The sequence below is a fragment of the Nocardia sp. NPDC003726 genome (assembly GCF_053586955.1).
Genome location: NZ_JBSFNF010000030.1, coordinates 1 through 56,277, shown reverse-complemented (window position 1 = coordinate 56,277; position 56,277 = coordinate 1). Strand labels below are relative to the sequence as shown.

Annotated in this window: 53 protein-coding genes (1 of these 53 only partly in view); 22 read left to right on the top strand and 31 right to left on the bottom strand. The window is 68.4% G+C overall.

Features of this window, described 5'->3' with window-relative positions; translation table 11 throughout:
- Both ACWDMM_RS29330 and ACWDMM_RS29325 read right to left on the bottom strand, forming a co-directional pair.
- Positions 1-2,373: the 5' portion of an SDR family NAD(P)-dependent oxidoreductase gene (locus ACWDMM_RS29330; protein WP_449940515.1), read on the bottom strand. The gene continues 2,685 nt to the left of window position 1, outside the view; only the first 2,373 of its 5,058 coding nucleotides appear in the window; the start codon lies at positions 2,371-2,373; the stop codon falls past the left edge of the window.
- Positions 2,370-2,702: an acyl carrier protein gene (locus ACWDMM_RS29325; RefSeq protein WP_323124338.1), complete on the bottom strand. Its 333-nt coding sequence runs from the start codon at positions 2,700-2,702 to the stop codon at positions 2,370-2,372. The genes ACWDMM_RS29330 and ACWDMM_RS29325 overlap by 4 nt, the downstream gene beginning before the upstream one ends.
- Positions 2,703-2,817: 115 nt before the next feature.
- On the opposite strand from ACWDMM_RS29325, the gene ACWDMM_RS29320 reads away from it, so the two are divergent.
- Positions 2,818-3,789: an MBL fold metallo-hydrolase gene (locus tag ACWDMM_RS29320; protein WP_323124337.1), complete on the top strand. Its 972-nt coding sequence runs from the start codon at positions 2,818-2,820 to the stop codon at positions 3,787-3,789.
- Positions 3,790-3,795: 6 nt separating this feature from the next.
- Here ACWDMM_RS29320 and ACWDMM_RS29315 read toward each other — a convergent pair whose 3' ends face one another.
- Complete coding sequence (locus ACWDMM_RS29315) at positions 3,796-4,773, bottom strand: NAD(P)H-dependent flavin oxidoreductase (protein ID WP_195079507.1); 978 nt, start codon at positions 4,771-4,773, stop codon at positions 3,796-3,798.
- A gap of 342 nt (positions 4,774-5,115) precedes the next feature.
- Between ACWDMM_RS29315 and fadD5 the strand changes: the two genes are divergently transcribed.
- The gene (fadD5, locus tag ACWDMM_RS29310) at positions 5,116-6,687 is read left to right on the top strand and encodes a fatty-acid--CoA ligase FadD5 (protein ID WP_195079506.1); all 1,572 of its coding nucleotides are present in this window, start codon (positions 5,116-5,118) and stop codon (positions 6,685-6,687) included.
- 67 nt (positions 6,688-6,754) lie between these two features.
- Complete coding sequence (locus ACWDMM_RS29305) at positions 6,755-7,357, top strand: cysteine hydrolase (protein WP_195079505.1); 603 nt, start codon at positions 6,755-6,757, stop codon at positions 7,355-7,357.
- A gap of 91 nt (positions 7,358-7,448) precedes the next feature.
- Here ACWDMM_RS29305 and ACWDMM_RS29300 read toward each other — a convergent pair whose 3' ends face one another.
- Positions 7,449-8,060 carry a TetR/AcrR family transcriptional regulator gene (locus ACWDMM_RS29300; RefSeq protein WP_323124336.1) on the bottom strand — a complete coding sequence of 204 codons (612 nt, stop codon included), beginning with the start codon at positions 8,058-8,060 and terminating at the stop codon, positions 7,449-7,451.
- 98 nt (positions 8,061-8,158) lie between these two features.
- Here ACWDMM_RS29300 and ACWDMM_RS29295 point away from each other — a divergent pair, with 98 nt between their 5' ends.
- The gene (locus tag ACWDMM_RS29295; protein ID WP_195079504.1) at positions 8,159-8,857 is read left to right on the top strand and encodes a class I SAM-dependent methyltransferase; all 699 of its coding nucleotides are present in this window, start codon (positions 8,159-8,161) and stop codon (positions 8,855-8,857) included.
- Here the strand turns inward: ACWDMM_RS29295 and ACWDMM_RS29290 are convergent.
- Positions 8,854-11,226, bottom strand: a complete 2,373-nt coding sequence (locus ACWDMM_RS29290) for a lysylphosphatidylglycerol synthase transmembrane domain-containing protein (protein ID WP_195079503.1) — start codon at positions 11,224-11,226, stop codon at positions 8,854-8,856. The genes ACWDMM_RS29295 and ACWDMM_RS29290 overlap by 4 nt on opposite strands.
- A gap of 327 nt (positions 11,227-11,553) precedes the next feature.
- On the opposite strand from ACWDMM_RS29290, the gene ACWDMM_RS29285 reads away from it, so the two are divergent.
- Together ACWDMM_RS29285 and ACWDMM_RS29280 are read left to right on the top strand one after the other, a co-directional pair.
- Positions 11,554-12,453, top strand: a complete 900-nt coding sequence (locus tag ACWDMM_RS29285) for a polysaccharide deacetylase family protein (protein ID WP_357111048.1) — start codon at positions 11,554-11,556, stop codon at positions 12,451-12,453.
- 21 nt (positions 12,454-12,474) lie between these two features.
- Positions 12,475-13,344 carry an SDR family NAD(P)-dependent oxidoreductase gene (locus ACWDMM_RS29280; RefSeq protein ID WP_195079501.1) on the top strand — a complete coding sequence of 290 codons (870 nt, stop codon included), beginning with the start codon at positions 12,475-12,477 and terminating at the stop codon, positions 13,342-13,344.
- On the opposite strand, the gene ACWDMM_RS29275 is transcribed toward ACWDMM_RS29280, so the two are convergent.
- A complete protein-coding gene (locus tag ACWDMM_RS29275; RefSeq protein WP_357111051.1) occupies positions 13,345-14,109 on the bottom strand; it encodes an SDR family NAD(P)-dependent oxidoreductase in 765 nt (254 codons plus the stop codon). It lies immediately after the preceding gene.
- Positions 14,096-14,890 (bottom strand): 2OG-Fe(II) oxygenase family protein, encoded by a 795-nt coding sequence (locus tag ACWDMM_RS29270; RefSeq protein ID WP_449940508.1) that lies wholly within the window; start codon positions 14,888-14,890, stop codon positions 14,096-14,098. Before ACWDMM_RS29270 ends, ACWDMM_RS29275 begins: the two co-directional genes overlap by 14 nt.
- Before the next feature lie 84 nt (positions 14,891-14,974).
- Here ACWDMM_RS29270 and ACWDMM_RS29265 point away from each other — a divergent pair, with 84 nt between their 5' ends.
- Complete coding sequence (locus ACWDMM_RS29265) at positions 14,975-15,574, top strand: DUF459 domain-containing protein (protein ID WP_195079499.1); 600 nt, start codon at positions 14,975-14,977, stop codon at positions 15,572-15,574.
- A gap of 127 nt (positions 15,575-15,701) precedes the next feature.
- Here ACWDMM_RS29265 and ACWDMM_RS29260 read toward each other — a convergent pair whose 3' ends face one another.
- The gene (locus ACWDMM_RS29260) at positions 15,702-17,192 is read right to left on the bottom strand and encodes an ABC1 kinase family protein (RefSeq protein ID WP_323124334.1); all 1,491 of its coding nucleotides are present in this window, start codon (positions 17,190-17,192) and stop codon (positions 15,702-15,704) included.
- Between the two features lie 106 nt (positions 17,193-17,298).
- Between ACWDMM_RS29260 and ACWDMM_RS29255 the strand changes: the two genes are divergently transcribed.
- On the top strand, positions 17,299-18,075 hold the full coding sequence (locus tag ACWDMM_RS29255) for a GntR family transcriptional regulator (RefSeq protein WP_195079498.1): 777 nt from the start codon (positions 17,299-17,301) through the stop codon (positions 18,073-18,075).
- Between the two features lie 387 nt (positions 18,076-18,462).
- Here the strand turns inward: ACWDMM_RS29255 and ACWDMM_RS29250 are convergent, their stop codons facing one another.
- The 5 genes from ACWDMM_RS29250 to ACWDMM_RS29230 all read right to left on the bottom strand — a co-directional run bounded on the left by ACWDMM_RS29250 (position 18,463) and on the right by ACWDMM_RS29230 (position 23,411).
- The gene (locus tag ACWDMM_RS29250; protein WP_195079497.1) at positions 18,463-19,587 is read right to left on the bottom strand and encodes an NAD(P)H-dependent flavin oxidoreductase; all 1,125 of its coding nucleotides are present in this window, start codon (positions 19,585-19,587) and stop codon (positions 18,463-18,465) included.
- 218 nt (positions 19,588-19,805) lie between these two features.
- A complete protein-coding gene (locus tag ACWDMM_RS29245; protein WP_357209164.1) occupies positions 19,806-21,149 on the bottom strand; it encodes a WS/DGAT/MGAT family O-acyltransferase in 1,344 nt (447 codons plus the stop codon).
- Positions 21,150-21,298: 149 nt separating this feature from the next.
- Positions 21,299-21,964 (bottom strand): class I SAM-dependent DNA methyltransferase, encoded by a 666-nt coding sequence (locus tag ACWDMM_RS29240; protein ID WP_357209166.1) that lies wholly within the window; start codon positions 21,962-21,964, stop codon positions 21,299-21,301.
- Between the two features lie 17 nt (positions 21,965-21,981).
- Positions 21,982-22,419, bottom strand: a complete 438-nt coding sequence (locus ACWDMM_RS29235) for a nuclear transport factor 2 family protein (RefSeq protein WP_195079494.1) — start codon at positions 22,417-22,419, stop codon at positions 21,982-21,984.
- A 77-nt stretch (positions 22,420-22,496) separates the two neighbouring features.
- A complete protein-coding gene (locus ACWDMM_RS29230; protein ID WP_195079493.1) occupies positions 22,497-23,411 on the bottom strand; it encodes a DMT family transporter in 915 nt (304 codons plus the stop codon).
- 249 nt (positions 23,412-23,660) lie between these two features.
- Between ACWDMM_RS29230 and ACWDMM_RS29225 the strand changes: the two genes are divergently transcribed.
- Together ACWDMM_RS29225 and ACWDMM_RS29220 are read left to right on the top strand one after the other, a co-directional pair.
- Positions 23,661-24,881, top strand: coding sequence for a phthiocerol/phthiodiolone dimycocerosyl transferase family protein (locus tag ACWDMM_RS29225; RefSeq protein WP_449940504.1), 1,221 nt, complete (start codon positions 23,661-23,663; stop codon positions 24,879-24,881).
- A gap of 179 nt (positions 24,882-25,060) precedes the next feature.
- Positions 25,061-25,810 carry an SDR family oxidoreductase gene (locus tag ACWDMM_RS29220; protein WP_195079491.1) on the top strand — a complete coding sequence of 250 codons (750 nt, stop codon included), beginning with the start codon at positions 25,061-25,063 and terminating at the stop codon, positions 25,808-25,810.
- Between the two features lie 59 nt (positions 25,811-25,869).
- Here the strand turns inward: ACWDMM_RS29220 and ACWDMM_RS29215 are convergent, their stop codons facing one another.
- From ACWDMM_RS29215 to rpsF, 6 genes are all read right to left on the bottom strand, one after another.
- Complete coding sequence (locus tag ACWDMM_RS29215; protein WP_195079490.1) at positions 25,870-27,543, bottom strand: cutinase family protein; 1,674 nt, start codon at positions 27,541-27,543, stop codon at positions 25,870-25,872.
- A gap of 252 nt (positions 27,544-27,795) precedes the next feature.
- Complete coding sequence (locus tag ACWDMM_RS29210) at positions 27,796-30,453, bottom strand: replicative DNA helicase (RefSeq protein WP_195079489.1); 2,658 nt, start codon at positions 30,451-30,453, stop codon at positions 27,796-27,798.
- A gap of 628 nt (positions 30,454-31,081) precedes the next feature.
- The gene (gene rplI / locus ACWDMM_RS29205) at positions 31,082-31,534 is read right to left on the bottom strand and encodes a 50S ribosomal protein L9 (RefSeq protein ID WP_067808439.1); all 453 of its coding nucleotides are present in this window, start codon (positions 31,532-31,534) and stop codon (positions 31,082-31,084) included.
- A 17-nt stretch (positions 31,535-31,551) separates the two neighbouring features.
- Entirely contained in the window at positions 31,552-31,803 is a 252-nt protein-coding gene (gene rpsR / locus ACWDMM_RS29200; RefSeq protein ID WP_067808438.1) for a 30S ribosomal protein S18, read from the bottom strand.
- 57 nt (positions 31,804-31,860) lie between these two features.
- The gene (locus ACWDMM_RS29195; protein WP_067808436.1) at positions 31,861-32,394 is read right to left on the bottom strand and encodes a single-stranded DNA-binding protein; all 534 of its coding nucleotides are present in this window, start codon (positions 32,392-32,394) and stop codon (positions 31,861-31,863) included.
- Between the two features lie 88 nt (positions 32,395-32,482).
- Positions 32,483-32,770 carry a 30S ribosomal protein S6 gene (rpsF, locus tag ACWDMM_RS29190; RefSeq protein WP_039803204.1) on the bottom strand — a complete coding sequence of 96 codons (288 nt, stop codon included), beginning with the start codon at positions 32,768-32,770 and terminating at the stop codon, positions 32,483-32,485.
- A gap of 214 nt (positions 32,771-32,984) precedes the next feature.
- On the opposite strand from rpsF, the gene ACWDMM_RS29185 reads away from it, so the two are divergent.
- Positions 32,985-34,376, top strand: coding sequence for a hypothetical protein (locus ACWDMM_RS29185; RefSeq protein WP_449940499.1), 1,392 nt, complete (start codon positions 32,985-32,987; stop codon positions 34,374-34,376).
- Here ACWDMM_RS29185 and ACWDMM_RS29180 read toward each other — a convergent pair.
- Positions 34,373-34,906, bottom strand: coding sequence for a CGNR zinc finger domain-containing protein (locus ACWDMM_RS29180; protein ID WP_449940497.1), 534 nt, complete (start codon positions 34,904-34,906; stop codon positions 34,373-34,375). The genes ACWDMM_RS29185 and ACWDMM_RS29180 overlap by 4 nt on opposite strands.
- Before the next feature lie 84 nt (positions 34,907-34,990).
- On the opposite strand from ACWDMM_RS29180, the gene ACWDMM_RS29175 reads away from it, so the two are divergent.
- Positions 34,991-35,890 (top strand): DMT family transporter, encoded by a 900-nt coding sequence (locus ACWDMM_RS29175; RefSeq protein WP_449940495.1) that lies wholly within the window; start codon positions 34,991-34,993, stop codon positions 35,888-35,890.
- Between the two features lies 1 nt (position 35,891).
- Here the strand turns inward: ACWDMM_RS29175 and ACWDMM_RS29170 are convergent, their stop codons facing one another.
- The 3 genes from ACWDMM_RS29170 to ACWDMM_RS29160 form a co-directional block, all read right to left on the bottom strand.
- Positions 35,892-36,515 (bottom strand): TerD family protein, encoded by a 624-nt coding sequence (locus ACWDMM_RS29170; protein ID WP_449940493.1) that lies wholly within the window; start codon positions 36,513-36,515, stop codon positions 35,892-35,894.
- A gap of 94 nt (positions 36,516-36,609) precedes the next feature.
- Positions 36,610-37,710: a DUF475 domain-containing protein gene (locus ACWDMM_RS29165; protein ID WP_195079485.1), complete on the bottom strand. Its 1,101-nt coding sequence runs from the start codon at positions 37,708-37,710 to the stop codon at positions 36,610-36,612.
- 160 nt (positions 37,711-37,870) lie between these two features.
- Positions 37,871-38,446, bottom strand: a complete 576-nt coding sequence (locus ACWDMM_RS29160; protein WP_067808425.1) for a TerD family protein — start codon at positions 38,444-38,446, stop codon at positions 37,871-37,873.
- Positions 38,447-38,683: 237 nt separating this feature from the next.
- Between ACWDMM_RS29160 and ACWDMM_RS29155 the strand changes: the two genes are divergently transcribed.
- Genes ACWDMM_RS29155 through ACWDMM_RS29135 form a run of 5 tightly spaced genes read left to right on the top strand, consistent with a single transcriptional unit; the run spans position 38,684 to position 44,474 of the window.
- Positions 38,684-39,808 carry a hypothetical protein gene (locus ACWDMM_RS29155; protein WP_449940531.1) on the top strand — a complete coding sequence of 375 codons (1,125 nt, stop codon included), beginning with the start codon at positions 38,684-38,686 and terminating at the stop codon, positions 39,806-39,808.
- A gap of 13 nt (positions 39,809-39,821) precedes the next feature.
- Positions 39,822-41,036 (top strand): HpcH/HpaI aldolase/citrate lyase family protein, encoded by a 1,215-nt coding sequence (locus ACWDMM_RS29150; protein WP_195079484.1) that lies wholly within the window; start codon positions 39,822-39,824, stop codon positions 41,034-41,036.
- Positions 41,033-42,490, top strand: a complete 1,458-nt coding sequence (locus ACWDMM_RS29145; protein ID WP_357111078.1) for a phosphoribosyltransferase domain-containing protein — start codon at positions 41,033-41,035, stop codon at positions 42,488-42,490. The genes ACWDMM_RS29150 and ACWDMM_RS29145 overlap by 4 nt, the downstream gene beginning before the upstream one ends.
- Positions 42,487-43,626 (top strand): cysteine protease StiP family protein, encoded by a 1,140-nt coding sequence (locus ACWDMM_RS29140; protein WP_195079482.1) that lies wholly within the window; start codon positions 42,487-42,489, stop codon positions 43,624-43,626. The genes ACWDMM_RS29145 and ACWDMM_RS29140 overlap by 4 nt, the downstream gene beginning before the upstream one ends.
- Positions 43,627-43,685: 59 nt before the next feature.
- On the top strand, positions 43,686-44,474 hold the full coding sequence (locus ACWDMM_RS29135) for an HAD family hydrolase (protein WP_067808418.1): 789 nt from the start codon (positions 43,686-43,688) through the stop codon (positions 44,472-44,474).
- Here the strand turns inward: ACWDMM_RS29135 and ACWDMM_RS29130 are convergent.
- Together ACWDMM_RS29130 and ACWDMM_RS29125 are read right to left on the bottom strand one after the other, a co-directional pair.
- The gene (locus tag ACWDMM_RS29130) at positions 44,446-45,015 is read right to left on the bottom strand and encodes a class IV adenylate cyclase (RefSeq protein WP_357111085.1); all 570 of its coding nucleotides are present in this window, start codon (positions 45,013-45,015) and stop codon (positions 44,446-44,448) included. The genes ACWDMM_RS29135 and ACWDMM_RS29130 overlap by 29 nt on opposite strands.
- Positions 45,012-45,857: a hypothetical protein gene (locus tag ACWDMM_RS29125; protein ID WP_357111088.1), complete on the bottom strand. Its 846-nt coding sequence runs from the start codon at positions 45,855-45,857 to the stop codon at positions 45,012-45,014. Before ACWDMM_RS29125 ends, ACWDMM_RS29130 begins: the two co-directional genes overlap by 4 nt.
- A gap of 149 nt (positions 45,858-46,006) precedes the next feature.
- On the opposite strand from ACWDMM_RS29125, the gene ACWDMM_RS29120 reads away from it, so the two are divergent.
- Complete coding sequence (locus ACWDMM_RS29120) at positions 46,007-46,174, top strand: hypothetical protein (protein ID WP_357111091.1); 168 nt, start codon at positions 46,007-46,009, stop codon at positions 46,172-46,174.
- Positions 46,175-46,355: 181 nt separating this feature from the next.
- Entirely contained in the window at positions 46,356-46,511 is a 156-nt protein-coding gene (locus ACWDMM_RS29115; protein WP_449940489.1) for a hypothetical protein, read from the top strand.
- A gap of 38 nt (positions 46,512-46,549) precedes the next feature.
- Here the strand turns inward: ACWDMM_RS29115 and ACWDMM_RS29110 are convergent, their stop codons facing one another.
- The gene (locus ACWDMM_RS29110) at positions 46,550-46,951 is read right to left on the bottom strand and encodes a MerR family transcriptional regulator (RefSeq protein WP_195079481.1); all 402 of its coding nucleotides are present in this window, start codon (positions 46,949-46,951) and stop codon (positions 46,550-46,552) included.
- Positions 46,952-46,998: 47 nt separating this feature from the next.
- Between ACWDMM_RS29110 and ACWDMM_RS29105 the strand changes: the two genes are divergently transcribed.
- Positions 46,999-47,796 (top strand): MBL fold metallo-hydrolase, encoded by a 798-nt coding sequence (locus tag ACWDMM_RS29105; protein ID WP_195079480.1) that lies wholly within the window; start codon positions 46,999-47,001, stop codon positions 47,794-47,796.
- Between the two features lie 4 nt (positions 47,797-47,800).
- Here the strand turns inward: ACWDMM_RS29105 and ACWDMM_RS29100 are convergent, their stop codons facing one another.
- From ACWDMM_RS29100 to ACWDMM_RS29085, 4 genes are all read right to left on the bottom strand, one after another.
- A complete protein-coding gene (locus ACWDMM_RS29100) occupies positions 47,801-48,646 on the bottom strand; it encodes a hypothetical protein (RefSeq protein ID WP_195079479.1) in 846 nt (281 codons plus the stop codon).
- A gap of 397 nt (positions 48,647-49,043) precedes the next feature.
- The gene (locus tag ACWDMM_RS29095; protein WP_195079478.1) at positions 49,044-49,808 is read right to left on the bottom strand and encodes an AIM24 family protein; all 765 of its coding nucleotides are present in this window, start codon (positions 49,806-49,808) and stop codon (positions 49,044-49,046) included.
- Between the two features lie 2 nt (positions 49,809-49,810).
- Positions 49,811-50,506: an AIM24 family protein gene (locus tag ACWDMM_RS29090; RefSeq protein ID WP_449940486.1), complete on the bottom strand. Its 696-nt coding sequence runs from the start codon at positions 50,504-50,506 to the stop codon at positions 49,811-49,813.
- Between the two features lie 6 nt (positions 50,507-50,512).
- The gene (locus tag ACWDMM_RS29085; RefSeq protein WP_195079854.1) at positions 50,513-51,136 is read right to left on the bottom strand and encodes an AIM24 family protein; all 624 of its coding nucleotides are present in this window, start codon (positions 51,134-51,136) and stop codon (positions 50,513-50,515) included.
- A 181-nt stretch (positions 51,137-51,317) separates the two neighbouring features.
- Here ACWDMM_RS29085 and ACWDMM_RS29080 point away from each other — a divergent pair, with 181 nt between their 5' ends.
- Together ACWDMM_RS29080 and ACWDMM_RS29075 are read left to right on the top strand one after the other, a co-directional pair.
- Positions 51,318-52,715, top strand: coding sequence for a TerD family protein (locus ACWDMM_RS29080; RefSeq protein ID WP_449940484.1), 1,398 nt, complete (start codon positions 51,318-51,320; stop codon positions 52,713-52,715).
- Positions 52,716-52,742: 27 nt separating this feature from the next.
- Positions 52,743-54,311, top strand: coding sequence for a TerD family protein (locus ACWDMM_RS29075; RefSeq protein ID WP_195079475.1), 1,569 nt, complete (start codon positions 52,743-52,745; stop codon positions 54,309-54,311).
- A gap of 23 nt (positions 54,312-54,334) precedes the next feature.
- Here the strand turns inward: ACWDMM_RS29075 and ACWDMM_RS29070 are convergent, their stop codons facing one another.
- Entirely contained in the window at positions 54,335-56,005 is a 1,671-nt protein-coding gene (locus ACWDMM_RS29070) for a glycosyltransferase family 87 protein (protein WP_195079853.1), read from the bottom strand.
- Positions 56,006-56,277 lie beyond the last annotated feature (272 nt).

Below are 56,277 nucleotides of genomic sequence, written 5' to 3'. Positions count from 1 at the left end.
CGGCAACACCGGATGCGGGCCGATTTCCACCACGGTGGAGATGCCGTCTTCGGCCGCACGCTCCAGCGCGGCCGCCAATTGCACCGTGCCCGCGGCGTTCTCCGCCCAGTAGTCGCGGTCCATCGCGGCGGTGGTGAGTTTCGCGCCGCGCCGCGCCGTCGAATACACCGGCAGCCGTGGCGCAAGCGGGGTTATCTCGCTCAACGCCGCGACGAAAGGCGCGAGCACGGTGGTGACCTGCGGACTGTGCGCGGCGAAGTCGACCGCGAGCCTGCGCGCGAAAATTCCGCGCCGCGTGGCCCGCCGCACCAGCGTGTCGATATAGCGCGGTGTGCCGGACACGACCACCGACCTCGGGCCGTTGATCGCGGCTACGGCCACTTCCGACCGCATCGGCTCCACGAGTTTGGCCGCGTCCTGCGGCGCCGCCTCCAGCACCGCCATCGCGCCCCGCCCGTCCAGATGCGCCAAGGTCGCGCTGCGCAGCACCACCACGCGCGCCGCGTCCGCGAGGCTCAGCGCGCCGCTCACCGCAGCCGCCGCGATCTCGCCGAGACTGTGACCCGCCACCGCATCAGGCCGGATGCCCCACGCCGCCAGCAGTTTCACCAATGCCACCTGGAAGACGAACAACGCGGGCTGCACCAGGTCGGTGGCCTGCGTCTCGCCCGCGGCGGTGAAACCGTGCCGCGGCGTCCAGACCCGCGGTCCGCCCGCCGTCACGATCGCGTCGGTCGCCTCGGCGAGCGCGGCGGCGAAGACCGGGTACCGCGCCGCCAGCGCCCGGCCCATCTCGGGATGCTGGCCGCCCTGTCCCGAGAAGAGGAACAGCAGCCCGCCACGGCGACGGTTGGCCACGATGCCGAGCGCCGCGTCGCCGCCTCCGAGCGTGCGCAACCGGTGCACCGCGTCGGCGTGATCGTGCGCGAGGATCGCGGCCCTGGCCTGCTCGGGCAGCGCTCGCGCCGACGCGGCGGCCCACTCGGGCAGGGACGGCCGCGCCCGGTCCAGTTCGTCGGCCAGTCGCAGCGCGCGTTCGCGCAGTTCCTCGTCGTCGCGTGCGGTGAGCGGGAGCAGGATCGGGAAGCGCGCGTCGTTTTCCGACCGGGTCCGAGCGACGCCGCGGAGCACGAGGTGCGCGATCGTGCCGCCGAATCCGAACGAGCTGACGCCGGCGACGCGCTCCGGCGCGGGCACCCGGCTCCAGTCCACCGGCTCGGTGGGTACGCGCAGGCCGCGCTCGGCCAGACGCAGCAGCGGGTGCTCGGTGTGCACGTTGATCGTCGGGGCGATCACCCCGTGGTGGATGGACAGCGCGGTCTTCACCATCCCGGTGATTCCGGCGGCGGCCTCCAGATGACCGATGTTCGACTTCACCGAACCGATCCAGACCGGACCGTCCGCGCCGTCGCCGAGCGCGGCTGCGAGCGCGCCGACCTCCACCGCGTCGCCCAAAGGCGTTCCGGTGCCGTGGCATTCGATGTAGTCCGCGCTGCTCGGCGGGCGTCCGGCCCGCGCCCACGCCGCGCGCAGCGTCTCCTGCTGCGCGCGTCCGTTCGGCGCGTAGATGCCGTTGGAGCGTCCGTCCGATCCCACGGCGCTTCCGGCGATCTCCGCGTACACCCGGTTGCCCTCGCGTATCGCGTCCGCGCTGCGCTGCAGAATCACCACGGCGCAGCCGTCGCCGCGGGTGTAGCCGTCGGCGGAGACGTCGAACGGTGTCGACCGCCCGCCGGGTGAGAGGAAGCCACCCTCGGCCAGATAGTTCGAAGTGTGTTCCAGCAGAACGAGATTGACGCCGCCCACGATGGCGAACGGCACGGCGTCGTCGGCGAGCAGCCGGACCGCGAGGTCGACCGCGGCGAGCGAGGACGAGCAGGCGCTGTCGAGCACCAGGCTCGGCCCGTGCAGGTCGAGCACGTACGACAATCGATTGGCGATGATGCTGAGCGCCGACCCGGTCACCGCGAAGGGGGCGTCGTGGCCCGCCCGGCCGAGCACCGCGATGCCGTGGTCGTACCCCGACGCGCCGAAGACGACGGCCGCGCCGGAGCCCCGCGTGCGATAGCCGATCCCCGCGTCGTCGAGCGCTTCGATCGCGACTTCCAGCGCGAGCCGCTGTTGCGGGTCCATCACCGCGGCCTCGCGGTCGGAGATGCCGAACCAGTCGTTGTCGAAGGACTCGACATCGCGGAGGTACCCGCCACGCCGCGCGCCCAGCCGCCCGGCGGGCGGGGTGGACGTGGCGTCTGTGCCCTCGGTCAACAGCTGCCAGAACTCGGCGACGCTCGCCGCTCCCGGCAGCCGGCAGCCGATGCCGATGATGGAGACGGGGGGATGCGAGCCGACGGAAGCAGTAGCCGCGCTGCTCATCGCATCGCGAGATACTCGACAAGCTGCTCGATGTCCGGATGGTCGTAGATCGCGGTCAGCGGAACCTCGACTCCCATGGCGTCCTCGAGATGGGCGGTCAGCCTCGCGAGTTGGGTGGAACCGAGGCCGAGATCGGAAAAGGGCGAGTTGGTCGACACCGAGGCGGCGTCGACGCCTAGTAGATCCGCTACCGCCAGGACGGCGGCGCGAGTCAGCGCGGTGCGTCGGCTACCGCCGAGCGAACCGTCGTGCTGCTGTGCACCACCGTGCCCGTCCGGAAGACCGGGCCGCATCGCGTCCTCCCTCCCCGTCTCCCCGGCTGTCGTCACCCGCTCGAGAACGGTACCCCCGCGATTATGCCGGAGAATCGGCCCTGAGCAAGGACGCATATCCGCTGCCTGCCCGGCTCTTTCGCGAACCGGCGTGATCACATACCGTGGCATCGTGACCGAACCGGACAGCGGTGCCGCCACCCGTGCCGAGCGCACGCCGACTCTGCCCACCCTGCTGCGCTGCTGCGCCGCGCTGGCGGCCACGCCGGGCCGGTTGTTGCGGCCGCGCCGCCCCGACACGGCCCTGCTGGCGAACCTCGAAGTGGTGCCGCCGCCCGCCCCGGGCGCCACGGTCGGGCTGACCGTGCTGACGCAGGCCACCATGTCCGCGCCGACCACGATCGTGGCCGAGGGCGTGCGCAGCCTGCGGGCGATGCGGCTGTCGATGGCGGCGTTCCTGGTCGAGCATCCGAAGGCGCGTTTCCTGGTCGATCCCGCCCTGTGCGCGGGCGTGCACGAGCGGGTGCTGCCCGAACTGCCGTTCCCGGTACCGCTGCTCGTCGCGCCGGACAAGCCGGTGCTCGGGCTGTCCGACGCGCTCGCGGCACACGACCTGGCGGGCGAGGACATCGATTTCGTGGTGCCGACCCACCTGCACTGGGATCATGTCTCCGGCCTGCTCGAGCTGCCCGCTTCGGTGGAGATCCGCTTGCCCGGAGTCGAGTACGACTGGGCGATGGGCGGCCCGCACGCGCCGGCCGGTGTGGCGCGCGGCCCGCTGCGGGGGCGCCGTTTCGACCGTTTCGAGTTGGACGGCCCCCCGGTGCTGACCTTCCCGCGCAGCAAGGACCTGTTCGGCGACGGTTCGGTGCTGCTGGTGGATCTCGCGGGCCACACCCCGGGCAGCATCGGCGTGCTGCTCGCGGTGGACGACGGCACCCGCGTGCTGTTCGCGGGCGACGCCGTCTGGAGCAAGTTGCAGGTCGATCTGCTGCGGGAGAAGGCGCCGATGCCGGGCAAGCTGTTCGACGCCGACCGGGACGCCGCCTTCACCACGATCCACCGCCTGCACGCGCTGCCCGACGGCATCGAACTCGTCGCGAGCCACGACTACGCGGCCGTCACCGCCCGCGCGGCCCGGTAGCGCGGGTCAGCCCACCACCACGGTCTCGGCCAGGCGAGCGGTGATCAGCTCCTCGGCCTCGGTGACCATGCGGCCGATCAGCTCGGCGCAGGTCGGAATGTCGTGGATCAGGCCCTGGCACAGGCCGACCGACCAGATGCCCGCGTCCAGGTCGCCCTCTTCGAACACGCGGCGGCCGCGCGCTCCCGCCACCAGATCCCGCACGTCGTCGAAGGTGCCGCCGGACTTCTCGATCTCGACGACCTTGCGGCTGATCTCGTTGTCCGCCACCCGCGCCGTGTTGCGCATGGTGCGGAAGATGAGCTGGGTGTCGCGCTCGGAGTTCGCGACGATCTTCTCCTTGACCTTCTGATCGATCGAGGACTCCTGCGTGCACAGGAACCGGGTGCCCATGTTGACGCCGTCTGCGCCGAGGGCGAGCGCGGCGACCAAGCCCCGGGCATCGGCGATGCCGCCGGAGGCGATCATCGGGATGCTCAGCTCCCGCGCGGCGGCCGGGATGAGCACCAGGCCGGGAACGTCGTCCTCACCGGGATGGCCCGCGCATTCGAAGCCGTCGATGCTCACCCCGTCCACACCGATCCGCTCGGCCTTCAGCGCGTGCCGCACGCTGGTGCACTTGTGCAGCACCTTGATGCCCGCGTCCTTGTAGTAGGGCAGGAACGGCTCGGGGTTGCTTCCCGCCGTCTCGACGATCTTGACCCCGCTGTCGATGATGGCCTGCACGTATTCCGCGTACGGCGGCGGGTTGATCGACGGCAGGATGGTGACGTTCACGCCGAACGGCTTGTCGGTCAGCTCCCTGGTGCGCGCGATCTCGCGGCGCAGGTCGTCGGGGGTCGGCTGGGTCAGGGCCGTGATGAAGCCGAGCCCGCCCGCGTTGGCGACGGCCGCGACGAGCTCGGCCCGCCCGACCCACATCATGCCGCCCTGGACGATCGGGTGCTCCACCCCGAACTTCTCGGTGAACCTGGTCCGCAGCATTGCGCTTCTCCTATACCTCGCGCGGGCGTGCCGGTTCGCCCGTTGGCGTCGATGGTGACACGAGAATCGCTCCGCCTTCAACTCACAAGTGAGCCGACGTTCGCATATTCGATGATCTTCCTCGACGCTGCTTCGCCTTCGTCATCGGCGTACAGTTACGCAAATGGCCTGCTAGAAGATCCGGACCCGTGCGTGTGACCCCGGTCGGGCTGATTAACCCCGATTCATTCCGCAATCTCTTGCCGGGCGTTTAAGTTAGTTGTTATTCTGCACGCGATTCAGCCCGTCGCCGCCGTCGGACATCCCGGCGGGCCGATGGCGGTCCGAGAGGAGTTCGTGGCAATGACCACCGGGGCAGCAGCGCTCGACGAGCCGATCAGGTCGCGGCGCAACCACTGGAACAACCAGCTCGCCGTGCACGCGCAGATGCGCCCGGACGCGGTCGCGCTCCGGTTCCGCGGCGCGGACACCACCTGGCGGCAGTTGCACGAGCGGTCGCTGAAGTTCGCCGACGGACTGGCGCGTCGTGGCGTCGGGTTCGGCGACCGGGTCCTGATCCTGGCGCTGAACTACCCGGAATACCTCGAGGCCGTGTTCGGCATCAACGCGCTCGGCGCGATCGCGGTCCCGGTCAACTTCCGGCTCACGCCGCCCGAGGTCGCCTACATCGTCGGCGACAGCGGAGCCAAGGCGGTGGTCACCGACACCGTGCTGCAGCCGCTGGCCGCCGCCGTGCGGGCGCAGGCGCCCGCCCTGGAGACCCTCGTGGTGATCGGCGGCGCGTCCGGCGACGGTGCGATCGGTTACGACGACCTGATCGCCGAGGAGGGTGAGCCGCACACTCCGCTGGACATCCCGGAGGACACCCCGAGCCTCATCATGTACACCTCGGGCACCACAGGCAGCCCGAAAGGCGCGGTGCTGACCCACGCGAACATGAACGCCCAGGCGCTGACCTGCATCCGGGCGCTGGCGCTGGAGCCGGACTCGGTCGGCCTGTGCACGTCGCCGCTGTTCCACATCGCCGGGCTCGGCAGCCTCGCCCCGGCCTTCATGCTCGGCTCGAAGACGGTGCTGCATCCGCTCGGCGCCTTCGACGCCGGTGAGTTCCTCGACGCCCTGGAGCGGGAGCAGGCCACCTCCGCGTTCTGCGTGCCCGCGCAGTGGCAGCTGGTCTGCGACCACCCGACGGTGAAGGACCGCAAGCTCGCGCTGGAGGTGCTCAGCTGGGGCGCCGCGCCCGCTTCCGACACCGTGCTGCGCGCGATGGCCGAGAGCTTCCCGAACGCGTTCAACGTCGCGGTGTTCGGCCAGACGGAGATGTCGCCGATCACCTGCGTGCTGGAGGGCAAGGACGCGATCCGCAAGCTCGGCTCGGTCGGCAAGGTGATCCCGACCATCCAGGCGCGGATCGTCGACGACGAGATGAACGACGTCGCGCCCGGTGAGGTCGGCGAGATCGTCTACCGCGGCCCCACGCTCATGCAGGGCTACTGGAACAAGCCGGAGGCCACCGCCGAGGCGTTCGCTGGCGGATGGTTCCACTCCGGCGACCTGGTCCGCCAGGACGAAGAGGGCTTCATCTACGTGGTGGATCGCAAGAAGGACATGATCATCTCCGGCGGGGAGAACATCTACTGCGCCGAGGTGGAGAACGTCCTGTTCGCGCACCCCAAGATCCGGGAGGCCGCGGTGGTCGGCCGAGCGCACGAGAAGTGGGGTGAGGTGCCGGTCGCGGTGGTCGCCCTGCACGACCCGGACGACGAGCTGACCCTGGAAGAGCTGGAGCCGTTCCTCAACGAGAACCTGGCGCGCTACAAGCACCCCAAGGATCTGGTGCTGCTGCCCGAGCTGCCGCGCAACGCCAGCGGCAAGGTGGTCAAAGTCCAGTTGCGCGAGGAGTATTCGTCCTGAGCGTGCGGTGAGTTCGGTTTCACGTGAATCGGACAATGCGCGCGGCGTGGGTGCGTAAGGTCGTCGCATGGCGATCCGACGCATCCGCGCCGCCGTTCTGGCGCTGCACTGGCAGGTGAATGTCATTCGGCCCGAAGGCTTCTTCGGTCCCATGCTGGCCGCGCCCGTGGCGGTTTCGGGTGTGGTGGCGCGGGCGACGGACTTCCACGCCGCGGCGCTCGCGGCTCGGTTGCCGGTGGTCTTCACCCGGTTCACCATTCCGATCGGTGAGGGCGAACTGGTGCGCAACACCGGATTCATGCGCTCGGTCGGCGCGGCGCAGACCGAGTTCCGTCCGGAATCGCCGGGGGCGGCGATCATTCCGGAGATGGCGGCGCAGCCGACGGAAGTCTTCGACAACCAGAAACTCTCCGGCCTGGCGGGCAGCAAACTGCCGCGGTGGCTGACCGATCAAGGGATCGAGACGCTTTTGGTCACGGGCGTCGCCACCAATCTGACCGTCGAGCAGACCGCGCGGCACGGCACCGATCTCGGCTTCACGGTGCATCCGGTGGCCGACTGTCTGGCCGCCGCCACCCCGGAAGCCCACGAGGCCGCGCTGGCCAATCTGGAGCTCGTCACCGCGGGCAGCGTGCGCGCCGCGGATGCGCTGCAACTGATCGGCGGCTGAGCAGCTTCTCTTCCCGAGCAGTCGGCCCGCAGAGGCGCGGTCGCTGGAATCGGCCGATGCTCTCTGATGCGCGGTCCAACGGAGAGGTCCGCTAAGAGCTCGGCGAACCAGCCGAAGCGCCGCCGACCCGGCTGGTCAGCCCGGGGCCGACCAGGAGCAGTAAACGGCGATAGGCCTCGTCCGCCGAGAGCGGCGGATCGGCCTCGGCGATCGCGTTGAGCAGGCCGGTCACGCCCCAAGACAGGAAGGTGACCGTCGTGGCGACCTCCGCGGGTGGAAGTCGCAGTCGCTCGCGCAGCCGCTCGCCCAATACTTCCGTCACGACATCGATGGTCGTCCGCAGGAGCACGGCCCCGCTTTTGCGGCGCAGCAGCGCCCGGTAGACCTCGGGGCTTCCGTCGGCGAGCCGGAACAACGTGTGCACCGGTGCGAGCGGATCATCGTCCTGCACGCCCGGGTTCGCCGCGGTGATCGCCGTTCGCAAGTACTCCGCGCAGCTGCGCAGCAGCAGATCGTCCTTGTCGCGATAGTGCGCGTAGAAGGTCGAGCGGCCGACGTCGGCGCGGGTCAAGATCTCGCTGATGGTGATCCGGTCGTAGCCGCGTTCGATCATGAGCTCGACCAGAGCCCGATGCAGCGAGTCCCTGGTGCGCCGGACTCGGCGATCGGTGCGGTCAGCTGTGCTGTGTCCGCTCGACGGCACTTTCTCTCCTGAACGAATGTCCCGCTTCCGTCCGATTCCGGACGGTTTTCACCACATTGTGCCTGGTGATCCCGGTCTGGGAGCGGGATCCTGAACACATGGCCGAAAACGAACAGAAGTCCCGCATCCCCTCCCGAGACGACGGCGCCGACGACGTCGGTATCTTGCTCACGCAGCCGCGGCGCTATCGGCTCCTCAAGGAGGTGACCTTGCTCGGCGGCGCCAACCGCCTCAATGCCCGCCTCGCCCGCCTGGCGCGGCCCGCCCCGGGCGCCGACATCGTCGACGTCGGCTGCGGGCCAGGCGATTTCGCTCGATTGCTGGCTCACGGGGCAGGCCGGGTGGTCGGCATCGATCCCGCACGGCAGATGGTGGACTACGCGACCGCGCGTGCACGCGACCTGCCGAACTGCCGATTCGAGGTCGGCGCGGCACAGTCGCTGCCATTGCCCGACGCGTCGGCGGACCTGGTCGTCTCGACCTTCGCGATGCACCACATCGACGCGGCACAACGTCCCGCCGCGCTCGCGCAGATGTTCCGGGTACTGCGGCCGGGGGGTCGGCTCCTGCTCGCCGACGCGCATCCGACCGGACCCGTGCTCTCCGCCGCTGTGCGCGTCATGGCGCGTTTCGCCGCCCACCGCGCCCACGACACTTCGCACGACCACGGTGACCCGCTGGCGGCCGTCGACATCCGCCGGTACCGGGACGTGCTGCGCGCGAACGGCTTCGACGAGATCGAGTTCGTCACGGTGCGCCCAGCGACCGGCGTCCTGCTGGCCGTCAAACCCGCCTAGATCAGGTCCTTCTTCGCCAGCCATCGCATGGCGAACCAGCCGCAGAACACCGGAAGCCAGCAGGTGAGCACGCGGTAGAGCAGCACCGATGGCACCGCGATCTCGGCGGGCAGGCCGAAGGCGGCAAGACCACCGATCAGCGCCGCTTCGACCGCGCCGACACCGCCCGGCGTCGGCGCGGAGGCGGCGAGCGTGCCGCCGATCATGGTGACGATCGTGACGGTGATGAAAGTGGTGCCGCCGCCGAACGCCTGCACGCTGGCCCACAGCGCGCCCGCCATGCCGACGGTGAGCGCCGCGCATCCGCCGATGATCACCGCGGACCGTTTGGGATCGCGGGCCAGCTCCGCGAGTTCACCGATGACCTCCTGCAACTGCGGCCGGACCGCGTTGTTCAGCCAGCGGCGCAGTTTCGGCACGAACATGAACGCGCCGACGATCCCGACCCCGACGCCGGCGAGCAGATACAGCACGGTGGCATCCGGGACGAAATGCGAGAGGTCCGCCGAGGTGCCCGCGAGGATGCTGAACGCGAGCAGCAGGCCGATATGCGTGATCACCTGCACCGCCTGTTGCAGCGCCACCGCGGCCGTCGCGCGCACCGTGCCGATCCCGGCCTTCTGCAGGAACCGCACGCTCAACGCGAGTCCGCCGACGCCCGCGGGCGTGGTGGTGGCCGCGAAGGTATTGGCGACCTGCATGACGAGCAGGTTGCGGATGTTCACCGCGCCGAACGCGCACGCCCACAGCGCCGCCGCCGCGCCGACATAGGTCAGTGCGGAGACCAGCAGACCGAGCAGCGCCCACCACCAGTTCGCCGTGCGCAGCTGGGTGAAGAAGGCCGGCACGGCGCTGATGAACGGGTAGGCGACGTACACCAGCCCGATCAGCAGCACCAGCTGGATGATCTGCTTGCGGGAGAACCGGGTGATCTGCTCGGCTTCGATCCGGTCCTGACCGGTCTGTTTGCGCACCTCCTCGCGGGCGTCGGACAGCGCGGTCTTCCACTCCGGAACCGCTTTGCGGATGCCGGTCGGTATGGCCGACTTGGTCAACCGGCTCGCCGCGGCGAGTACCCGGGCTTCGCCGATGGTTTCGATCGCCGCGCGCACGGCCGGCTCCTTGCCGAACGTCGCGGTGGTCGTCACCAGCAACTGGGCGATGTCGGATTGCAGCTGCGCGTCCGACGCTCCGTATTCGGCGTTGCCGAAGCCGCCGAACAGCGTGACGCCGTCGGCGACGCGGATATCGATCGGCCGCAGGTCGCCGTGCGAGATCTGCTTGCGCTGCAAGGCGTCCAGCGCTTGCCACACCCCTGGCAGCACTTCGGCGGACTGTTCGGTGAGCGCCGTGCCGCAGGGTTGGGTGAGCGCGTACAGCATCCAGCCACGCGACAGCGCAGCGACCGCGACAGGGCTGGAACTGCCGAGCCCGAGGTCGGCGACGGCGATCGCCATGAGCGCGCGGTGCTCGACCGCGCGGTGCATCGAACCGTGGATGGCCGCGGTCTCACTGGAGCGGAAGGTCAGCCAGCGCCACACCTGGCGCAGCGCGCCGAAGCTGCGCTGATTCTTGCCGAACAGCTCGACGATCAGCTCGCGTTCCGGCCCTTCGATGGCGGCGGCGAGCACCAAGGGCCCGCGGCCCGCCGGGTGCACGACGGTGAATCCGGTGACCGTGTGACCGCGTTGGGCGAGCACCCGGACGGCCGCGTCCAGCGGGACCTCCAGCGCCGGCGTGCCGACCACGAGCACGATCACCGCGCCGACCAGCCAGCCCACCGCGAGCCCGAACATCGCCCGCGCGGGCACCACGGTGCTGACCACCAGGTGGATCGGCGCGAACGCCAGCAGCAGGAACCACAACCAGCGTCGCGGCCGGATGGGCAGCCACGGGCTGGCCACGGTGAGCATCGCGGCGATCATCGCGATCCAACGCGGATCGTCGAGGAACTGGGACAGGAAGGTGTCCAGCCGGTCCGGCACTTGGAGATGCCATTTCGGCGCGGACAGGCCGGTGCCGGTGATGGACAGCAGTAAGCCCGCCACGACGCCGGCCGCGGCGTAGCCGGCGAGCAGCTTCCACTGCCTGCCGATGATCAGCTCGATCAGGATCGCGAACGGCAGCGCCAGAATCGCCATGCCGTAGACCAGATAGACCAGGTTCGACTGGTCCGGATTGAGGAAACCGACGATGTTGGAGACCGAGCGTTCCAGGGCCAGCCATTCCGGTCGGGTGATCAAGGAGGCCGCGATCACGACCGCCACCCACAGCGTTGCGAGGACCACCCGGACGATGTCGCTGGTGCGCCGGATCAGCGGTTGTAGCAGGCTTCCCGTGACCGGGATCTCCCGCCCGTCCACTCGCATGCTGGTCCGCCTCTCCGGGTATTCAGGCCGTACTGGTTGGGTGGCGCTGGAGCCGCTCCCCGCCTCCGCGGCTCTCCGGGCCGTACCGGTCGAGAGCCGCGAGATTCGTGTCCAGGTCTGCGTCGGGCGCCACTCCCCTTCTGGGCGTCCCGATGAGTTGCCCAGGTGCGTACGAGATCAGTTGTTGCGTTCGCTGCACGATACCGGCCGGTGCACGCGCTGAGGCTCGCGGAACCGCTGCCGTCTTCCGCCCGGCGACGCGGTGTGCCGCACGTCACTCCCGCCACGGTTGATCCTCACACCAGTGTCAAGTTTCAGCATGAGGGCATGGACAACGAACTCTTCGATTACAGCCCGATCGTCGATCGTCCGCCGCTGCGGTGGCCCGGTGACGCCAGGGTGGCGTTCTATGTCGGGCTCAATGTCGAGCACTATCAGGTGGATCGGCCGTCCACGAGCATCTTTCCCGGCACGTCGGGTCTCGCGCCGGATCCGCTGAACTACGGGTGGCGCGACTACGGGCCTCGGGTCGGCATCTGGCGGGTCATCGATGTGCTCGACCGGCACGGCATCCGGGCCAGCGCGTTGCTCAATTCGGATGTGGTCGAACACAATCCACAGATCGTGGCGGCGGGGGTGCGGCGGGACTGGGCGTGGGTCGCCCACGGGAAGAACAACTCGATCTTCCAGCCCGACGTTCCGGCGGACGAGGAGCGCGCCTACCTCGCCGACGTGGTCGCGACCATCGAACGCTCGACCGCGCGCAGGCCGCGCGGCTGGATGGGGCCCGCGCTCACCGAGTCCTTCCAGACCCCGTCGCTACTGGCCGAACTCGGCCTCGGGTACGTCCTCGACTGGACCAACGACGACCAGCCCTATCCGCTGTCGGTACCCGGCCTGCTCAGCGTCCCGTACTCGGTGGAACTCAACGACAACACGCTGTTCCTCGGCAAGGCCACCAGCGGTCCGGAGTTCGTGCGGATCGTGCGCGATCAGCTCGACCAGCTCTACGCCGAGTCGGCCGGCAGCGGGCGGGTCATGGCGCTGGCCCTGCACCCGTTCGTGATCGGGCAGGCGTTCCGGATCAAGTACCTGGACGAGGCACTCGATTACGTGGCGGGCCACCCGGGAGTGTGGCTCACCACCAGCGACGAGATCGCCGAGCACTACTCCCGCGCGTCGGTGCTTGCCGAACCGGCGCGAGCCGAAGACGATCGGGTCACGTAAACCGATGTGCGAGAGGCAGCGATGGCAGCGCGGGAACAGACACAAGACCAGGACCTCACGGGAAAGACGGTGGTGGTGACCGGCGCGAGCTCGGGCATCGGCGCCGCCGCGGCGCAGCGGCTCGCCGCGCGCGGCGCCACCGTCGCCGTCGTCGGCCGATCGCCGGAGCGAACCGCCGAGGTGGCGGCGAAGGCGGGCGCGCAGCCGTTCGTCGCCGACTTCGCCCGGCTCGACGACGTGCGCAAACTGGCCGATCAACTGCTCGACCGGTACCAGAGGATCGACGTGCTGGCCAACAACGCGGGCGGTGCGTGGCCGAAGCGGACGGTCACCGACGACGGCAACGAACTCACCTTCCAGGTCAATCACCTGTCCCCGTTCCTGCTGACCAACCTGCTGCTGGAGCGCTTGATCCAGGCGCGGGCGCGGGTGGTGAACACCGCGAGCACGACCTACCGGATGGCGAAACTGAACCTGGACACCGCCAACGCGCCGACCGGCTCGTTCAACCAACTCGGCGCGTACGGCGCGTCCAAGCTGGCGAACATCCTGTTCACCAGGGAGCTGGCCCGCCGCACCGAAGGCACCGGCCTCACCACCGCCGCCTTCCACCCCGGCGCGGTCGCCACCCGCGTCTACGACAACGCGCCGCTGGGCCTCGGCTGGTTCATCCGCTCGCCGCTGGGGCGTCCGTTCTTCCTCCAGCCCGACAAGGGCGCCGAGCCGCTGGTGCACCTGGCCACCACCGCCGACGGCGCGGCGATCAACGGCCAGTACTTCCACCGGCTGGATGTGGAGCCGCCGAAGAACAAGCAGGCGCTCGACGCCGATCTCGCGCGACGGCTCTGGACGCTGTCGGAGCAGGCCACCGGCCTCGCATCGAGCGAGTAATCACGGTCCGGCGAGCCGGAGCGAGGATCCGTCCGCGCGCTCCGGCTCGACGCCGACCCCGTACACCCCACCGGACACCGCGCTCGCGTCCAGCTCGACGATGGCCCGCGCGACTTGCTCGGTGGGGACCAATGCCGGGAAAGTGGTGGGGGCGATGGCGTTCGCGCGCACCCCGAACTCGGCGAACTCGGCGGCGATATGGCGGGTCAGCTGGTTGAGCGCGGCCTTCGACGCGGAGTACAGCGTCTGCCCGGGATAGACCTCCGAGCCGGAAATGCTCGAGACATTGACGATGTTGCGATTGCGCGCGCGATTCTCCTGGCCCGCGTGCAACCAGCATCGTTGCGCCAAGCGCGCCGCGAAACGCAGTGGCACGGCGACATTCAGCGCGAAATGCGGATCGAAGTCCTCCAATCCGGCGTCGCCGTCGACGATGCCGCCCGGGTGCAGCCGGACGTGCGCCGCGTTGTTCACCAGCAGGTCCACCCGGCCGAACCGGGCCAGCGCCAGGTCGACCACCCGTTCCACTTCGCCCGCCTGGGTCAGATCGGATCGCACCACGAACACGCGGGCATCGTTCTCCGGCACCGCCGCGTCCGGCGCCAGCGGATCGACGTACCACTCCAGCTGCGACGGCACCGCGGGTGTGCGGGTGCGGCACACGGCGACGATGTCGTAGTCGCGGTAGTAGGCCTGGCAGAAGGCGTCGCCCAGGGTGCCGCTCGCGCCGGTGAGCAGGCAGACGCGGCGTTCACCAGTGGACAATCTTGTCTCCTCCCCAGCGCCGCTCGGCGTCCGCCCTGGTGCGATGCACCCACATCACCACGCTGTTGCGGTCGTCGACGTTGTTGCCCGCGAACGTATGCCAGGTGCGCGGCGTGACCTCGAACAGCAGCAGCGAATTGTCCAGCGGCGGGACGAGGGTCACCGACGGTAGCGCCGACCCTTCGGCGACGTGGTCGTACAGCGCGGTCTCGCCGCCGTCGCCCGGTGCCCACCCCGGATTGCCCAAATAGAACAGCACCGCGACGGCGCGCACGGTTTCGCGCGCGACGACGCCGGGCGCGCGTGCGCCGGTCTTGGTATGCACGGTGGCGTCGGGCAGGCGCACTTCGCCTGGTCCGGGCGGCGGACCGGGGAACCAGGCCGGATTGAAGTCGTTGTGCGGCCAGCCGAACGGGCTGCCCGGACCGTGGTGGTGCAACGACCCTTCGACGTCACCGGTCGCTTCGACGCCGCCGAGCCGGGCGACCAGGTCGTGCCACTCCCGTGAGGAGAACACCGCGAGCGGGCCGTCGCGCAGATCGGCCAGCCGGATTCCGTCGGCGCTGTAGCCGGCGGCGACCGGCGCGAACAACTCGGGACGCCGCGCGCGGACCCGATCCACTTCCTCGGCCAGCCGTCGATAGAACTCGGGAACGAACACGTCGCGGGCGTACACGTGCGGAAAGGGCCTGCTGTGCCGGATCCAGCGTCGATGGGCGAACAACTCTGCGAACCACTGCGGAACCGGCGGTGTCGCGAGTTCCGGCTCGGTTGTCACCATAACTCCCTCCCGGTCGAACCTCCGTGATCATATTGCCCGTACCCGGAACTCGCGGGCCGGTCCCGGCCTGTCAGGATCACGCGGGTGAGCCGTGATCTGCGTGTGTGTTTCGTGGGGGATTCGTTCGTCGCCGGTGTCGGCGACCCGGGTTCTCTGGGGTGGGCGGGCAGGCTGGTGTCCCTCGCGCACGCGGAAGGGGTCCCGCTGACGGCCTACAACCTCGGGGTGCGCAGACAGACCTCGGCCGAGATCCTGCGGCGCTTCCGCGCGGAGTGCGCGCCCCGCCTGCCGGAAGGCGTCGACGCGCGGGTCGTGCTGTCGTTCGGCGTGAACGACACCATGCACGAGAACGGCGGTTCGCGGGTGGCGCCCGAGGAATCGGTCGCCAACCTCGGCGAGCTGATCGCGCAGGCGGCCGAGCGGGGATGGCCGGTGCTGATGGTCGCTCCGCCGCCGATCGCCGACGACGAGCACAACGCCCGCACCGCCGCGCTGGACGAACGGTTCGCCCAGGTCTGCGCCGGGTCGCACGTGCCGTACGTGCGGGTGCACCAACCCCTGCGCGCCGGCGCGGTGTGGTCCGCCGACGTCCGCGCGGGCGATGGGGCGCATCCGGGGGCCGCTGGTTACCAGGAGATGGCCGCGCTCATCGCTCCGCAGTGGCGCGCGTGGCTGCGGCGGTGACTCGTTGAATTTTCGACCACCGGGCCATGCGATCGTACTTGTCTCAGACAGAATGGCCTATTTTTCGCGTTCGCGACGCATCAACGTGCTCTGGGTCGAACTCCCTTGTGTCACAGTGTGATCCGAATTACCCGGTTGGCACATCCCGCTTGCCCACCTCGGCGCGTCTCCTCCGCGCGGCGGCGAGATCCACCGTCTGCGCGGCCGTCCGCGCTGTCTCGTCCGAGACGAACGCCTCGCTCAATTCCGGTATCCAGCGGACGATTTCGTCGCGATAGGGACCTTCGGTCTCCAGTTGACCGAGCACGCCGACCAGCGTGAGGAACGAGCGGGCGAACGGCGTGAAGTAGGCGGGCATGGTCATCTGCCGGACCACGTTGGTCAATCGAGGATTGGTGGCGCGCAGGACTTGCCGGCGCAACCAGCGGGTGGTCAGGCGGTAGGTCTGGTGCCGGAAGGGCTCGCCGCACGGAGTGATCGCGGCGTAGAGCGCATCGCTGTCGAGTGCGCGTCCGTTCTCCACGAACCCGTGTCTGCGCGTTGCGTCCGCCAGATCGCCAGGGCTGCCGCGGAATATCGCTTTGCAGCAGTCGAGCGTCAATTCGCCGAAGCCCTCCGGCGGCCAAGCGCAGCACGCGCCGAAATCCATCACGCCGAGCCTGCCGTCCGCAAGCACGCGGAAATTGCCAGGATGCGGATCGGCGTACAGCAGGCCGTGCCTGGCCCAGCCCGAAGTCACGAAGCGGACCATGAGCATGCCGACCCGGTCGCGCTCGGCCTTGGTGCCCGAGGCGACGACGCGCGGCACCGGCGTGCCGTCGAGCCACTCGCTGATCAGCACGTCGCCCTGTTGCGCAATCACATTCGGCACGTAGAAGTCCGGATCGTCGGCGTACGCCGCGGCGAAGGCGCGTTGATGATCGGCCTCCGCCGCGTAGTCGAGTTCCCCGGCGACGGACGCGCAGATCGCTTCGGTCACCGCCGCGATGTCCGCGCCAGGCAGGAAAACCGCGGCGAGATAGGAGATCCGACGCAGGTGGTCCAGATCGCGCGCCACCGCCTGCCTGCCGCCGGGATACATCACTTTGACCGCGACCGGTCTGCCGTCGTGCCAGATCGCGCGGTGCACCTGGCCGAGCGATGCCGCGGCGGCGCGCCGATCGTCGAACGCGCGGAAATACGAACGCCATCGCGCTCCGAGGCTTTCGGCCATGGCGGCGTGGACGGTGTGCGGCAGCATCGCGGGCGCGGCGTCCTGCAACCTGCTGAGCGCGATCCGGTACGGCTCGGCCAGCTCCCGGGGCAGCGCCAGCTCGTAGATGGCCAGCAGTTGCCCCAGCTTCGCGGCGCAGCCCTTCAGCTCCCCGAGCACCTCGAAGATGTGCTGCGCGGTGCGGAGCTGAATGTCGCGATTGACTTCTTCGGCCGATCTGCCGAGTGCCCGCTTGCCGAGGCCCGCGGCCTGCCTTCCGGCGAACGCCATCGGCAGCGCGGCGAGCTTGGCCCCGCGAACAGCACCGTGAACAGGTGGTTTACCGTGGGAACGCGACGCGAAAAGCCGGGATCGCTTGCCCGCCGCCCCCTCCTCGGGGCGCTCTCCGATGGGCCGGATGGTCATGACTCACCTCACAGTCGCGGGCACAAGTGTGACACAGGTGCAGTACCGGACAGTAGGGCTTAGACTGTCTGGGACGTATTTCGAAAGTAGTCGAAAGGTGACTTCGATGGGATCCCAGACGGTGGTCGCCGACGTTGCCGACGAGCTGGCGCGCCGGGTTGCCGCAGGGGAATATCAACCGGGGGATCTCATGCCGTCGGTACGTCAGGTCGCCGAGGAGTTCGACATGAACCGCGCGACCGCGCAGCTGACCCTGGGCAGGCTGGAGTCGTACGGTTTCGTCGAAGCCAGGCGCGGCAAGGGATTCACGATCCGTGACGTCAGGGAGGCGGGCGGGGTGGACGTGTACCGCCAGCTGTTCCGTTTCTCGATTCCCATGCCCGACATCGCGATGGAGATGTTCCGCGACCTCGTGGATGTCGAGCGCAATCTCGTGCTGGAGGCGCTGCTCGCCTACACCGGCGGGGAAAAGCGGATCGATTCGGCCGAAACGAAATCCACCATCGACGAACTCGAAGCCATAGCGCGTCAGCAGGATCCGGATTTGCGGCAGATGCTCGCGCTCGAGGTCGCGCTCGTGCGCAGGCTGCTGACCGCGCTCGGACTCCCCATGCAGCGCGCGATCTTGAACTCGATCGGCGAGACGGTGCTCGAGGTGCCGGAGGCGGTCGAGGCGTACTTCGCGGGCGCGCCGGATCTGCACGTCTTGGTCTGGCGGGCGCTGGCCGCGGTGTGGGACTCCGGATCGGGGCCGAGCGAGGCTCAGCTGGCGCTGTTCGAGGATTTGTTCGGCATGTACCACGAGAAGGTCGTCGCGCGCTTCGAGGAGTTGGTGGTCGGCGTCGAGGAAAGCGCCGACGAGCATCGGGCCGCGACCGCCTAGCCGTTTCGTACGCTGCACAATCTGTCTGAGACGTGCTTGGGCGGCTCTCTCGACCCAGTCCGCTCAGGGCCTCCAAAATGTCCCTGCCGCCGGGTTCTGCGCCGAGATCCGACCCAGACACCGCATGGTGCGAATGGGATGAATCGATCCCGAATCGACAAAGGTGCTCGGCCTGCGGTGGAAGGACCGACCGCGCCGAAACGTCTGAGCGGCAGCACAAGCGGCGAGCCCTGCTGTGCCGTGCGATCGACCCGAAGCCGTGCACCGGCGATCGCATCGGCGCGAGGGTGGCCGCCTCGACGCCGGTGCGATCATCCCGGACTCCACCGGCTGGACGCCGCGCGGCCGCACCGCGCGGCATCGCCGCCTCGGAACCTATGCCGGGACTCAGGCTCCGCCGTTGAGCTTGTTGAGACGCTCGCACGCCTCGACGTACTCCTGGATCAGGCGGTTGACCACGTCCGCCGACCGCTCCACCCGGTTCATCATGCCGACGATCTGGCCGACCGGGTTGAAGTTGACGTCCTTGGCGGCCTCCGGATAGCGGTGCCCGCGCTTCACGCCGTCCAGCGCGACCATCATCTGCAGCGGCATCGGCAGCGGATCCGGGGTGTCGGCCCGCTCCCACGCCTCGGTCCAGTCATTGCGCAGCATGCGGGCGGGCTTGCCGGTCCATGCGCGCGAACGCACGGTGTCGTGGCTGGTGGCGTCGATGTAGGTCTGCATCTGGGCGGGCGGAACGTTGGCTTCCTCGACGGTCAGCCACACCGAGCCGGTCCACGCGCCCGCGGCGCCCATCGCCATCGCGGCGGCCACCTGGCGGCCGTTGCCGATGCCGCCCGCGGCCAGCACCGGCAGGTCGCCGACGGCGTCGATGACCTGCGGCCACAGCACCATCGATGACACCTCGCCGCAGTGACCGCCGCCCTCGGTCCCTTGGCACACCACGAAGTCAAGGCCCGCGCGCTTGTGGTTGAGCGCGTGCTTGACCGAACCGCACAGCGCGCCGATCAACCGGCCGGAATCCTGCACCTGCTTGATCACGTCCTCCGGCGGGGTGCCGAGGGCGTTGGCGACCAGCTTCGCCTTCGGATGCCGCAGGATCACTTCGACCTGCGGCCCCGCGGTGGTGGCGGTCCAGCCGAGCAATTGGTTGTGGTGCTCGTCCTCGGGCAGCTTGGGCACGCCGTGGTCGGCGAGGATCTTCTCCGCGAAGTCGCGGTGCCCCTGCGGGACCAACTCGGCCAGCTTGGCCTCGAGTTCCTCCGGGCTCAGCCCATCGATGCCCTTGCCCTCGTACTTCGAGGGAATCACCAGGTCGACGCCGTAGACGCCCTGCACGTGCTCGTCCAGCCAGGCCAGCTCGACCTCGAGCTGCTCGGCGGTGAAGCCGACGGCGCCGAGCACGCCGAGTCCGCCCGCGTTGCTGACCGCGGCCGCCACGTCGCGGCAGTGGGTGAAGGCGAAGATGGGGAATTCGATCCCGAGCCGTTCGCAGATTTCGGTACGCATGGCGTGCTGGTCTCCCTAACTGCTCCGCCGCGAACGGCGCGGCGCAGATGTACTAGAACGAGTTGCATAAGTGGCGCTCGGCTCGGCTCGGTCGCCGCGCGTCGAGTCCGCCGCGAGCCGCTGATATCGCCATGAAGCGGCTGCGGCTTCGTCGACTGGCCGTTGCACCATGCCTCGACAGTAACACGTTCTAGTTTTCTGCGGAATGCGCTGCCGGGTCAGGCGGTGTCGCGCTCCAGTTCGGCGAGCGAGGCCTCCAGGTGATCGAGCAGACGGGGCAGTTGCGGCACACTGCGGCGGCAGCCGACCACGCCGAAGTCGAGATTGCCCGCGTTGGAGGTCAGCGTGATGTTCACCGCCTGGCCGTCGAACGGGATCGACAGCGGGTAGCTCGCGTCCAGCCGCGCACCGTTCCAATACATCGGCTCGCGCGGCCCCGGCACGTTGGAGATCACGATGTTGAAGGTCGGATTGGTCCACGGGATCAGCGCGGGCACGAGATTGAGGGCCAGCGGGCTGAGCATCAATGCCGACAACGCCATCGTCTGGTTGCACGACAGCGTGCGGTACACGTCCTTGCCGTCGCGCATCGACGCGGCGACCACCTGGAGGCGGCCGAGCGGATCGGCGATGTCGGTGCCGAGGTTGCACAGCACCGCACCGACCTTCACCCCGTCGGTCTCCTCGTCGTCCTCGGCGCGCAGCGACATCGGCACCATCGCGACCAGCGGCTTGTCCGGCAGGGCGTTGCGTTCCAGCAGATACCGTCGCAGCGCGCCCGCCGACATGGTGAGCACCACGTCGTTGAGCGTCGCGCCGGTCGCCTTCTTCACCTGCTGCAACCGCTCCAACGGCCAGGACCGCACCACCGCGCGGCGCGCGCCGCCGATGGGGACGTTGAACATGGTGCGCGGCGCCGCGAACGGCAGGGTCAGCTGCTGGCGCGCCAGCGCGGTGCGCGCGGCACGCAGCACCGACGCGCCGGACGTGGCGGCGGCGACCAGATTGCGCGCCGCGCTCCCCGTACTGGACCGCGTCCCGCGCCTGCCCCGAGGCAGGTGCCACGGCACCCGTGTGACACTCGAGCCCGGATCGCTGGTCAGCGTGCGGCGCAGGAGACGCTGCGCGGAAACGCCGTCGATCAACGCGTGATGCATCTTCGAATACAGCGCGAACCTGCCGTCGGCGAGCCCTTCGATCAGATGGAACTCCCACAGCGGGCGGTGCCGGTCGAGCAGACTGCTGTGCAGCCCGGCGGCCAGCTCGACGAGCTGGTCCATGCGCCCCGGCCCAGGGACGGCCAGCCGCCGCACGTGATAGTCGAGTTCCACGTCGTCGGCATAGGTCCACGCCATCTGCGGGGATCCGAAGATCGTGGCGGGATGCTTGCGGAAGGCCGGATCGACGTCGGTGTTGCCCACCAGTCTGTCGTGCACTTGTGCGGCGAAATCCGACCCGGCGTCCTCCGGCGGCTCGAACAGTTGCAGCGCACCCACGTGCATCGGCTGTTCCCGGGATTCGGCGAGCAAGAAGACGGCATCGACCGGCGCGATGAATTCCATGATGAGTCGCCCCCTGACGACATGGTGAAGATGTTCGGAGTTCGATCGACCACGTTGTCGGCGGGCCCGCGCAGCCGTGAAGCCGCCGCGACACGACAAACCTACCCGGAGACGGACTCACCCGGACCGGATGGAACGTGTTCGGTACGTCACCGAACCTTCGCGGCCAGTAGGTAGGCCTGCCCGAACCGCTCCTCGGGATCCGGCTCGCGCACCATCCGAGCGATCATGGTGAACCCGGCGGCACCGAGCAGGCGCGCGAGACGCTTCGGCGCCCACCGATAGGCGCGAGTCACCTTGTGGTCGAAGGCTTCCACCGCATCCGGCTGGTCTGCCGTTTGGAAGGCCAGCAACACGTGCCCTTTGGTTGCGAGTACCCGATGGAACTCGCTCAACACGTGCGGCACGCGATCCGGCGGAAGGTGGATCAACGAGTACCACGCCACGATGCCGCCGAGCGCCTCGTCGCCTATGGGTAGCTGTTCCACCGACCCTTGCGCGAAAAGCAGCTGTGGATGTTCCGCGCGGGCCAGCTCCAGCATGCGTGGCGAAAGATCGATGCCGAACACCTGGGCCCCCAACGACGCGAGATGGCCCGTGAGCCGTCCGGGGCCGCAACCGAGATCGGCGATCGGCCCGGAACCCTTGCGCGCCACCGACTCCACGAACGCGCCGAGCATCGCGCGGTCGAGTACCGCGCCGGCGAGGTGGTCCCGGAAAAGCTCGGTATAGAGATCGGCGACGTCGTCGTAGGCGGCGCGGGTGACGGCCACGTCGGGATGTTCGTCTGCGAAGTCTTCCGTCGGATGCAGCATCCCGAGCAGCGTATTACCTACTCCCCCGGATCGAATGCCTGGGCGACCGCGAGACTGTCCTCGTAGACGTGGTGCCGGACGATCAGACCGTCTCGCACCGTCAGATGCAACGCGAACCGCGCGCGATAGGCGCGGCCGGTGCGGCGGGCGGTCTGCCGGATCTCCCCGAGCACCACGGCGTCCGCACCGTCGACCAGCACCCGCTCGACCCGGGTGTCCACGTCCTCCGGCACATGGTGTTCGGCGAGCGAGCGGTAATGCTCGGCGGCGTCGGCGCGGGTACGACGGTGCCGGATCCAGGGCGTCGCCGCGCGGCCGTGCTCCGCCTCCGGCCAATCGAGCTGCCAGTCGGTGTCTTCGGCGTACAACTCGGCCACCGCGTCCGGGTCTCCGGAAGCGATTCGCCGCAACAACTCTTCGACCACCGCTCGAGTGGCGGGCACGGTGACTGACACGAGAAGTCCTTTCGCACACCCGCCGCGCGATCACGCGGCGCGCAACCGATTCTCGGCAGTGCCGCCCCTCCTGGCGATTACTTCTCGGGTAATGGGACGGCGGCCTCTGGTGCCGGGGGCGCGGCGAGGTCCGTGCTCGCCTCGCCGCGCCCGCGCGCGGTTCCGAGCACCGAACCGAGGATGACCAGCGGGAAGCCGATCGCCATTCCCGCGGTCAGCGGCTCGCCGAGCGCCGTGACGCCGAGCAGGATCGCCACCGCGGGATTGATATAGGTGATCACCGTGGCACGGGCAGGGCCGACCTCGGCGATCAACGCGAAGAAGAACAGGAACGCCACGGCGGTGCAGACCACCGCGAGCCCGAGCACCGACCAACCCGCGTCTGCGGTGAGGTGCGACGGGCGCAGCCACCCCGCGAACGGCGCGTAGATCACCGCCGCCAGCAGCAACGATGCGGTCACCACACCGAGCGGGGGCAGATCGGCCAGCGCGCGATTGATGACGATCGGGCCGACCGCGTAGCCGACCGTGGTCAGCCCGATCGCGGCGATCGCGGCCGGATTCCCCAGGTCGACGTCCAAGCCGACGAGCGCGGCGACACCGGCGAACCCCACGAACAGACCGGCCACCCGGCGCGCGTCGAACCGGTCGTGGCCGAGCGCGGTCACGATCACCACGGCGATCAGCGGCACCGCCGCGATCAGCAGGCCGACCGTCGAGCTGTGCAGCGTGGTCTCGGCGTACCCGATCAGCAACCACGGCCCGGTGATCTCCACCAGGGTGTAGAGCAGCAGCGGCCGCCACCGCCGGAACACCGGCGCCAGCGCGTCGGTGTACAGCGCGACCGGCAGGAGCAGCAAACCGCCGATCAGCGTGCGGCCGAACGCGACCACGATCGGATCGAGATCCACTACCGCGACGCGGATCATCGCGTACGGCACGCCCCAGATCACGCCCATCGCCAGGAACAGCGCCCACCCGCGGCGGGTCATCGCGCGACCGCTCCGCGATGCGGACCGACGGTGACCGACTCGGTGTCGGGGGTTGGGAACATGCTCCGCTCGCTTTCGACCACTGCGAGCTTATTCAGGTGATCGGATCATCCGACAGATCCGGTTTCCCGTCCCCGGTAAGGCCGGTGAGCACGGATCCGTGTCCCATTAGTCCTATTTGAGCGAATGGTGCGCGCGGACAACGCTGTTCGGGCTAGTCTTCGCCCGGAACGAAGGGAAGACATCATCGTGGTCGACGTGATCCGCCGGCTTGCCCCGAGCGAGGAGATGTTCGCCGCGGGCGAGGTCTTCATCGGTTACGCGGCACGGGTATCCGGCCGGTTGGACCTGCCCGCCTTGACGGCGGCCCTCGAGTCCGTCACCAGGGCGCACCCGATATTGCGCGCCCGCATCGAGTCGTCCGCGGAGGGCGGTCGCGTCTTCGTCGCGACGGACGCCACGCCGCAGATCTTCGTCGCCGACGGCAATCCCGAATCGGCGCTCACCGGAGCGAAATTCGATCAGCGCACGGGCGTCTGCGGACTCTGCGTGGTGCGCGACGGCGATACCGCGAGCGTCACCCTCGTGATCCATCACAGCATCGCGGACGCCTTCCACGCGTTCGTCATCGTCACCGAATTCTGGGCCGGGTATCGGGCCGCGGTCGGCGGCGCCACCCCCGAGGCGCCGGTACACGCGTTCCCCGACCCGGTGGAGCGCCTGCTCGCGGCGCGCGGCATCGAGAAGATGGCGCTGCCCGGCGCCGCGAACACCGCAGCCACGCCGCACGTCCCGCCGCCGCGCGACGACGACTACCCGACGCTGCGCACCACCCGATGCCTGCTCACCCGGGAGGAGACCACCGCGCTGGTCGCCGTCGGGCACCGCGAGAACGTCACGGTGCACGGCCTGGTGTCGGCCGCGCTGTTGCGGACCGAAGCCCAGATCCGCGAACTGCCGCTCACCGGCCTGCTCTACCTGTACTCCGTCGACCTGCGGACCAGGGTCAGCCCGCGAATCGGCGCCACCGAAGGGACCAACGTTCTCGGGTTCGCCAATTACCTCTCCCCCGCATCCGACGTGACGCTGGTGGAATCGGCCCGCGGCATCGGCGCGGCGCTGCACGCGGGCCTGTCCGCCGGCATCGTGCAGCGCACCCCGTTGAGCATCCCCGACATGGCGGCGGCGCCGCGCCCGGCTCTGCCGGGCGTGGTCATCGCGACCAACTGGGGCACCATCCCGCCGCTACCGGAACAGGACGAGCTGCGGATCGACGACTTCCACTCCGCCATGCTCGCGAAGCCGGACCTGACCGGACGCCGCCCGCAGCAACCCGGCGGCGGCACCTGTGTCATCAGCACGTTCGACGGGCGGCTGAGCGTGGAGATCCATCACCCCGAGGAATTCACGCAGATCCAGCGTCATCGCATCGAAGTGCTCGGCCGTCACCTCCGGGGCGTACCCGACTGACGAGGCCGTCGGGCGGTACGCCAACGGTGCGTCCGATTACGCCGTACCCCTCGCGCGTTGGCGGGCGAATCCGCATGACCACGCTGTTAGGGTTGGCCCTCCCAGGAAAACCCGTCAACAGTCGTTCGTCCTCGTGACGGGCGTCTCCCAGCTTCGACGAACGAAAGGAACGGCAACCGGTGGCCAACACAAGCGGCGGGCCTGCCCGAGTCGCAGTGGTAACGGGCGGTTCGCGCGGCATCGGCCGCGCGTGCGCCGAACGGCTCGCCGGTGACGGGTGCGCCGTCGTGCTGAACTTCGCGTCGAATGCCGCCGAAGCCGACAGCGCCGCCGAACAGATCCGCGGCGCGGGCGGCGTGGCGCTGACCGCACAGGGGGACGTGGCCGACGAATCCGCGATGGCCGCGGTGTTCGACCGGGCGGAAAGCGAATTCGGCGGCGTCGACGTCGTGGTGCACGCGGCGGGCCGGATGCATCTCGCGCCGGTGGCCGAGCTCGATCTGGCCGTGCTCGACAGCCTGCACCGGACCAATATTCGCGGCACTTTCGTCGTCGACCAGCAGGCGGCGCGCCGACTGCGGCCGGGCGGGGCGATCGTCAACTTCTCCACCTCGGTCGTCGGAACCGCGTTTCCGACGTACGGGGCCTACGTCGCCAGCAAGGGTGCCGTCGAGGCGCTGACCATGATCCTGGCGCGCGAATTGCGCGGCCGGGACGTGACGGTCAACGCGGTGGCGCCCGGCCCGACCGCAACGGACCTCTTCTTGGACGGAAAGGACGACGCCACCATCGCCCGGCTCGCCGACGCCGTGCCGCTGCAACGACTCGGCGCACCGGCCGACATCGCCGCCGTGGTGGCGTTTCTGGCCAGTCCGGACGGCCACTGGGTCAACGGCCAGATCATTCGCGCCAACGGCGGCTTGGTCTGAGCGAAGACGCCGAGGGCCGCGACCACGCCTGGAGGCTGTGATCGCGGCCCGTGGGTCGATCAGTTCGACGGTTTCGCGGTCGTGGTCGGCGCCGCTTGCGTTGTCGTCGTGGTCGATTCCGTGGTGGTGGGCTTGGTCGTCTCGACCGGAGCCGCGACCGGAGCCGGAGCGGGCGGCGTGGTGACCACCGGCGCCGAAGTGGTGCTCGAGCTCGGCGCCGCCGTCGGCCGCTCCGTGGTACCGGTCGTCGTCGGCGCGGCGCTGGTCGTCGTGGGCGCGGCGCTGGTCGGCTTCGGCGACGTGGTCGACGCCTTGGCCGGCTCGGTCGTCGGAGCCGCCGAGGTGGTCTCCACCGCCTTGTACACGGCGGCCAGATCCGCCGCCTGCGGCTTGGACGTCGGGTCGACCTGCTTGCCGGCCTGCGCCTGCTTCGCCAGGTGGGTGAGCCAGGCGGCGGCGTACTCCGCCGAGGTCAGCGGCTTGCCCGCGGCGGGATCGGCGTCGTCCCAGTAGTCGAAGTGGTGACCGGTGTGGTTCGGCCCGAGCGTGAGGTTGTACGGGTCGCTCAGGATCACCGGGATGGTGTTCTGGTTCGTCACGATCAGTCCGACGATCTCGTTGAGCACCTTCTGCGGCAGGTAGGCCAGCGGCGACATCTCGTTCGTGGAAATCGCCTCCGCCTGCGCAGGAGCCTTCTTCTCCCCCGGCTTGTACGCCGGATCCGACACCCGCAACAGCACCTGCAGGAAGGTCTCGTCGCTCTGCATCCAGTTCGGCTGCGACTGGATGTCCGCGAACGCCGCCATCGCGATCCGGCCGAGGACCACGGCGACGTCCTGCCCGGTCGCGGGCGTCAGCCCGTCGCGCTCGAGCGCGTCGACGTTCAACTGCCTGCCGACATTGACCACCAACTGCAGCAGGGAGATGTTCTGCGGCGCCGAGCAGGTGAGATCGCCGTCGGAGCAGAACGACGCGATCTTGCCGTTGAGCGCGCCGAAGTCGCCGCTGGTTCCTTGCACCGCGCCCTGTCCGGGGACCGGGTTGGCGCCGCTCTGATATTTCTGGTCGAAGCCGTCCGGATTGCCGAACGGGTCCTTCGATCCGGGGAACGGCCCGTCGCCCGCCGACCGGCCCGAATCGGCGAGGATGACGACGCCGACGACGTCGTCCGGGTCCACGATCCCGTAGGCGCCGTCCTGGCCGGGTTCCTGATGGCCGATCTTCATCGCGACACGGCGGACGACGTCGGCGCCCTCGCTGTATCCGACGATCGAGAACTTGGTGTCGGGGCACGCCTGGGCGATCTCCCGCATCACCCGTTCGGTGTTCTCGACACCGGCGTTGACGGCGTCCTCATAGGTGGACATATTCGCCGGATAGGCGATGTAGACCGCGGCGTACGCGTCCGGATCGACGTCGTCGGCGGGTGCGTTGACCACCGGATCGACCCACTCGCTGCTGTGATCGCCCGACAGCGCCGCGGGCAAAGGGTTGCCGTTCGCGTCCACCAGCATCTTGGTGGTGCCCTCCACCGGAGTGTCGTTGCGACCGGCCACCGAGATGGTGACCATGTCGCGGCATTCCGTGACGGACGTCGTGAGCCGCGTATCCCTGGTTTCCGGCGTCGAGGTCAGCGCCAACGAGGCGACGACGACCGCCGCCACTCCCAACGCCGCCGGTGCGGCCACCGCCGAAGCGATACGATGCCGCGCGAAGAACTCGCGAAGAGCCATGTCCTGATTCCCATTCCATACACCGACAAAGTGGACGGACAAGCCCCCCGACGGGCCATACGTCACCGAGGACGTCGTGGCCGGGGCCCTGAGCGTTACTTGATGCCGGATGGAAGGGTTCGAACCCCGAAGCGTCTTCCGCCTACCCAGCGCGTCGGAGCACCGCTCGGCGGCGTCGTCGACCGGCGACGACGCCGCGCCGCGAGGTCATCGGGACGCACACGGCGCCCCGATGCTCATCGCCGGCAGAACTCAGCCGCGCGCCATGTCCACGAACCGCGACAAATGCAATTGGTGGGCGACAGTAATTGTCGCGGTAGGACCGTTACGGTGTTTGCCGAGAATAAGGTCCGCCTCACCGCCGCGCGGGTCGTCGCGCTCGAAAGCATCGGGACGATGCAACAGGATGACCATATCCGCATCTTGTTCCAGGGAGTTGTGCGCCGAGATTCCCTGCGCGACGAAATTGTGTGTTCCTGGCACGGTGCCGTCGTAGACGTCCTGCTCACCGAGGCTGGTGATGTCGACGATCTTGTCCCAGAAGACATCGTTCGTGGCGAACATTTCGATTTCTGCGTCTTCCAGCACTGCTGCCACCCGAGCCAGCCGGGATCGACTGGGCGAGTGCCTCCACATCGTCGATCCGCAGAAACGTGAACCCATCGCCGCCGAGAATTCGCGGTGCGTCATGCCCTTGGCGCTCAGCAGCGTACGAACCTTCGACCAAACCTCGCGGGGAACCGTGTCGACGTTGGTATTGCGTGTCATCGGCTCCAATTGGGCAAGGGCTGCTCGGGCGGACTGCCCCCGTGCGCCGTGCACCCCGATGTCACGCAGGAAGATCGTCTGATTCTCCGCGCCGTCGATAGTGAGATGCCAACAATCCCGGTAGCCGGACTTGGTGACTTTTTTGATGCGGCCGTGCACGCCCAAGCGCAGCAGCAATTGGACTACATCGTCGATCAGGCGGCGGCTGGTGGATGCGTAGTAGATCCTCGCCTGACGTCCCTTCGCATCCCAGCGCACGGAGCCATCCGTTGCCCAGAGATGATGCAGGAACAATGCTATCTGATCATTCGGAAGCGCGAAGACGCGCTTGGGTACGAACTTCTCATAGCTGCGCAGACCGAACAGTCCCAGTTCATCCAGCCACGCGGCAACCGGATTGCGTTTGCCGCGCGCAAGTCGGTTCGGAGCGCGCAGCCGAAGCGTCGTGACCCTCGCTGCCGCATAGTCGTCACGAGCGACGGTAACGCCGAAATGCGTCGCTGCTTCGGTGACCGCCGCCAGGTTTTCCTCATCGACGCTGGCATAGCGCAGCGGCTGCCGCTTCACGCAGGAGCCGTCGCCGATCATGTGGGCGAGCAGGATGACCTCGGCATCGGGCATCCGCGACGTGTGTACCGGCTCCGGTACCCGACGAGGAGTGGCGAGTCGGTCGCCGACCGACAGCTTCTCGAGCGGAATCCAGCCATCCAAGGTCAAGAACGGATGGTTTCCCGTCGCTTCCACTTCTCGGCCCGATGCCAGGCGCAGGCGGAACACTTCTTTGCGCCCGCTGGAGAACACCTTCACCATCGGTCGGGCAACCATCCGCATCCGTTCATCGAGCGACCACACCAACGGCCGCTCCCCGCTCGACAGCAGGTCGCCGAGCGTGGTCTCGTCGCCGGTGTCGGCGCGGAGGATGCGGGTGCTGGCGGGCATGCAGCCCGATTCGCGGAGATCGGACACCATGGGGCGCTTGTCGGTTCGCTGTTCGGGACCGCGGTTGAGCTGGCTGATCGCGACCACCGGCACTTCGAGTTCCTTGGCCAGCAGTTTCAAGTTACGGGAGAAGTCCGAGACTTCCTGCTGACGGGATTCGACCTTTTTGCCCGACGTCATCAGCTGGAGGTAATCCACCACCACGAGTTTCAAATCGTGGCGCTGTTTGAGCCGTCGCGCTTTGGCGCGGATTTCCATCATCGTCAGGTTCGGCGAATCGTCCACGAACAGCGGCGCTTCGCTGATCTCACTCATCCGCCGCGCCAGCTTGGTCCAGTCGTCGTCGCTCATCCGCCCGGACCGCATATCCCCGAGCTTGATCTTCGCCTCCGCCGACAACAACCGCATGACGATTTCGGTGCGACTCATCTCCAGTGAGAAGATGACGCTCGCCAAGCCGTGCTTGATCGAGCAGCTGCGCATGAAATCCATTCCCAGCGTCGATTTACCAACTCCAGGCCTGGCGGCGACGATGATCATCTGGCCCGGGTGCAAACCGTTGGTGATTTCGTCGAGTTCGGTGAAACCTGTGGGGACGCCGAGGGATATGCCGCCGCGGCTGGCGATGGAGTCGATCTCGTCCATCGTCGGCTGGAGCAATTCTTCGAGGGGGAGGAAGTCTTCGCTGGTGCGGCGTTCGGTGACCTCGTAGACCTCGGCTTGGGCGCGGTCGACCACCTCGGCGACGTCCTGGCCGTCGGCGCCCGCGTAGCCGTACTGGACGATGCGGGTGCCCGCCTCGACCAAGCGGCGCAGAATGGCCTTCTCGGCGACGATCTCGGCGTAGTAGCCCGCGTTGGCCGCGGTTGGCACGGTCTGGGTGAGCGTGACCAGATAGGGCGCGCCGCCGATGCGCTTGAGCTCGCCACGGCGGTCGAGGCCCGCGGCGACGGTCACCGGGTCGGCGGGCTCCCCGCGCCCGTAGAGATCCAGGATCGTGTCGTAGATGGCCTGATGGGCGGGGCGGTAGAAATCGCCGGGCCGAAGCACCTCGACCACGTCGGCGATGGCGTCCTTGCTCAACAGCATGCCGCCGAGCACCGACTGCTCGGCCGCCATGTCGTGCGGAGGCTGGCGACCGAAATCTTCGCCGGGAGGTTCGGGCGGGAAATCCGTGTGCCCGCGGTCATCGGTGGTTGTCACCAGACTCGACCGTCCTCTCTACCCCGCGACCGGGATGCACCCTGTCGACTCGTTTTACTCCCGGGCACCGACACGTTCGTCCAAGCCGTTGACCAGGGCTCCAGCTACCGCCGCGGCACCGGTCCGTGCGGGCGCTGGGGAGCGGTCGGCGCGCAGCGATGCGACGAACCTAGGCGACCCGCAGGGCGGGCACCAAACCGTCCTGTGCACACAGCTGTGGATAACTTGGGGAGAGTTCACCCAACCGTGTGCACCCCCTGTGTACAACTTGGGGAAAACCCAGTCCGACAAGGTCAAATACGCAGATAGACATGGGCTTCCACGCTTTTCCAGGTGTGGATTAAGGAAGCACCGGCGTGTCGTCCAAGTTGAACAGCCGGGCGTGTTGGGTTAACAGCACGTGAGCCGCATATGACCTGAATCACATTGCGAACGGTCGGTTCCGCCAGTAATCCACAGGCTGGGTAAACCGGGCGCCGGTGGAGTACGCGATGGCGCCCAGATTGTCCCGAATGACGCTCTCGCTCATTCGGCAAATAATTGGCTACTAATCAGCGCTTAGCAGCGGGCACAATCGAGGACCACTCCCGTCCACAGACGGGGGTGGTCCTCGACGTGATGCCCTGAATCAGGCGGCGGTGACCGTCAGGTCGAACTTCGCCACCACGTCCGGGTGCAGGTGCACCGCGATGCCGTGCTTGCCGGTCGTCTTGATGTGCGCCTTCGGCAGCTCGATGCTGCGCTTGTCGACGACGGGGCCGCCCGCCGCCTTGACGGCCGCGGCGACGTCCGACTGGGTCACCGAGCCGAACAGCTTGCCGGTGCCGGCGGTCTTCACCGCCAGGGAGACCGACTCCAGGCCCTCGATGGCCTGCTTCAGCTCGTTGGCGTGGTCCAGGTCGCGCACCCGGCGGGCTTCCTGCGCCCGGCGGATGCCCTCGACCTGCTTCTGCGCGCCACGGCTGGCCACGATCGCCAGGCCGCGCGGCAGCAGGTAATTGCGGCCGTAGCCGTCCTTGACCTCAACGGTGTCGCCGGGGGCACCGAGGTTGTCCACATCAGCGGTAAGAATCAACTTCATTGGCGTGCCTCCCTTTCTCAGCGAGCCGTCGACACGTAAGGCAGCAGGGCGACCTCACGCGAGTTCTTGACCGCAACCGCGATATCGCGCTGGTGCTGCACGCAGTTGCCGGTGACGCGGCGGGCGCGGATCTTGCCGCGGTCGCTGACGTACTTGCGCAGCAACGCCGTGTCCTTGTAATCGATCGTGACGCTTCCGGTCTTGCTCTCCTTGCAGAACGAGCAAGCCTTCTTCTTCAGCACCTTTTCGCGCGCGGGCGCTTTAGGCATGGTCTTGTACTCCGTAATCAGTGATGGCCCGAATCGGCCGGGCCGTTGTGGCCGTTCTCAGAACGGCGGTTCGTCATCCATGCGGCTGCCCCCGAAGGAGCCTGCCGCGGGCGCACTGCCCCACGGGTCGTCCTCGGCACCGCCGGAACGCCCACCGCCACCACCGGAGGAGGCATAGCCGCCACCGCCGCCGGAGCCGGACCCGAAGCCGCCGCCTCCGCTGCCGCGGCTGGTCTTGTTGACCTTCGCGGTGGCGTAGCGCAGCGAGGGACCGACCTCGTCGACCTCGAGCTCGACGACCGTGCGCTTCTCACCCTCGCGGGTTTCGTAGGAGCGCTGCTTGAGTCGTCCGCTCACGATGACACGGGAACCCCTGGTCAGGCTTTCGGCGACATTCTCCGCGGCCTCGCGCCAGATATTGCAGCGCAGGAACAGCGCTTCGCCGTCTTTCCATTCGTTCGAATTACGGTCGAACACACGGGGAGTCGACGCGACGGTGAAATTCGCCACCGCCTGTCCCGCCGGTGTGAATCGAAGCTCCGGGTCGGCCGTCAGATTTCCGATGACGGTGATGACCGTGTCGCCTGCCATGTGGTTCCTCCTGCTCGGTGTGCAGTCCGCGTCTCGCTGTTGCGCTAGAGCCTAGGCACAGGCTCCGACGCAAACGAGGGTTGCCGGACTACTTGTCGTGGCGCAGAACCTTGGTGCGCAGCACCGACTCGTTGAGACCGAGCTGGCGGTCGAGTTCGCTCACGGTGGCGGGCTCGGCGGTCAGGTCGACCACGGCGTAGATGCCCTCGGCGTGCTTGGCGATCTCGTAGGCGAGCCTGCGGCGGCCCCAGATGTCGACCTTGTCGATCTTGCCGCCCTCGGTGCGAACGACACTGAGCAGGTTGTCCAGCGACGGACCAACAGTGCGCTCGTCCAGGCTCGGATCGAGGATGACCATCACTTCGTAATGACGCACGGACCAATCACCTCCTGTGGACTAGGAAACGGCCACGGACGGTCCGTGGCAGGAGGGTCGTTGCGTCAGCAACCCGAACAGGCTACATGAGCGGCGGCTGAGCAGTGAAATCACCCCGGCGAGCCGCCCCGGCGCCATGCGGCGGGCGGCCGCGTTCACATCCGTTGGAAGGGGAACGGCGCCACGCCCGGGAGCGTCCGCTTAGGGTTGATCCATGCCGACCGGACTCGCCGCCAGCGACCTGCCCGCGGGTGGTGTGCGACGCCGCGCGGCATTCGCCGTGGTGGTGGTGCTGCTCTGCGGCCTGGTCCTCGCGCTGGCCTATGCGAACAAGGCGCGCTGCGCGGGTGCGCCGTTCGACCGGGACGGGCGCAGCACGGTTTTCGACGTCGTCAAGGATTCGGACGTCTGCTATTCCGACATCCAATTCCTCTGGCTCGGCCGGGATATCAACGAGCACGTCTTTCCCTATGTGAGCGGCGGCATCACCGACGGCGGCGCGTTGGTCGGCGGCGCGGTGGAGTATCCGGTGCTCAGTGGCGTGCTGATGTGGATCGGCGCGGTCGGCGCGGACAACGACGCCGATTTCCTGCGCTACTCGGCGCTGCTGCTGGCGCCCTTCGCGCTGCTGACCGCATGGATGCTGGCCCGTCTGGCCGGGGGCGCGGCCCTGCTGTGGGCGGCCGGACCGCCGCTGGTCCTGTATGCCTTCCACAACTGGGAGCTTCCGGTCGTGTGCACGGCGGTCGCGGCCGTCTACGTGATGTCGGCGCTGACCCGCTACTCCGTGCGTACCAGAGGCATCGTGGCCGCGGTGCTGCTCGGGCTCGGATTCTGCCTCAAGCTGTATCCGGGGATCTTCGTGTTGCCTTTGCTGGCCTACGTGCTGACCGGCGGTGGCGAGCGCGACGCGGAGGGCGGTGATCGCGAGCCGGACGTCCGTGGCGCTCTGCTCACCGCGGCCGCGGCGATCGGCACCGTGGTCGTGGTCAACCTGCCGTTCGCCCTGGTGGGATACGAGGGCTGGCGCGCGTCCATCACGTTCCAGCAGTTGCGTCAGGCCGACATCACCACGAATTCGATCTGGTACTGGGGACTTCGGCCGATGTTCGGTCCCGACGCGCGCAGCGAGGCGGCGTTCCAGCAGGTGGTCTCGGTCGCCTCGCCCGTGCTGGTGCTCGCGGCGTTCGCGCTGGCCATGGTGCTCGGCTGGCGGCGTTATCTGACCACCGGCGTATTTCCCTGGGTCGGTGTGAGCGGTGCGATGCTGTGTGGATTCCTGTTGCTCCACAAAGTGCATTCCCCGCAGTACACCCTCTGGCTGGTGCCGTTCCTGGTGCTGCTCCGGATTCCCTGGTGGTTGATCGGCAGCTATCTCGTCGCCGACGCGGCCATCGGCATCGGAGTGTTCCGCTATTTCTACTCGATGGGTCAGGGCACCTCGGTCGAGCTGATGGAGCGCATCGTCCAATTCGGTGTGTGGGGGCGCGCGAGTCTGCTGATCGTCTTCTTCTTCGTCTTCCTGTGGGTGGCGCCGCGCGGAACTCGTTCGACCTCTGCCCATGTGCCGCAGCCCGGCTCGCGCAAGTTGGTCCCGGTGGTCTAGTGCCCACCGTGCCGGGCGCGGAAGGCGGCGCTTTTGGCGCGGTTGCCGCACAGGGTCATGTCGCACCAACGGCGTGAGCCGCCGCGGGAAGTGTCCACGTACAGCCGGGTGCATGCGGTGCGACCGCACTCTTTGACCAGTGCGCTGCTGCCCAGCAGCTCGATCGCGGATCGCGCGACGGCGGCCAAGGCCGCGTCCGTGTCGCCGGAGCGGACGACCGTGCCATCGGCGCGCAGGCTGACCGCCGGTGGGGCGCTGCCGGCGAATTCGTTGACGGTCCGGCGGTCGGCTTCATCGAAGGCGCTGTCCCGGGTGCCGGCCAGCGCCATGCGGTAGGCCGCCTCGCGCAGGCGCACCGCCCGCGCGAGGGTGCCGGCGTCGCTGAGCGGAGGGCTGTCGAGCAGCCCCGCGGCGACGAACCAGTCGGCCAGCGCCGCGGGGCTGGTGAGGACGTCCTCGAACGTGGTCGAGCGCCCCTTGACGGTGCCGGCGAAGTCCAGGGCGAGGTTGCCGCTCACGAAGGTGAACACGTGCTCATAGTAACCGTCTTGACAGGTTAGTGGGCCGGGTGCCACGGTGATAACCGCCCAAGGTGGTTATTCAAGGGAGGTTCCGTGCAGAACCGATTCGCGACGGTGGCCGCGCAGCCGCTGTTCGTCTTGCTGTGGAGCAGTGCGTTCATCGCCGGGGTTATCGGGGTAGGCGCCGCGCCGCCGCTGTTCGTGCTGTTCGTGCGCTTCGCCGTCGCGGGCGTGCTGCTGACGGCCTACGCCTGCATCGCGCGGGCGACTTGGCCGCAAGGCGCCCAGCTGCGTCACGTGCTCGTCGCCGGGTTGCTGATGCAGATGGTCCAGTTCGGCGCGTTCTACACGGCAATGGCCGAACATGTCTCGGCGGCGGTGATCGCGCTGGTGCAGGGCTTGAATCCGGTGGTCATCGCTCTGTGCGCCGGACTGATCGGCGAAGTCGTCGCGATGCGGCAGTGGTTCGGTTTCGGCATCGGCGGTATCGGAGTCGCGCTCGCCGTGTTCGACCGATCCCACTTCTCCCTGACCGGATTGCTGCTGTGCGTGGCGGGTCTTCTCGGCCTGAGCATCGGCACCGTGTACCAGAAGCGGTTCACACCCGCCGTCGATCCGAAAGCGGCCACGGCGCTGCACGTGGCGGTCAGCGCGCCGATCGCGGGGGCATTGGCCTGGCTGTCGGGCCAAGTGCACGTGTCGGACATGAGCCGGTTCGCCGGGTCGCTCACCTGGATGGTGCTGGTGAACTCCATGGCGGCGTTCCTGCTGCTCAACGCCATGTTGCGCCGGTGGGACGCGACCAGGGTGGGCAAGCTGTTCTTCGCGACGCCCGCGGTGACCGCGATCCTGGCCTGGCTGCTGATCGATCAGCCGCTGCGACCGCTGACGGTCGCCGGGCTGGCTGTCGGCCTGGTCGGCTTGGTGTTCGCCGCTCGCAAGCCGACGACGTCGCCGGTGGTCGGGCGGCAGCCGGCGCCGGTGACGCGTTGACCTACTTGCGCCCCGCCTGCCACTGCATGCCCCACTGGTAGGCCTGGTCCGGTTCGCGCTGGGCGCCGTGGACGTAGTGCACTTCCCGGTGCACGGTGATCCCGGCGCCCTGGTTCTGCAGCAGGGCGATAGCGCACGAGCGGGCGCCGTCCACCGGAGAGTCGAGGCGGACCTCGACCTGCGGACCGGCGGTGGGATAGAGCGTCACCACACCGTCGGCGGCGGCCCAGTTGGGCACGCCCTCGTAGATGAAGGCGAAGATCAGGATGCGCCGGAACAGTTCGGGCCGGGCCAGATCGATGTGCAGGTTCTCGCCCGCCGCGGCCGAACCGCTGCGATCGTCGCCGTCGAGCCGGATGTGGGGCTCGCCCTCGAGCGTGCCGAAGTTGCCGCCGATCGCCTGGACGACGCCCTTGGCGCCGTTGGACAGTTCGTAGAGGCAGCCGAGGTCCAGATCGATGGCCTTGGCGCGGCGGAAGAATCCTCGCGGGCCGCTCGACCAGTTCAGGTTGACCCGCATGGTGCCCTGCTGCTCACCGGGCTTGGTCAGGTTGATGCTCGGTGTCGCCTTCGACAGAGTCACCTTCGACAGGTTGACGCCGCCGGGGTTGTCGTTGATCCCCATGGCGCGATCCCCCCTCTGTGGAAACGAGAGCGGCAGCGGCCATCCTTCGGGATGGGGCCGCTGCCGCAACGGGTCTTCGGCTGCTTGCCAGGCCTCAGCCTACCGGCGTCGGTTCCCGTTCGCTGTCCAGTTCCTCTTCGTCTGCCCGGCCGTTGCGGACGATGCTGGTGATGAACGCCGCGCCGATGAACGCGACGCCGACCAGTCCGGTGACGATCTCGTTGATGTGCACGCCGATCGAGACCAGCAGGATCGCCGCCAGCGCGCCGATCGCCCAGTGCGCGCCGTGCTCCAGATAGACGTACTCCGACAGCGTGCCCTTGCGGACCAGGTACACCGTGATCGACCGGACGAACATGGCGCCGATCAGGCCGAGGCCGAGCGCGATGATGATCGGGTCGGAGGTGATGGCGAACGCGCCGATCACGCCGTCGAAGGAGAACGACGCGTCGAGCACCTCCAGGTAGAGGAACAGGAAGAAGCCCGCCTTACCGGTGGCCTTGGCCAGTTCGGACGGGCCGCCTTCGGTGTGCTCCTCGGTGTGGAACATGGAGCCGAGGCCGTCCACCGCGATGTAGGTGATCATGCCCAGCAGGCCCGCCACCAGGACGGTGGAGCGGTGCGCCTCGTCGGCGATGTACTCCGCCGTGAGGATCAGGCCCGCGCCCGCGACCACCACGGAGAGCATGTCCAGCTTGCCCGCCTTGGCCAGCGGCCGCTCCAGCCAGCTCAGCCAGGTGATGTCGCGTTCCTCGAAGATGAAGTTGAGGAACAGCAGGGCCAGGAACATGCCGCCGAACGCCGCGATCTGCGGGTGCGCGTCGGTGAGCAGTTTCTCGTAGCTGGGGCTGCCGTCGGGGAAGGTCAGGGCGCCGTCCGGGGGCGGGTTGAGGGCCAGGTCGAAGGCCCGGACCGGATCCAGCCCCGCGGTGATCCAGACGATCGCCAGCGGGAAGACCAACCGCATGCCGAACACGGCGATCAGCACGCCGATGGTGAGGAAGATGCGCTGCCAGAACGCGCTCATCCGTTCCAGGACGGTGGCGTTGATCACGGCGTTGTCGAACGAGAGCGACACCTCGAGGATGCCGAGGATCGCGGCGAGCGCGAGGGCGGTCGGTCCGCCGTACACGACGGCGACGACGAGCGACAGCACCGTGACGACGAGGGACATGCCGAATATGCGCAGGACCACGCTGGGACCTTTCGTGAGTGAAGAACGAGGCGGCGACGGTTGCTACCAGGGTGGCCGCTGGATCGCCGGTTGTCCAACGTTGCTCCCAGGGCGCCGGCATGCCTGGGTCGCACGACGAGGGGGCCCGTAGCCGGGCCCCCTGTGAACGGCGAAGTGTTCCTTAGACGTTCACGCCGTAGTCACGGGCGATGCCCGCGAGGCCGGAGGCGTAACCCTGGCCGATCGCGCGGAACTTCCACTCCGCGCCGTTGCGGTACAGCTCACCGAAGACCATGGCGGTCTCGGTGGAGGCGTCCTCGGTGAGGTCGTAGCGGGCGAGCTCCTCGCCGTTGCTGCGGTCCACGACGCGGATGTAGGCGTTGCGGACCTGGCCGAAGGACTGCGACCGGGAGTCGGCGTCGTAGATCGAGACCGGGAAGAAGATGCTCTCGATCGTGGGCGGGGTGTTCGCCAGGTCGACGTTGATGACCTCGTCGTCGCCCTCGCCCTCGCCGGTCCGGTTGTCGCCCGCGTGCTCGATCGAGCCCTCGGGGGAACGCAGGTTGTTGAAGAAGACGAAGTGCTGGTCGGACAGGACCTTCTTGTCCGCGCCGGTGGCGATGGCGCTGGCGTCGAGGTCGAAGTCGGTGCCGGTGGTGGTCCGCACATCCCACCCCAGGCCGACCGCAACAGCGGTGAGGTTAGGCGCCGCCTTGGTCAGCGAGACATTGCCGCCCTTGGACAAACTGACACCCATGCGGGATTCCCTTTCAATAGTCCGTCATTGGTTCCCAGCATGTCCGAATCGCCGGGGACGCCATCGACAGTAGTAGGTTTCCGCGAACTTGCGTAGGAACCCGCGTAACCCCCGGCGAACAGGAACATCTCCTACCATCGGGGCGTGGCAGGCCGGAGGCGTGGATGGTTCCGTTCGTCGGGAAACGACGAGTGGATCGAGCATGCCCGCACGACGCTCGCGACCGCGTTCCTGGACATGGATCGCCGCCAGAGCGCGGCCGAGGCGGCGGTGCACGCGGCCGAGCAGATCTTCCCCGAGCGGCGCACGGGCGCGCGCTGGGAACCGGTGCGCCACAGGTGCTATGGCGCCGCGGAAGTGTACCTGACGCTGAGCACGGAGCTGGAAGCCGCGCAGCAGGGCGGCCCTCCGGTGCCGCAGGGCAGGCAACGCGTCGACGCCGCGGTGCGGCAACTGACCGACGCGGCGCGGGCGGTCGACGAGTTCTATCGCGGCGACCAGGGCAAGCTGGAAGAGGCGGTGGCGGTGCTCGGCGCCGTGCCGCAGTTGGTCCAGCGGGTGAAGGCCGACGCGGCCGGTGTGCGCGGGCGGGCCGCCGAATCGGAGTTCGCGGATTATCCCTCGGTGCGCAGGCACGCCGCCGCGGTCGATGAGGCGCTGGTCACACTGGAGGCGGCGGGTTCAGACGCACCCGGTGGCACCGTGCGGGAGGCCGCGATCCGTCTCCAGACGGTCACCAAGGAGCTGGCGGATGCTTTGGCGCAGGCGCCATCTCGGGCGGCGGCGGCGAACACCGCGATATCGTCGGTGACAACCCGCATTGCCGCCGTCCGGACCAGGGCCGAAGGCGTTGCGCCCGCGTTCTCGGCGCTGCTGCGCGAGTTCAATGCTGCGAGTTCGGCCGATCTGGCTAACAATGAGCGGGAAAGCCAGCGAGCCATCGAGGCCGCGGACGCGGCCCTGGGCAGGGCGCGTGCGGCGGCGGCAGAGAACAATCCGGAGTTTGCACTTGAACTGACCACATCCGCGCGCGGGTTCCTCGCCGAGGCCGAGCAGCGAGTCGACGCCGTCACCAAGCGGCTGGCCCTGCTGCGTGCGATCCGGTCCGACCCGCAAGAACACGCCAAGGCCGTACGATTCCGGCTGCGGGACGCGCAGATGCTCGCGGTGAGCCGCGGGCTGGTCGCCGAATGGGGTTCGGTCCTCGACGCGCAAGCGGCGCGAATCGACCGAATCAGCGAAACACTGTCGGGGCGCCACCCCGACTACTGGGCCTATGTGGCGGAACTGGATGCCGTCACCGAATTCATAGCCGGGGTAGTGGATCGAATGAGAAAACAATCAGGACCACGACGAGAATGAGGATGGGGCAACGATGACCGCAGGCATCGCCGTCCAGCAGGAGGTTTCCCTGCGGAAGCGAATGCCGCTGCGCCACTTCCGGCAGTTGCACGGCCCAGAGGCGAGGCGTCTTTTCCACCGGCAGCCCGAGGCGTTCGGCGACGACGACACCGATCGCGAGCTGCTCGCCATCGGCCTCGGCGCCACGCTGTACGCGCCGGCGACCAGGCCCGATCTCGCGGAGACGATCGGCAGGCGCGCCGCGCACGGCGTGTGTTCGATGGTGATCGACCTCGAGGACGCGGTCGCCGATCACGAAGTGGAGTACGCCAAGCGCCAGACCGTGGCCGCGCTGGATCTGCTCGCGGGCAGCCACGACGCCAACCCGCTGCTGTTCGTGCGGGTGCGCGACGCGGACACGATCACCGAGCTCATCGAGCAACTCGGGCCGGGAGCCAAGGTGCTGACCGGGTTCGTGTTCCCGAAGTTCGACAGCGTCACCGGGCCGAAGTACCTCAACGCGCTGAACGTGGCGGCCCAGCGGGTGGACCGGCCGCTGTACGGAATGCCGGTGCTGGAGTCGGCGGGGCTGGTGCACCGGGAGACCCGCGATTACGAGCTGACCCAGATCGCGGCGCTGCTGGCCGCGCACCGGGACCGGGTGCTGGCGGTGCGGGTCGGCGCGACCGACATGTGCTCGACCTTCGGCATCCGCCGCGACCGCGACCTGACCATCTACGACGTGCGCGTGGTCGCCGACGTGATCGCCGACATCGTGAACTACCTCGGGCGCGCGGACGGGACCGGTTTCGTCATCACGGGGCCGGTGTGGGAGTACTTCGCCGATCACGAACGGATGTTCCGTCCGCTGCTGCGGACCGCGCCGTTCGAGGAATCCGACGCGGTGCCGTTCCGGCAGTACCTGGTCAGCCGGGATCTGGACGGTTTGCTGCGGGAGATCACACTGGACCGGGCCAACGGCATCCAGGGCAAGACGGTGATCCACCCGTCCCACGTTGCGGCCGTGCACGCGCTGTCGGTGGTGACGCACGAGGAGTACTCGGACGCGCTGGACATCCTGCGCGACGACGTCGGCGGCGTTGCGGCCTCCGGCTACCGGAACAAGATGAACGAGATGCGGCCGCATCGCAGCTGGGCGCGGCAGACACTGCTGCGCGCGCGGGTGTTCGGCGTGGCGAACAAGGGAGTGTCGTTCGTGGATCTGCTGACGGCGTTGGTCACCGTATGAGCCGGGCCGCTACCGAATTCGACAACCGAACACCTTGGGCGACAAAAGTTCTCGGCATCGAACTGCATCACGACACCAGCGGCGCACCGGACCGGCTGCGCACCGCGCGGCTGCCGATCACGGCCTTGGTGCGGCCGGGAGTGCGCCACAACAATCGGCGCAGGGCGCACCTGTTGGTCTCCACCGTGCTCGGCAAGCACCTGCCGACCGATCCGCGGGTGGTGCTCGGCGCGGGCGATCACCTCGGCGATCTGGTCCGCGCGGTGCTCGGTGAGCGCCCAGCCGTCGTGCTCGGATTCGCCGAGACCGCAACCGGTCTCGGCCATTGCGTGGCAGCGCGGATCGGCGCGAGCTGCTATCTGCATTCGACCCGGCGCGCGGTGCCGCACGCGACGACGCTCGCCGGGTTCGAGGAGGGGCACTCGCACGCCACTTCCCACCTGCTGCAACCGGCGCCGGCCGACATCTTCGTCAACGATCTGCCGCTGGTGCTGGTGGACGACGAGATCTCCACCGGTGACACCGCGATCGACGCGGTGCGGGCACTGCACGCCTTCGCGCCCCGCACGCACTATGTGCTCGCGTCACTGGTCGATCTGCGCACCGATGCCCAGCGGGCCGGATTCGATGCCGTGGCAGCCGAACTCGGGGCGCGCATCGACACGGTGTGCCTCGCCACCGGCCGCGCGTCGCTGCCCGACGGGCTGGTGGACGCGGTCGGCGCGCTTCCCGAACCTCGGCTGAACCCGACCGCCGGGCACACCGGTTCGTTCGGACGAGTCGAACTCCCCTGGCCGGCCGCTGTGCCGGAGGGCGGCAGGCACGGCATCCTCGCCTCCGACACCGGCGCGTTCGAGGCCGCGCTGGCGGACGCGGGACGGGCGCTGGCCGCTCGGCTCGACGCCGACTTCCCCGGCCGGAACGTCATCGTGCTCGGGCACGAGGAGCTGATGTACCTGCCCCTGCGGCTGGCGGCGCTGCTCGCCGAGTCGGGGACGTCCACGCGTTTCCAGACCACCACGCGATCGCCCGCGTACGTGCTGGACGAGCCGGGGTATCCGTTGCGGCGGGGATTCCGGTTCGTCGCGCCCGAACCGGGCGATGCCGCGCCGCGGTATCTGTACAACGCGCAGTGGCCGGAGACCTCGCTCGACCTGTTCGAGGCCGACCTCGCGGGGCTGGGTGCGCTGCTCACCGGTTCGTCACACGGCGATGCCGTCGCGATTTCGGACGACGGCGTCGACAGTGGCGCCGAGGGCGACGGCCCGGCCGCCGACCCGGTGCTCGTCGTCGTGGTCGACTCGCCCGCCGATACCGCGGAGCTGACGGCCGAGCACGGGCTGATCGACGTGCTGACCGCTTCCGGGGCCGACGTCCTGCTCGCGGTGCTGCCGGAAGCGGACCCGCGGCGGCTGCACGCCGAGCGCATGGAGTCGAACGGGAGCCGGGTATGACGAGCACCGAGGTGGGCGCGCTACCGGCCCCACTGCACGGACCGGAGTTCGGCTCCTACGCGGCCGAAGAGGTCTCCTGGCTGCTGAAAGACCTGTCGGATATCGATCTGGAAGCCGACATCGCCGAGCGGGAACGGCGGATCCAGGCCGGGAAGGCGCACTACGCGGAGTCGCTGCCGATCGAGTATCAGCCCGACGCGTCGTACCGGGCGCTGTTCGACGAGGTGCTCGCGGCCAGCGCCGAACGGCTCGCGCTGGCCGTGGCGACCGTGTCGGAGCTGGTGATCGCCGAGCGCGGCGAGAACATCGTCCTGGTCTCGCTGGCGCGTGCGGGCACGCCGGTCGGCATTCTGATGCGCCGCTGGCTGCGGGCGCGGCGCCCGAGCCTGGAGGTGCCGCACTACGCGGTGTCGATCGTGCGGGATCGCGGCATCGACGCCGTGGCGCTGGACTATCTGGCCGAGCATCACGATCCGTCCTCGGTCGTGTTCGTGGACGGATGGACCGGCAAAGGCGCGATCACCCGCGAGCTGACCGAAGCGCTGGACGCCTATCATGCCGCGGGCGGTCCGCGGTTCGACGACGAATTGGCGGTGCTGGCCGATCCCGGGCACTGCGTGCGCACCTACGGCACCCGCGACGACTTCCTCATCGCGTCGGCCTGCCTGAACTCGACGGTCTCCGGCTTGGTTTCGCGCACGGTCCTGAACGACACCCTGATCGGGCCGGGCGAGTTCCACGGCGCCAAGTTCTACCGCGAACTGGCCGGTGACGACGTGTCCGGGCGTCTGCTCGACACCGTGAGCGGCGCGTTCGACGCGGTGCGCGACCGGGTGCCCGCCGAGGTGGCCGCGATCCGCGCGAGCGACCGGACGCCCACCTGGACCGGCTGGACGTCGGTGGAGCAGGTACAGCAGCGATACGGCATTCCCAGCGTGAACTTCGTGAAGCCAGGGGTCGGCGAGACCACACGGGTGCTGCTGCGGCGGGTGCCGTGGCGGGTGCTGGTACGCGAGGCGGACGCGCCGGAGCACGCGCACATCAGGATGCTGGCCTCGGCCAGGGGCGTCCCGGTCGAAGTCGTCGCCGACCTGGCATATTCGTGCATGGGACTGATCAAGGATGTGCAGCAGTGAACCTATCCACGCCGACCCGCCGAAGACGCGCGCTGATCGCGACCGACCTGGACCGGACGATGATCTACTCGCGTAACGCCTTCAGCACCACCGCCGACGTGCCGACGGTCTGCGTGGAGCATCTGGAAGGGGCGCCGCTGTCGTTCATGACCACCACCGCGGCGCTACGGATGCAGACCCTGACCGAACCCGCCGCCGTCGTTCCCACCACCACCCGCACCATCAAACAGTTCGACCGCATCCGCCTGCCCGGAGCGCCGTGGCGCTACGCGATCACAAGCAACGGCGGGAACATCCTGGTCGACGGCGTGCCCGATCTGAGCTGGCGCATCGGCATCGACGCCCAGGTTCGCGCGGGGGGCGCCACGCTGTCGGAGGTGAGCAAGGAACTGCACACCCGCATCGATGACTCCTGGGTCACCAAGTTCCGCGTGGCCGATCATCTGTTCTGCTACCTGGTGGTGAAGCCCAAGGAGGTTCCAGAGGGGTTCTTGGCGGAGTGGGACGACTGGTGCCGTCCGCGCGGCTGGTCCGCGTCCCAGCAGGGCCGCAAGATCTACACCATGCCGCAGGCCGTCTGCAAGAGCCGCGCGGTGGACGAGGTGCGCAAGCGCCTCTGGGAAAGCGGCGAACTCGCCGACGACGCCCGCACCCTCGCGGCGGGCGACGGCGCCCTCGACGCCGAAATGCTGCGCGCGGCCGACTCCGCCATCCGCCCCCGCCACGGCGAACTCGAACAACTCAACTGGACCCACCCCAACCTCACCGTCACCCGAGCCACCGGCATCCTCGCGGGCGAGGAAATCATCAACTGGTTCATCAAGGCAGCCCCGACGCCTTCCGCGTAGCGAGCACGGCATCCGTGTACTGCTCGGTGGTGACATCGCCGTCCGCGATGCCGAGCTGTCGGAGCGTGGTCCGTACGACCTCCAGCGCTTCCGCCAGCTCCGATTCGGGCACGATGGTCTCCAGCTCGATGAACGTGCCGTCCAATTCAGGGACGGTCACCAGCGTGGCCAGCAACTCGCGCCCCTCGGATGCGAATCGATAATTGATGCAATGCTTTTCGAAGCAGACCAGGTTTTCCAGGCCGAGACCGCGTAGCACGGAGTCGATTACCGAAGGGTCGGCCACCTCGGTTTCGTATTCCGGCTTCGATCCACTCGCCGTGTCGACCGCGGGTTCCTTGTAGGTGAGCAAAGATCGCCGTCCGTTGTCCGTAGTGATCGTCCGCAACCGCAGCTCGCGGCCCTCCGAAGACAATCGCTCGTCCGCGAGGTCATAGTAGGTGTCCATGTACTTCGAGCGCTGACCTGCGCTCCGTGCCGCCAACGCAGACTGCACGGACTCGACGTCACGGACCCGAGCCTTGAGTTCCGCCTCGATCATGTGACCGATCCTCTCTCGATCGGGCGGGCTTGGAGCCACATCTGCTCGAACTGACGTAGGAATCCGGCATGCAGGACCCCGTTGGTCGCCGCCGTGAGCTTGTACATCCCTGAGCGATGCCCCTCGGCGGACGCGCCGAAAGCAGACAGATACAAAGTCTGGTCGAAAACCAGCATCCGCCATGTCGGCAGCGTGTCGTAAACAGCGACTTGCAGTTCGACGAATGGATGCTCGTGAAACTCGGATACTCGTGCCAGAGCCAGTTCGATGCCCGCCGCGAAGGACTGTCTTGATTCGCCGATTTCTGCTGCGCGGGTACCGGCGGCCTTCGAATCCGGATCCAAGAGGAGGACTCGAACAGCGACGCTGTCGGTCCGTTGCAGCAGTGTTCCACGCAGCAACGACTCGTTGAGTGCGAGCAGCCCCAGGCCGCGTACAGCCAACAGGTCGATTCGATCTGCGATCAGCGCTTGTCGTCGCAGCTCGGCATCGGCCTCCGACTGCACGGTGAATGCTTGCGCGATCTCGGCGTGGCCGGTGAGTGTATGCGCGTGACGTGGAGCGAGGCCGAACAAGACACGCGCGTGGTCCGGCATCGAGATGCCATCCGCGATCCGCTCGAATACGTCGAAGCGTGTGACAGTTCTCCTGCTGTTGACGATCTCGTTGACTCGGCCCTGGCCCAGCCCTACTGCCGCTGCGATGCGTGCTTGGCTGGCACCGGTGTACCGCTGAACTGAGCGGAGTAGCGCCGGCACATCGCGTTGCCGCAGGATCGCGCCCACTTCGGGCTTGTGCCAAACCGCCGCAGGGACCTCGATTCCCCCGTACTTGGTCTCCATTGCGCCCAGCTTATATCTCACAATGAGATACCCGCTGCGGGATCGAGTGGAGAGCATCACCGAAACCACAATCTTTCTGTAATCGCCGCCCTGCCTGCAGTTATGGCGAGTTGGCGGCACCTATCGAGTCCGTCGAGAGGTTGTATGTGATGCCCGCCGATCTCGTTACCTCGAGTGTCGTTGTTGTCGCAGTCCTGTTCGGACTGTGGATTGTTTGGTTCGTGCTGCCGTGGCTCATTGATCGCGAGGACGAAACCGATGAATCGGTTGATGCGTACGACATCATCCAGCGCGTCGAGCAGGAGACGGATCGATGAGCGGCTCGCTCGCCGACACCGAGCAGTGGCGCAGGATGCACCGAAACTGCGCTATGGACGGTTCCTTCCGATCTCTAGAGCAAGCGCGCTTCGTTGCGAATGTCCACTGCGGCCACGGCCCCGGCTGCAAGCAGTACCTGTCCGCCTCGGCCTACAGCCTCGGATTGTCGGAGGATTAGCCGTGGACAGGCAGGAGAGGGACGAGCAAGACGGTCCCGCCGCCTGGATGGAGCACGCCGATGGGACGTGGTCGGTCGTGGATGAGTACGGATTCGCCAGCGAACCTTTCATAGTCATCGACGGGAAGGCGTTCCCCATCGACCCGACCAGCGAATAGGCCAACCGCCCATCGTCCGATCGGGTGCATTCGGCGACTCACACCACGTCGGCGGCGGGGTCGAAGGTGGATTTGAAGTCCGGGCATTCGACCAGGGGGTCGTGGGTGCAGGTGGCGGCGTGGCGGAGGCTGTCGCGCATGCGGATGAGGCGGGTGATGTCCTCGTCCAGTTGGTTCGCTTTTTCGGCCATGCGGGCGCGTAGTTCGGCGTCGGAGGGGGAGGCGCGCAGGAAGCGGGCGATTTCGGCGAGGGTGAAACCGGCGCCTCGGGCGCAGGAGATGAGGGCTAGGCGGTTCAGGATGTCGGGGTGGTAGGTGCGGCGCAGGCCGTTGCGGCCGGTCGCGGCGATGAGACCGCGCTTCTCGTAGAAGCGCAGGGCGGAGGGGGCGAGGCCGGTTCGTTCGCCGACCTCGGCGATATCGAGCAGGACGTCGGTCATCTCGTCTCCTTGACTTGAACCGCGCTTCAAGTCACAGACTAGCTCGCATGACGATTCACCACCTCAATTGCGGATCGGTTCGGCAGATCGAGGCCACCTACGACGGACCCGCGCCCGCCAACGCCGTGAACCATTGCCTGCTGGTCGAGACGGCATCCAGTGGCCTGGTCCTGATCGAGACGGGGATCGGGCTGGACGACGTGCGCGACCCGGCGGGCACGCTCGGGGCGCAATGGGTGGCGATGGCCCAGCCCGTGCTCGCCGAGGACGAGACCGCGATCCGGCAGGTCGAGCGGCTCGGCTACGACCCCGCCGACGTCCGGCACATCATCCTCACCCACCTCGACGTGGACCACTGCGGCGGACTGCCCGATTTCCCGCACGCGCGGGTCCACGTCCTCGCGGCCGAACTGGCGGCGGCGCAGGCCGAAGCGCCGAGCTTCCGCTACCGCTCCGCGCACTGGGCGCACGATCCGAACTGGGTGGCCTACCCGTCGGAACCGACCGGACAATGGTTCGGCTTCAACGCGATTCAACCGAAGGACCTGCCCGGCGACTTCCAGCTGATCCCGCTGGGCGGGCACACCGCAGGCCACACGGGAGTCGCCGTCCGAGACGGCGACCGCTGGCTGCTGCACTGCGGTGACGCGTACTACTACCATCGCGAACTCGACGCCGCCCCGCAGCCGCACCCGGTGCTCGATATGGTGCAGACCAGCTCCGAGGTCCACCACGACCTGCGGCTGGGCACCCAGGCGCGGCTGCGCGAACTACACCGCGATCACGGGGACGAGGTCACCCTGATCAGCGCGCACGACCCGTGGGAATTCCTGCGGGCGAGCTGACCCGTCACCGTCGCTGCCAGCACTGCGCGCGGTCACCGAGATTCCACCAGGAGACATAGCCGGGGTCCTGGTCGAGCAGGGTCCATTCCTTCTCGAGCAGGTCGAAGAACGCGCTGTCGGCCGTGCGCCCGCCGCGGGCCTCGCCGATGTAGATCAGCGACGACCCGCCCGCCTCCTGGTAGGCGGCGAGAGTGGTGGAGGCCATCGGGTTCTCCCAGCCGGGCGGCCAGCAGAGGAACAGCGCGTGGTCGGCGTGCGCGGCGACCAGATCGTCCGGTGTGGACGGCGGCGTCGCGGTGGGATGCCAGGTCGCGGTTTGTCCTGCCGCGGCCGGGAACGCCGAGTTCGTCGCACGGTCGGGCGGATGCGAGTCGAAAGCATCTGTCGGCACACCGATTCGCGTGAGCTGATGCGCCCAGTAACCGCGTCCGGCTCCGACCTCGAAGATCGGCCTGCCCTGGGCGACGTCGCCGACCCAGCGCAGCGTTGCGGGGGAGGGAATCGCGTAGGCGTACGCGGCTTGCAACACGATCTGCGCATAGGCCAGTCGTGCACTGCCTTTGGGGTTCCCACCGTTCACCTCGGCGCGGTTCGCCCGTTCCGCCGGGCCGGGCGACACCGCGGCGGCGACGATGTCCCAGTACGGGTTCGTGCTCGCGCCGCCGGTCATGTAGTGCAGAAGGTGTAAGTCGAATGTGGCGTCGGCGATCTCGTCACCGGTGCCGGGCAACCGACCCGCGGTGGACCAGTAGTCGGCAACTCGTGGATACGCTGTCGCGAAAGAGGATTCGTCTCGCACCAGGTCCGTCAGCGCCGTGCGACGCTGCGGCGAGAGCGCCAAGTCAGCCATCCCTCGATTTTCCGCCGACCGTCACCACCCACGGCGGAGATCGATACGAGTTCACCGACCCGTCGCGAATCCTTTTCTCTCCGTAAGTAAAACGCGCAGGCGGCGAAGTTGCTCCGACGCGGTTCGTGCCCCCGGCTCAGTCGCTGCCACGCACAGACAGTCCCGAGCGTGCCGAGGTAGGCCGTTTCGTCGGGCCGACGCGATTCCGGCGTGATCATCGAAGTCACGGCCGATGTCGGACAGCTGTTCGCACACGGTTACGCCGGTACGTGATCGAGGCCGGAAATGAAGGATATCGACAGCGGGCCGCGAATCCGCCTTGCGAGTGAATACGCGGTACGCCCGCGGCCGCAGTGGGCGGCGCGATCCGGGTACCCGATCGCGCTACCTCCGCGTTTCAGTACTGCTGATGCCCGGCCAACTGCTGCGCGATGATTCCCTGCAATCGTTGCAGGCCGCCGACGGTGATCCCGCTCTGGATCTGGCCCTCGATGGTGCGCACCAGCACGGAGTCGCTGAGCACCTTCTCGCTGGACTGGATCAGCACGGTTCCCGCGCCGGTGAACTCGAACTGGCGCTCCTCACCGGAGTTCACGCCGAAGCGCGCCGCGCCGGCGGCCAGGAAGTTCGAGATCCACCCCTCGTCGTAGTGGTGGCTGGGGGAGGGGCAGTCCGCCCAACCGACCAGCGACTCCGGGTCGACGCGCAGCGGTGGCTCCGCGAACATCACCGGCCCGTTGGAGGAGGCGAGGAACTTGCCGGTACCGATCAAGGTGAGGAATCCGGGCACGATGGACTGGTTGAGCGACAGGCCGGGCTCGAAGGCCAGCAGGTTCGCCGCCCGGATGGTCAGGTTGCCGTTGTCCTCGAGATCGTAGGAATTGATGTCGTAACCGCGGTCGCCGATGATCAGCTTGCCGTGCCCCTCCGCGACGACGTAGTCGCCGGTGAACAGCGGCGCCGAGAACTGCTGCGACACCATGTGCAGCAGTCCGCCCTGCAACCCGTGGGTGAGCGCCTGGAACCGGATGTCGCCGTAGTAGGCGATCATCGCGCCCTTGCGCATGAACCACGGCTTGTTCATGTCGATGCAATAGGCGTAGTTGTTTCCCGGGATGTTGTCGCTCTCACCGAGATTCATGGGGCTGAAGATCTGGGACATGCTCACAACTTCTCTTCGGAGGCCTGCACGTAGACGACGCCCTGACCGGCGCAATGCAACTGCATCGCCTCTCCGGAGCCGCGCCCGACGGCGTCCCGCCAGCTCAGCGCCGCCTTGAGTTCGGTCTGCACATTGCCGTACGCGGCGACGAAGGCTTGCGGATCGACCACGATCGGATTCGGTCCGCCCACTTGCAGTTCCAGGAAGCCGCCGTGCGCGAGCAGCACCGCGGCGCCCTGCCCGGACAACTGGGTGGTGAACAGGCCTTGGCCGGTCAGCGCGCCCGACGCGGCGCCGCGCAGCGCGCCCATCAGGCCACCGCCGCCTCCGCCGCCCGAACTCATCACCGAGACCACCGAACTCTGCAGCCCGGCGGTGTTGGCGAGTAGCCGCGAAGCCTCGACGCGCAGGGTCGCGCCCGGCTGCATGTGCACCACGTGCACTTCCAGACCGGCGAATCCGTAATGGACCACTCCGTTGCCCTGAGCGAGCATGGTGCGTTCGTGCTCGCCCGCCATCGCGCGGCCGGCCAGACCCATCAGCCCGCCCATGCCCCCCATCCCCTGCGCCCCCGGAGTCTGATGCGGAGCAAAGGAGACAGCGCCGGTATAGAACAGCATCGCGCCGCTGCGGGCGACCACACCGCCCGCCATCCCGACGTCGACCTTGACGACTTTGCCGTTGACCTTCTCGAACATCCGCCTCTACCGTTCCGCCGGTTGGATCGACACCACGCCGTGGCCGTCCCAGCGCAGCGAGAACGCCTCGCCCGCGTCCTGGCCGACGAAACTGCGCCAGGACACATCGGTGACGAAGGACTGGTTGAGGTTTCCGCGCGCGGCGACGAACGCGTCCGGGTCCACGATCAACGGGTACTGCGGCGAGACCTCCAGGTGGATGAGCGGACCACCCGCCGAGAGCAGCGCGACCTGGCCTTGGCCGGAGACCGTCGTGGTGAACAGGCCCTGCCCGGTGGACGCACCGCGCAACCCGGCGAATCGCACATCGGTGCGGAGGTTCCCGGCGAACGCGAGCAGTTGTTGCGATTCCACTTGCAACGTCTCGTTGTTCAGGTTCACGACGGTGACGTGCTGGCCGTTGACCGCGAAGAACACCCGTCCGTGCCCGGCGCACTCCATTAGCGAGAGCTTCTCGCCGGTGGCCCGGCGCTTCAGCCCGGCGAGCACGCCGTCGCCTCCGCCGAAGCCGGCCGCCTTGAACTGCACGTTCCCCTCGTAGGCGATCATCGAACCGGAAATCGCGCGGAGACTGGTGCCGGCCAGATGGGCCTCGATCACCTTCTTCGATTGCTCGAACAGTTGCGCCATGGAATGTTTGCCTGCTGTCTCGATCGGGAACACGGTGTGACCGCCGTATTCCATCTGCGTGCCGTCACCCTAACCGATGCTCGCTGGGGCGCCGGGGCAGCGCGGCCGTTCGATTCGAGCGGCCCGCAGCGCGTTTCTCGTAGAGTGTGAGGCGAACGCACCGACAAGCGAAGGGTCGAACTTGTCCGCAACTCTCGCCAAGGGCCAGAACGGTCCGCTGGCCACCAACGACGTGGTGATCTCCGTCCAGCTCACGGCGCCGGCGGATTTGTCGGCACTACTGGTCACCGAGCGGGGCAAGGTCCGTTCCGATGCCGATTTCGTCTTCTTCAACCAGCCCAGCGGCCCCGGTGTCAATTTGCAGCCCGCGCCCGCGGGCCAGCCCGCGTCGCTGGCGGTGTCGCTGAACGTGGTGCCCGCCGACATCGACCAGATCCGTGCCGTGATCACCCTCGACGACGCGAACAGCAATTTCGGCATGTTCCCCGCCCCGACCGCGATCGTGTCGGACGCGGCCGGTAATCAGTTGTACGAGTACCGGATCGAAGGGTTGAACACCGAGTCGATCGTGATCGCGCTCGAGCTGTACCGACGCCAGGGTGCGTGGAAGGTGCGGGCGGTCGGGCAGGGCTACGCGGGTGGTTTCGCCGCGCTGGTCACCGATCACGGTGTGACGGTCGATGACGCTCCCGCCCAGCCCGCGCAAGCTCCGCAGGCCCCGCCGCCGCCTCCGCAGCAGCCGGTTCAGCAGCCGCCGAACTATCCGCCGCCGACCACACCGGCCTATCCGACCCAGCAGCAGGCGCCGCAGTACGCGCCGACTGGCGGTTATCCGCCGCCCGGTCCCGGTTACCCGCCCCCCGGCCAGCCGCCGCAGGGCGGCCCCGGTTACCCGCCCCCCGGCCCGGGTTACCCGCCGCCGCCCGCCCCCGGCCCCGGCTATCCGCCGCCCGGCCAGCCTCCGCAGCAGCAGCCCGCCGAGGTCAGCCTGAGCAAGGACCGCCCGGTCAGCCTGGTCAAGGGCCAGCGGGTGACGTTGCGCAAGGAAGGCGCCGCGCTGACCTTCGTGAAGATGGGTCTCGGCTGGGATCCGGTGCGCAGCCGCGGCATGTTCGGCAACCGCACGGTCGACATCGACCTGGACGCCTCGGTCATCCTGTTCGCCGATATGAACCCGGTGGACGTCGCCTACTACGGCCAGCTCACCTCCAAGGACGGTTCGATCCGCCACCAGGGCGACAACCTCACCGGCGAGGGCGAGGGCGACGACGAGGTGATCCTGGTCGACCTGACCCGCGTCCCCGCGCACGTCACCACCCTGCTGTTCATCGTCACCTCCTACAAGGGCCACACCTTCGAGCAGGTGCAGAACGCGTTCTGCCGCTTGGTCGACGGGACGAACAACGGCGAACTCGCCAGATACACCCTCGCGGGCGGCATGCCGTTCACCGCGATGGCCATGTCCAAGCTGTACCGGGTCGGCAGCGACTGGAAGTTGCAGGCGCTCGGTGAGGGCTTCCAGGCCAAGCATCCGGGTGAGGCGGTGCCGCAGCTCGGCCGGTTCCTCGTCAACGGTTGACCGGCGGCGGACAGCGGGGCGGATACGGTGATTCAACTGCAGGCCGGTCAGAACATCCCATTGACCGGTGAGGTCGTTCGTTTCAGTGCGAAAGCCGAGGCTGCCCTCGACGTTTCCGCGCTGGTGGTCGCCGAGAACCTGAAAGTGTTCTCCAGCGACGACTTCGTCTTCTACAACCAGCCCGCCACGGCGGGGGTCGCTTTGGCGGCCGACGGGGTCACCATCACGCTCACCGAGGTGCGGGCGGACGCGAAGGCCGTGCTGCTGGTGGTCAGCGCCGACCCGGCCGCACCCGCGCGAGCGGGCGGGCTCGGGCCGGTCACCGCGACGTTGTCCGAGAACGACGGCACGACAGCCGAATTCGCGATCACCCCCTCATCCGGTGAGACCGCGCTGATCTGCCTGGAGGTGTATCGGCGCGGTCCGGCGTGGAAGTTGCGGGCGGTGGGCCAGGGTTACGCGGGCGGGCTCGAGGTGCTGCTCACCGCACACGGCGTCGAGGTCGACGGTGCGGCTCCGGAGCAGGCCGACGGGCCCGGCACGCACACCATGGCCGGTCCACTGGCGGGTGACGCGCAGATCGCGGCCGCCGGTGCGCCGCTGGAAGTCGGTCACGGCCTGGAACGGCTGTGGATGGTGTTCGAAGACGCCGCGCGGTCGTCCGCCGCGCTGGTCTCGGCGCGGGAGTACGCGGCCAAGCGGTTGGATCACGAACTGTCGCTGGCCGTCTCCGATCCGGCTACCAGGAACACTCCTGCGGCCGAACAGGCGCGCACCGCCGCGCAGCAACGGCACGACGAACTCGTCGCCACCGCCGAGCGCAACCACCAGCGCGATGCCGAACAGCTGATGAGTGAACTCGCCGAGGCCGACCGAGTGCTGCCGCCCGCCCTGGCGTCCTGGGACTCGCCCGCTTGGGACAAGCCCGCGCCGAGCGACGGCATCCGGCTCGGTGAGCTGTACGCGCTCGACCGTGGGCCGCTGCGCATCCCGTACTGCGTTCCGGTGCCGCTGAACCGGCCGCTGTGGATCGATGCCGAGTCGACGCGTGCGGTCGCGCCCGTGGTGGGCGCGCTGCTGGCGCGACTGCTCGCCACGGCGCCGCAGCGGCGCACGCTGGTGGACATCATCGACCTGACCGACGCGTTCGGCGGCTTCACCGGCCTGCTCGCTCCCGTGCTGAACGGTCCGCCGATCACCGATCACGCCGACATCTCGGCGCGGCTGCAAACGCTCGTCGACGCGGCCGAGCTGGCCGAATTGGCTTACACCAGTGGCGCTTTCACGCCGCCCGCCGAACATCGGGTGCTGTTGGCCGCCGACTTCCCGCACGGCTACCAGAGTTCGGACGCGCAGCGCATCGGCGCGCTGATCACGCGCGGCGAGCTGATCGGATTGTCCATCGTGATCGTCGGCGCGAACGAATCCGATTCGGCCGACACCACCGTGGCGATGCTGTCGCAGTCGTGCCGCCACCTGCCGACCATCGGCGACACACCGCTGTTCGATCCGTGGACCGGCAGCGCGTGGCAACTCGACCTCGACCTGTTGCCGCAGGAGCCGGAGCGGCAGGCGCGCTTCCTGCGCACGATGTGAACGCCTGAACCGGCGGCGGCCGGTCAGCTCCGGGCGAGCGCCGGTCGCGGCCGCAACGGTCCCGGCAGCCAGGGCAGCAGCGGATCCGGCGTGCGGTCGACGACGCCGCCGACCGGGTCGTCCACGAAGTCGCGACGCACCAGGTCCTCCTCCGGGCGGTAGATCTGGCGCACGATCAGGGCGCACAGCCCCACCACCGCCAAGTCACGCAGCGCGACCGTGCCGGTGAACCACTGTTCGGGCAGGCCCTTGCGGTCCAAGCCGAGGTAGTAGAACATCCGCGGCACCCAGACCAGCGCGTCGATGGTCATCCACGTCAGCAGGATGCGCCGGTGCGGCAGCGCCAGGACGGCGAGCGGCACCAACCACAGCGAATACTGCGGACTCCACACCTTGTTCGTCAGCAGGAACGCCGCCACCACGAGGAAGCACAGTTGCGCCAGCCGCGGCCGTCGTGGCGCGGTGAGGCCGATGTAGGCGATCACCGCGCAGGCCGCGACGAACGCCAGCAGCGAGACGACGTTCAGGATCGCCGGCTGCTCGCCGTAGGCCAGTGCGCCGTCGAAGCCGGGCCAACCGGTGAACGATGAGATCACGTTGTAGATCGAGTCCGGGTCGGCGTGCCGGGTGGTGTTGAGCCGGAAGAACTCCTGCCAGCCGTTCGGGAACAGCGCGGCGATCGGCAGGTTCACCGCGAGCCAGGTGGCCAGCGCGGCGCACATCGTCACGGACGCGGCGCCGATCGGCCTGGCGCTGAGGAACTGGATGCGGTACGGGGTCTCCCGGATCCACGCCAGGAAGGTCGGCCAGCCGTCGATGTCGCGTATCCGCAGGCCGAGATGCGTGCGCAGGGTGCGTTGCATCGTCTCGGTACGCAGACACAGCACGAGGATGGGCCCGAGCAGCAGCAGGGGATACAGTTTGGCCGCGCCACCCAGACCGAGCAGAACTCCCGCCAGCACGGGCTTGCGCCGGGCCCAGGCGAGCAGACCGGTCGCGGCGAAGGCCGTGGCGAGCGCGTCGAAATTGGTGAAGGCATGCACGATCACCAGCGGCGAACAGGCGATCAACGCCGCGTCCCAGACCCGGCGGCCGGACAGCAACGCCGAGGCCCAGACGGTGATCAGCCAGGCGATCGCGAGGCCGATCGCGACGACGTTGAAGTAGATCACCACCTGAAGCGCGCCGGGCAGCGGTGCGGCGTCCCAGCTCTTGGCGATCCGCATCGCGAGATACTGATAGAGCCCCGAGAGCACGGGATATTCCATGTACCGCGTCTCTCGCCCACCGTCGGGAGTCTGCTCGGTCCACTGCTTCTTGTACGGGAAGGCGCCTTCGTTCAGCCGCTCGGCTCCGTAGAGCGGCACGGTGTCCGAGTAGCACATGGCCACGTACTGGCGGCCGTTGTTCCAGTCGAGCGTCGGACCGTCCGCGCCGGTGGTCTGCTGGATGCAGCCCGCCTTGCCGAACCAGCCGAGCGCCAGGAACACCACGGCGAACGCCATCAGCACCCGCATGGGCGTCCAGAACCGCGCCCGCCCGATCAGCGCGTGATCACCGACCGGCCCGCCGATCACCGTGGACAGTTGCGCGGCGAGCGAATCATTGCGACTCGGCCGGTCCCGCGCGTCGGCCGATCGGAGATCAGAAGCGAGCGGAGCAGGGGCGGCGTAGTACGCCCCGCCGGGCGCCATCTGGTCCGACAGCGGTGCCCTCCCATTCCTCCGTGGCTCCACCAGCTGCTGATCGGTCACGGAACCCGAGGCTACCCTGCGTTCGGCTCAGGCCCGGGGCCGACTCGATCCGTGCTCGTTCGGCATCGCCCGCGCCAAGAGGGCAGCTGTGAACGCATATTCGCTCGAATCGACGGTGAGCGGATCACCTGGCTTCTGAGCCGAGTCGGGGGGGGGCCGGGGGGGGGGGGGCCCCGGGGGAAAGGGAAGAGAGGGGGGGGGGGGGAGGGTGG

Coding starts and splice junctions, on each gene's coding strand:
- ACWDMM_RS29315 (WP_195079507.1), bottom strand. CDS start 4,773: ATGCTGCGGACCAGGTTCACCGAGAAGTTCGGGGTGGAGCACCCGATC.
- fadD5 (WP_195079506.1), top strand. CDS start 5,116: ATGACCACCGGGGCAGCAGCGCTCGACGAGCCGATCAGGTCGCGGCGC.
- ACWDMM_RS29305 (WP_195079505.1), top strand. CDS start 6,755: ATGGCGATCCGACGCATCCGCGCCGCCGTTCTGGCGCTGCACTGGCAG.
- ACWDMM_RS29295 (WP_195079504.1), top strand. CDS start 8,159: ATGGCCGAAAACGAACAGAAGTCCCGCATCCCCTCCCGAGACGACGGC.
- ACWDMM_RS29290 (WP_195079503.1), bottom strand. CDS start 11,226: ATGCGAGTGGACGGGCGGGAGATCCCGGTCACGGGAAGCCTGCTACAA.
- ACWDMM_RS29285 (WP_357111048.1), top strand. CDS start 11,554: ATGGACAACGAACTCTTCGATTACAGCCCGATCGTCGATCGTCCGCCG.
- ACWDMM_RS29280 (WP_195079501.1), top strand. CDS start 12,475: ATGGCAGCGCGGGAACAGACACAAGACCAGGACCTCACGGGAAAGACG.
- ACWDMM_RS29270 (WP_449940508.1), bottom strand. CDS start 14,890: ATGGTGACAACCGAGCCGGAACTCGCGACACCGCCGGTTCCGCAGTGG.
- ACWDMM_RS29260 (WP_323124334.1), bottom strand. CDS start 17,192: ATGACCATCCGGCCCATCGGAGAGCGCCCCGAGGAGGGGGCGGCGGGC.
- ACWDMM_RS29255 (WP_195079498.1), top strand. CDS start 17,299: ATGGGATCCCAGACGGTGGTCGCCGACGTTGCCGACGAGCTGGCGCGC.
- ACWDMM_RS29250 (WP_195079497.1), bottom strand. CDS start 19,587: ATGCGTACCGAAATCTGCGAACGGCTCGGGATCGAATTCCCCATCTTC.
- ACWDMM_RS29245 (WP_357209164.1), bottom strand. CDS start 21,149: ATGGAATTCATCGCGCCGGTCGATGCCGTCTTCTTGCTCGCCGAATCC.
- ACWDMM_RS29240 (WP_357209166.1), bottom strand. CDS start 21,964: ATGCTGCATCCGACGGAAGACTTCGCAGACGAACATCCCGACGTGGCC.
- ACWDMM_RS29230 (WP_195079493.1), bottom strand. CDS start 23,411: ATGACCCGCCGCGGGTGGGCGCTGTTCCTGGCGATGGGCGTGATCTGG.
- ACWDMM_RS29215 (WP_195079490.1), bottom strand. CDS start 27,543: ATGGCTCTTCGCGAGTTCTTCGCGCGGCATCGTATCGCTTCGGCGGTG.
- rplI (WP_067808439.1), bottom strand. CDS start 31,534: ATGAAGTTGATTCTTACCGCTGATGTGGACAACCTCGGTGCCCCCGGC.
- rpsR (WP_067808438.1), bottom strand. CDS start 31,803: ATGCCTAAAGCGCCCGCGCGCGAAAAGGTGCTGAAGAAGAAGGCTTGC.
- ACWDMM_RS29195 (WP_067808436.1), bottom strand. CDS start 32,394: ATGGCAGGCGACACGGTCATCACCGTCATCGGAAATCTGACGGCCGAC.
- ACWDMM_RS29185 (WP_449940499.1), top strand. CDS start 32,985: ATGCCGACCGGACTCGCCGCCAGCGACCTGCCCGCGGGTGGTGTGCGA.
- ACWDMM_RS29170 (WP_449940493.1), bottom strand. CDS start 36,515: ATGGGGATCAACGACAACCCCGGCGGCGTCAACCTGTCGAAGGTGACT.
- ACWDMM_RS29160 (WP_067808425.1), bottom strand. CDS start 38,446: ATGGGTGTCAGTTTGTCCAAGGGCGGCAATGTCTCGCTGACCAAGGCG.
- ACWDMM_RS29155 (WP_449940531.1), top strand. CDS start 38,684: ATGGATCGCCGCCAGAGCGCGGCCGAGGCGGCGGTGCACGCGGCCGAG.
- ACWDMM_RS29150 (WP_195079484.1), top strand. CDS start 39,822: ATGACCGCAGGCATCGCCGTCCAGCAGGAGGTTTCCCTGCGGAAGCGA.
- ACWDMM_RS29145 (WP_357111078.1), top strand. CDS start 41,033: ATGAGCCGGGCCGCTACCGAATTCGACAACCGAACACCTTGGGCGACA.
- ACWDMM_RS29140 (WP_195079482.1), top strand. CDS start 42,487: ATGACGAGCACCGAGGTGGGCGCGCTACCGGCCCCACTGCACGGACCG.
- ACWDMM_RS29135 (WP_067808418.1), top strand. CDS start 43,686: ATGATCTACTCGCGTAACGCCTTCAGCACCACCGCCGACGTGCCGACG.
- ACWDMM_RS29130 (WP_357111085.1), bottom strand. CDS start 45,015: ATGATCGAGGCGGAACTCAAGGCTCGGGTCCGTGACGTCGAGTCCGTG.
- ACWDMM_RS29125 (WP_357111088.1), bottom strand. CDS start 45,857: ATGGAGACCAAGTACGGGGGAATCGAGGTCCCTGCGGCGGTTTGGCAC.
- ACWDMM_RS29120 (WP_357111091.1), top strand. CDS start 46,007: ATGCCCGCCGATCTCGTTACCTCGAGTGTCGTTGTTGTCGCAGTCCTG.
- ACWDMM_RS29110 (WP_195079481.1), bottom strand. CDS start 46,951: ATGACCGACGTCCTGCTCGATATCGCCGAGGTCGGCGAACGAACCGGC.
- ACWDMM_RS29105 (WP_195079480.1), top strand. CDS start 46,999: ATGACGATTCACCACCTCAATTGCGGATCGGTTCGGCAGATCGAGGCC.
- ACWDMM_RS29100 (WP_195079479.1), bottom strand. CDS start 48,646: ATGGCTGACTTGGCGCTCTCGCCGCAGCGTCGCACGGCGCTGACGGAC.
- ACWDMM_RS29095 (WP_195079478.1), bottom strand. CDS start 49,808: ATGTCCCAGATCTTCAGCCCCATGAATCTCGGTGAGAGCGACAACATC.
- ACWDMM_RS29090 (WP_449940486.1), bottom strand. CDS start 50,506: ATGTTCGAGAAGGTCAACGGCAAAGTCGTCAAGGTCGACGTCGGGATG.
- ACWDMM_RS29085 (WP_195079854.1), bottom strand. CDS start 51,136: ATGGCGCAACTGTTCGAGCAATCGAAGAAGGTGATCGAGGCCCATCTG.
- ACWDMM_RS29070 (WP_195079853.1), bottom strand. CDS start 56,005: ATGGCGCCCGGCGGGGCGTACTACGCCGCCCCTGCTCCGCTCGCTTCT.